51 protein-coding genes, 1 tRNA gene and 1 pseudogene (2 of these 53 running past the window's edge) are annotated in these 55,765 nt (G+C 72.2%); 17 read left to right on the top strand and 36 right to left on the bottom strand.

All coding sequences use genetic code 11. The features are described from left to right. The 3 genes in view from ABCQ75_RS04600 to ABCQ75_RS04590 are tightly spaced (at most 14 nt apart) and all read right to left on the bottom strand, a layout consistent with a single transcriptional unit that may run on beyond the window. Positions 1-1,303, bottom strand: partial view of an NAD-dependent succinate-semialdehyde dehydrogenase gene (locus ABCQ75_RS04600; RefSeq protein WP_345883385.1) — the 5' portion only. It extends 188 nt beyond the left edge of the window; only the first 1,303 of its 1,491 coding nucleotides appear in the window; its start codon is at positions 1,301-1,303; the stop codon falls past the left edge of the window. Next, positions 1,300-4,290 (bottom strand): FAD-binding and (Fe-S)-binding domain-containing protein, encoded by a 2,991-nt coding sequence (locus tag ABCQ75_RS04595; RefSeq protein WP_345883383.1) that lies wholly within the window; start codon positions 4,288-4,290, stop codon positions 1,300-1,302. Before ABCQ75_RS04595 ends, ABCQ75_RS04600 begins: the two co-directional genes overlap by 4 nt. 14 nt (positions 4,291-4,304) lie before the next feature. Further along, a complete protein-coding gene (locus ABCQ75_RS04590) occupies positions 4,305-5,579 on the bottom strand; it encodes an aspartate aminotransferase family protein (RefSeq protein ID WP_345883381.1) in 1,275 nt (424 codons plus the stop codon). Positions 5,580-5,636: 57 nt separating this feature from the next. Between ABCQ75_RS04590 and ABCQ75_RS04585 the strand changes: the two genes are divergently transcribed. Beyond that, positions 5,637-6,638, top strand: a complete 1,002-nt coding sequence (locus tag ABCQ75_RS04585) for a D-2-hydroxyacid dehydrogenase (protein ID WP_345883379.1) — start codon at positions 5,637-5,639, stop codon at positions 6,636-6,638. Between the two features lie 107 nt (positions 6,639-6,745). Here the strand turns inward: ABCQ75_RS04585 and ABCQ75_RS04580 are convergent, their stop codons facing one another. Continuing rightward, positions 6,746-7,249 carry a DUF3830 family protein gene (locus ABCQ75_RS04580; RefSeq protein WP_345883377.1) on the bottom strand — a complete coding sequence of 168 codons (504 nt, stop codon included), beginning with the start codon at positions 7,247-7,249 and terminating at the stop codon, positions 6,746-6,748. Positions 7,250-7,326: 77 nt separating this feature from the next. Here ABCQ75_RS04580 and ABCQ75_RS04575 point away from each other — a divergent pair, with 77 nt between their 5' ends. After that, positions 7,327-8,040 carry a maleate cis-trans isomerase family protein gene (locus ABCQ75_RS04575; RefSeq protein ID WP_345883376.1) on the top strand — a complete coding sequence of 238 codons (714 nt, stop codon included), beginning with the start codon at positions 7,327-7,329 and terminating at the stop codon, positions 8,038-8,040. A 93-nt stretch (positions 8,041-8,133) separates the two neighbouring features. On the opposite strand, the gene ABCQ75_RS04570 is transcribed toward ABCQ75_RS04575, so the two are convergent. Next, positions 8,134-8,886 carry a maleate cis-trans isomerase family protein gene (locus ABCQ75_RS04570; protein ID WP_345883374.1) on the bottom strand — a complete coding sequence of 251 codons (753 nt, stop codon included), beginning with the start codon at positions 8,884-8,886 and terminating at the stop codon, positions 8,134-8,136. Between the two features lie 57 nt (positions 8,887-8,943). On the opposite strand from ABCQ75_RS04570, the gene ABCQ75_RS04565 reads away from it, so the two are divergent. The 4 genes from ABCQ75_RS04565 (at position 8,944) to ABCQ75_RS04550 (ending at position 10,322) form a co-directional block, all read left to right on the top strand. Then, positions 8,944-9,462, top strand: coding sequence for a RidA family protein (locus tag ABCQ75_RS04565; RefSeq protein ID WP_345883373.1), 519 nt, complete (start codon positions 8,944-8,946; stop codon positions 9,460-9,462). Next, positions 9,459-9,716: a hypothetical protein gene (locus ABCQ75_RS04560; protein ID WP_345883371.1), complete on the top strand. Its 258-nt coding sequence runs from the start codon at positions 9,459-9,461 to the stop codon at positions 9,714-9,716. Before ABCQ75_RS04565 ends, ABCQ75_RS04560 begins: the two co-directional genes overlap by 4 nt. A gap of 31 nt (positions 9,717-9,747) precedes the next feature. Beyond that, complete coding sequence (locus ABCQ75_RS04555; RefSeq protein WP_345883369.1) at positions 9,748-9,951, top strand: hypothetical protein; 204 nt, start codon at positions 9,748-9,750, stop codon at positions 9,949-9,951. Between the two features lie 161 nt (positions 9,952-10,112). Further along, entirely contained in the window at positions 10,113-10,322 is a 210-nt protein-coding gene (locus tag ABCQ75_RS04550) for a dodecin (RefSeq protein ID WP_345883368.1), read from the top strand. Positions 10,323-10,415: 93 nt separating this feature from the next. On the opposite strand, the gene ABCQ75_RS04545 is transcribed toward ABCQ75_RS04550, so the two are convergent. Together ABCQ75_RS04545 and ABCQ75_RS04540 are read right to left on the bottom strand one after the other, a co-directional pair. Next, positions 10,416-12,077 carry a substrate-binding domain-containing protein gene (locus ABCQ75_RS04545; protein WP_345883366.1) on the bottom strand — a complete coding sequence of 554 codons (1,662 nt, stop codon included), beginning with the start codon at positions 12,075-12,077 and terminating at the stop codon, positions 10,416-10,418. Positions 12,078-12,274: 197 nt separating this feature from the next. After that, positions 12,275-12,868 (bottom strand): cysteine hydrolase family protein, encoded by a 594-nt coding sequence (locus ABCQ75_RS04540; protein WP_345883364.1) that lies wholly within the window; start codon positions 12,866-12,868, stop codon positions 12,275-12,277. A 108-nt stretch (positions 12,869-12,976) separates the two neighbouring features. Here ABCQ75_RS04540 and ABCQ75_RS04535 point away from each other — a divergent pair. The 4 genes from ABCQ75_RS04535 to ABCQ75_RS04520 all read left to right on the top strand — a co-directional run bounded on the left by ABCQ75_RS04535 (position 12,977) and on the right by ABCQ75_RS04520 (position 15,786). After that, positions 12,977-13,049: transfer RNA gene (locus tag ABCQ75_RS04535), tRNA-Lys, on the top strand. Between the two features lie 108 nt (positions 13,050-13,157). Beyond that, a complete protein-coding gene (locus ABCQ75_RS04530) occupies positions 13,158-13,814 on the top strand; it encodes a hypothetical protein (RefSeq protein WP_345883362.1) in 657 nt (218 codons plus the stop codon). A gap of 334 nt (positions 13,815-14,148) precedes the next feature. Continuing rightward, positions 14,149-14,766 carry a nuclease PIN gene (locus tag ABCQ75_RS04525; RefSeq protein WP_345883360.1) on the top strand — a complete coding sequence of 206 codons (618 nt, stop codon included), beginning with the start codon at positions 14,149-14,151 and terminating at the stop codon, positions 14,764-14,766. After that, positions 14,767-15,786 (top strand): inorganic phosphate transporter, encoded by a 1,020-nt coding sequence (locus ABCQ75_RS04520; RefSeq protein WP_345883359.1) that lies wholly within the window; start codon positions 14,767-14,769, stop codon positions 15,784-15,786. A gap of 197 nt (positions 15,787-15,983) precedes the next feature. Here ABCQ75_RS04520 and pstB read toward each other — a convergent pair whose 3' ends face one another. The 4 genes from pstB to pstS form a co-directional block, all read right to left on the bottom strand. Then, entirely contained in the window at positions 15,984-16,763 is a 780-nt protein-coding gene (pstB, locus tag ABCQ75_RS04515) for a phosphate ABC transporter ATP-binding protein PstB (protein WP_345883358.1), read from the bottom strand. A 45-nt stretch (positions 16,764-16,808) separates the two neighbouring features. Beyond that, entirely contained in the window at positions 16,809-17,915 is a 1,107-nt protein-coding gene (gene pstA, locus ABCQ75_RS04510; protein ID WP_345883356.1) for a phosphate ABC transporter permease PstA, read from the bottom strand. Between the two features lies 1 nt (position 17,916). After that, the gene (pstC, locus tag ABCQ75_RS04505; RefSeq protein WP_345883758.1) at positions 17,917-18,828 is read right to left on the bottom strand and encodes a phosphate ABC transporter permease subunit PstC; all 912 of its coding nucleotides are present in this window, start codon (positions 18,826-18,828) and stop codon (positions 17,917-17,919) included. Between the two features lie 232 nt (positions 18,829-19,060). Continuing rightward, entirely contained in the window at positions 19,061-20,173 is a 1,113-nt protein-coding gene (gene pstS, locus ABCQ75_RS04500) for a phosphate ABC transporter substrate-binding protein PstS (protein WP_345883354.1), read from the bottom strand. Between the two features lie 268 nt (positions 20,174-20,441). Here pstS and ABCQ75_RS04495 point away from each other — a divergent pair, with 268 nt between their 5' ends. From ABCQ75_RS04495 to disA, 3 genes are all read left to right on the top strand, one after another. Further along, the gene (locus tag ABCQ75_RS04495) at positions 20,442-21,557 is read left to right on the top strand and encodes an FUSC family protein (protein ID WP_345883352.1); all 1,116 of its coding nucleotides are present in this window, start codon (positions 20,442-20,444) and stop codon (positions 21,555-21,557) included. Positions 21,558-21,625: 68 nt separating this feature from the next. Then, entirely contained in the window at positions 21,626-23,041 is a 1,416-nt protein-coding gene (radA, locus tag ABCQ75_RS04490) for a DNA repair protein RadA (RefSeq protein ID WP_345883350.1), read from the top strand. Between the two features lie 186 nt (positions 23,042-23,227). Beyond that, positions 23,228-24,304 (top strand): DNA integrity scanning diadenylate cyclase DisA, encoded by a 1,077-nt coding sequence (gene disA, locus ABCQ75_RS04485; RefSeq protein ID WP_345883348.1) that lies wholly within the window; start codon positions 23,228-23,230, stop codon positions 24,302-24,304. Between the two features lie 62 nt (positions 24,305-24,366). Here the strand turns inward: disA and ABCQ75_RS04480 are convergent, their stop codons facing one another. After that, entirely contained in the window at positions 24,367-25,152 is a 786-nt protein-coding gene (locus tag ABCQ75_RS04480; protein ID WP_345883346.1) for a hypothetical protein, read from the bottom strand. An 83-nt stretch (positions 25,153-25,235) separates the two neighbouring features. Between ABCQ75_RS04480 and ABCQ75_RS04475 the strand changes: the two genes are divergently transcribed. Together ABCQ75_RS04475 and ABCQ75_RS04470 are read left to right on the top strand one after the other, a co-directional pair. Continuing rightward, positions 25,236-26,258: an HhH-GPD family protein gene (locus tag ABCQ75_RS04475; protein WP_345883757.1), complete on the top strand. Its 1,023-nt coding sequence runs from the start codon at positions 25,236-25,238 to the stop codon at positions 26,256-26,258. A 182-nt stretch (positions 26,259-26,440) separates the two neighbouring features. Beyond that, positions 26,441-26,887: a hypothetical protein gene (locus ABCQ75_RS04470; protein ID WP_345883344.1), complete on the top strand. Its 447-nt coding sequence runs from the start codon at positions 26,441-26,443 to the stop codon at positions 26,885-26,887. 98 nt (positions 26,888-26,985) lie between these two features. Here the strand turns inward: ABCQ75_RS04470 and ABCQ75_RS04465 are convergent, their stop codons facing one another. Continuing rightward, entirely contained in the window at positions 26,986-27,552 is a 567-nt protein-coding gene (locus ABCQ75_RS04465) for an amino-acid N-acetyltransferase (RefSeq protein WP_345883342.1), read from the bottom strand. A gap of 261 nt (positions 27,553-27,813) precedes the next feature. Here ABCQ75_RS04465 and ABCQ75_RS04460 point away from each other — a divergent pair, with 261 nt between their 5' ends. Continuing rightward, positions 27,814-29,457 carry a DUF222 domain-containing protein gene (locus ABCQ75_RS04460; RefSeq protein WP_345883341.1) on the top strand — a complete coding sequence of 548 codons (1,644 nt, stop codon included), beginning with the start codon at positions 27,814-27,816 and terminating at the stop codon, positions 29,455-29,457. A 214-nt stretch (positions 29,458-29,671) separates the two neighbouring features. Here the strand turns inward: ABCQ75_RS04460 and ABCQ75_RS04455 are convergent, their stop codons facing one another. The 9 genes and pseudogenes from ABCQ75_RS04455 to lysS form a co-directional block, all read right to left on the bottom strand. Then, a complete protein-coding gene (locus ABCQ75_RS04455) occupies positions 29,672-31,867 on the bottom strand; it encodes a S9 family peptidase (RefSeq protein ID WP_345883340.1) in 2,196 nt (731 codons plus the stop codon). A 66-nt stretch (positions 31,868-31,933) separates the two neighbouring features. Further along, complete coding sequence (dhaM, locus tag ABCQ75_RS04450; RefSeq protein ID WP_345883338.1) at positions 31,934-32,680, bottom strand: dihydroxyacetone kinase phosphoryl donor subunit DhaM; 747 nt, start codon at positions 32,678-32,680, stop codon at positions 31,934-31,936. Between the two features lie 110 nt (positions 32,681-32,790). Further along, positions 32,791-33,405: pseudogene (gene dhaL, locus ABCQ75_RS04445) on the bottom strand (dihydroxyacetone kinase subunit DhaL); the annotation flags it as partial. Further along, positions 33,405-34,406: a dihydroxyacetone kinase subunit DhaK gene (gene dhaK, locus ABCQ75_RS04440; RefSeq protein WP_345883336.1), complete on the bottom strand. Its 1,002-nt coding sequence runs from the start codon at positions 34,404-34,406 to the stop codon at positions 33,405-33,407. The pseudogene dhaL and the gene dhaK, both read right to left, overlap by 1 nt. Before the next feature lie 9 nt (positions 34,407-34,415). Further along, positions 34,416-34,700, bottom strand: a complete 285-nt coding sequence (locus ABCQ75_RS04435; RefSeq protein ID WP_345883335.1) for a hypothetical protein — start codon at positions 34,698-34,700, stop codon at positions 34,416-34,418. 209 nt (positions 34,701-34,909) lie between these two features. Beyond that, a complete protein-coding gene (locus ABCQ75_RS04430; RefSeq protein WP_345883333.1) occupies positions 34,910-37,429 on the bottom strand; it encodes an ATP-dependent Clp protease ATP-binding subunit in 2,520 nt (839 codons plus the stop codon). 344 nt (positions 37,430-37,773) lie between these two features. Then, entirely contained in the window at positions 37,774-38,109 is a 336-nt protein-coding gene (locus tag ABCQ75_RS04425) for a histone-like nucleoid-structuring protein Lsr2 (protein ID WP_345883331.1), read from the bottom strand. Positions 38,110-38,277: 168 nt separating this feature from the next. Then, positions 38,278-38,469: a hypothetical protein gene (locus tag ABCQ75_RS04420; RefSeq protein WP_345883330.1), complete on the bottom strand. Its 192-nt coding sequence runs from the start codon at positions 38,467-38,469 to the stop codon at positions 38,278-38,280. Further along, positions 38,469-40,010 carry a lysine--tRNA ligase gene (gene lysS / locus ABCQ75_RS04415; RefSeq protein WP_427916038.1) on the bottom strand — a complete coding sequence of 514 codons (1,542 nt, stop codon included), beginning with the start codon at positions 40,008-40,010 and terminating at the stop codon, positions 38,469-38,471. The genes ABCQ75_RS04420 and lysS overlap by 1 nt, the downstream gene beginning before the upstream one ends. 77 nt (positions 40,011-40,087) lie before the next feature. Here lysS and ABCQ75_RS04410 point away from each other — a divergent pair, with 77 nt between their 5' ends. Next, positions 40,088-41,005 (top strand): alpha/beta fold hydrolase, encoded by a 918-nt coding sequence (locus ABCQ75_RS04410; protein WP_345883328.1) that lies wholly within the window; start codon positions 40,088-40,090, stop codon positions 41,003-41,005. A 672-nt stretch (positions 41,006-41,677) separates the two neighbouring features. Here the strand turns inward: ABCQ75_RS04410 and panC are convergent. The 14 genes from panC to ABCQ75_RS04340 all read right to left on the bottom strand — a co-directional run. Continuing rightward, on the bottom strand, positions 41,678-42,520 hold the full coding sequence (panC, locus tag ABCQ75_RS04405; RefSeq protein WP_427916048.1) for a pantoate--beta-alanine ligase: 843 nt from the start codon (positions 42,518-42,520) through the stop codon (positions 41,678-41,680). Positions 42,521-42,627: 107 nt separating this feature from the next. Further along, the gene (locus ABCQ75_RS04400) at positions 42,628-43,587 is read right to left on the bottom strand and encodes a Rossmann-like and DUF2520 domain-containing protein (RefSeq protein WP_345883323.1); all 960 of its coding nucleotides are present in this window, start codon (positions 43,585-43,587) and stop codon (positions 42,628-42,630) included. Next, complete coding sequence (locus ABCQ75_RS04395; protein ID WP_345883321.1) at positions 43,584-45,320, bottom strand: PH domain-containing protein; 1,737 nt, start codon at positions 45,318-45,320, stop codon at positions 43,584-43,586. Before ABCQ75_RS04395 ends, ABCQ75_RS04400 begins: the two co-directional genes overlap by 4 nt. Further along, entirely contained in the window at positions 45,317-45,811 is a 495-nt protein-coding gene (locus ABCQ75_RS04390; protein WP_345883753.1) for a PH domain-containing protein, read from the bottom strand. The genes ABCQ75_RS04395 and ABCQ75_RS04390 overlap by 4 nt, the downstream gene beginning before the upstream one ends. Positions 45,812-45,881: 70 nt before the next feature. Beyond that, positions 45,882-46,400 (bottom strand): DUF3180 domain-containing protein, encoded by a 519-nt coding sequence (locus ABCQ75_RS04385; protein ID WP_345883319.1) that lies wholly within the window; start codon positions 46,398-46,400, stop codon positions 45,882-45,884. A gap of 52 nt (positions 46,401-46,452) precedes the next feature. Continuing rightward, positions 46,453-46,983, bottom strand: a complete 531-nt coding sequence (folK, locus tag ABCQ75_RS04380) for a 2-amino-4-hydroxy-6-hydroxymethyldihydropteridine diphosphokinase (protein WP_427916037.1) — start codon at positions 46,981-46,983, stop codon at positions 46,453-46,455. A gap of 1 nt (position 46,984) precedes the next feature. Further along, complete coding sequence (gene folB, locus ABCQ75_RS04375) at positions 46,985-47,374, bottom strand: dihydroneopterin aldolase (protein WP_345883317.1); 390 nt, start codon at positions 47,372-47,374, stop codon at positions 46,985-46,987. Between the two features lie 10 nt (positions 47,375-47,384). Further along, entirely contained in the window at positions 47,385-48,302 is a 918-nt protein-coding gene (gene folP / locus ABCQ75_RS04370) for a dihydropteroate synthase (RefSeq protein WP_345883749.1), read from the bottom strand. Between the two features lie 10 nt (positions 48,303-48,312). Further along, positions 48,313-48,927 (bottom strand): GTP cyclohydrolase I FolE, encoded by a 615-nt coding sequence (folE, locus tag ABCQ75_RS04365; RefSeq protein WP_345883316.1) that lies wholly within the window; start codon positions 48,925-48,927, stop codon positions 48,313-48,315. Between the two features lie 46 nt (positions 48,928-48,973). Then, positions 48,974-51,010 carry an ATP-dependent zinc metalloprotease FtsH gene (gene ftsH, locus ABCQ75_RS04360; protein WP_345883747.1) on the bottom strand — a complete coding sequence of 679 codons (2,037 nt, stop codon included), beginning with the start codon at positions 51,008-51,010 and terminating at the stop codon, positions 48,974-48,976. A gap of 144 nt (positions 51,011-51,154) precedes the next feature. Further along, positions 51,155-51,706, bottom strand: a complete 552-nt coding sequence (hpt, locus tag ABCQ75_RS04355; RefSeq protein ID WP_345883315.1) for a hypoxanthine phosphoribosyltransferase — start codon at positions 51,704-51,706, stop codon at positions 51,155-51,157. Between the two features lie 46 nt (positions 51,707-51,752). Continuing rightward, on the bottom strand, positions 51,753-52,913 hold the full coding sequence (tilS, locus tag ABCQ75_RS04350; RefSeq protein WP_427916047.1) for a tRNA lysidine(34) synthetase TilS: 1,161 nt from the start codon (positions 52,911-52,913) through the stop codon (positions 51,753-51,755). Positions 52,914-52,999: 86 nt separating this feature from the next. Continuing rightward, positions 53,000-54,106 carry a zinc-dependent metalloprotease gene (locus ABCQ75_RS04345; RefSeq protein ID WP_345883314.1) on the bottom strand — a complete coding sequence of 369 codons (1,107 nt, stop codon included), beginning with the start codon at positions 54,104-54,106 and terminating at the stop codon, positions 53,000-53,002. Between the two features lie 107 nt (positions 54,107-54,213). After that, positions 54,214-55,765: the 3' portion of a D-alanyl-D-alanine carboxypeptidase gene (locus ABCQ75_RS04340; protein ID WP_345883313.1), read on the bottom strand. It continues 218 nt past the right edge of the window; the window shows 1,552 of its 1,770 coding nt (coding positions 219-1,770); the start codon falls outside the window, past its right edge; the stop codon is at positions 54,214-54,216.

The following is a 55,765-nucleotide window of genomic DNA, read 5'->3' as shown; positions in this document are numbered from 1 at the left end:
CCTGGGTGAAGAGGTAGGCCACGAGGCCCCAGGGCGTGTCGTTGGCCAGGGTGACGACCTCGTCCTCGGTGTCGAACGGGACGACCGGCGCCACAGGACCGAAGATCTCTTCCGTCATGAGGTCCGCGTCCGCGGAAACGCCGGAGAGGACGGTCGGCGAGTAGAAGTACCCGCGGCCCTCGGGGCGGCCGCCGCCGCACACGACCGCGGCGCCCTTCGCGACGGCGTCGTCCACGAGCTCCTGGACCTTCCGCAGCGCCTTCTCCTCGACGAGGGGGCCGACGTCAGTGCCCGGCTGGGCGCCGTCGCCCACCGTCAGCGAGCCCAGGCGGGCGGCGAGCCGGCGGGCGAACTCGTCGGCGACGGAGCGCTGGACGAACAGGCGGTTGGCCGCCGTGCACGCTTCGCCCATGTTGCGCATCTTCGCCGCGACCGCGCCTTCCACGGCGCGGTCCAGGTCGGCGTCCTCGAAGACGATGAACGGGGCGTTGCCGCCGAGCTCCATCGAGGAGCGCATGACGTGCTCCGACGCCTGCTCGAGGAGCCGGACGCCCACCGCGGTCGAGCCGGTGAAGCTCACCTTGCGGGCGATCCCGCTCGACATCCACGGCGAGACGACCTCCGAGGCCTTGGTCGTGCACACCACGTTGAGGACACCGGCGGGGAGCCCGGCCTCGACGAGGATGTCCACGAGCGCCAGCGATGACAGGGGCGTGAGGTTGGCCGGCTTGAAGACCATCGTGCAGCCGGCGGCGATGGCAGGGCCGATCTTGCGAGTGCCCATCGCGAGCGGGAAGTTCCACGGTGTGACGAGGACGCACGGGCCCACGGGCTCGCGCGAGACGAGGATCCGGTTCTTCCCGTCGCCGGTCGTGGTCAGGTCGCCGCCGATCCGCACGGCCTCCTCGGAGAACCAGCGGAAGAACTCGGCCGCGTACGCGACCTCGCCCTTCGCCTCGGCGAACGGCTTGCCCATCTCCGCCGTCATGACGTGGGCCAGCTCGTCCTGCCGGGCCATGATGAGCTCGTAGGCCCGCCGCAGGATCTCGCTGCGCTCGCGCGGGGACGTCCTGGCCCATTCCTTCTGCACCCGGCCGGCGGTCTCGATGGCGCGGCGCGCGTCCTCCGGTCCGCCGTCGGCCACGGTCGCGATGACCTCCTCGGTGGCCGGGTTGACGACGTCGAAGCGCGCGCCAGAGGCGGCCTCGCGCCACTCGCCGTCGATGAAGATGCCGGTGCTGATCTTGGCGATCGCCTCGAGCGCCGCTGACGCGGCGCCCAGCTCGGTGACGTTCGTGGTCATTGGACTTCCTCTGCTTCCTTGATGGGGAGTTCTGTCATGCCTGTGGTGGGTGCCGGCTGGGGCCGCGCGGCGCCCGGGTCGAGGATCTGGGCGAGGTGCAGGCCGACCCGGCCGGGGTCGACCTGGTCCACCTGGCGTGCACAGGAGAAGCCGTCCGTGAGCACGGCCGCGCCCTGGCCAGCTGTCCTCAGCGCCGGGGCGAGGGCGTTCTCGGCGACCTGCATGCTCACCTCGTAGTGCTGCTTCTCGAAGCCGAAGTTCCCGGCCACCCCGCAGCACCCGCTCGCGTCCACGATCTCGCTCACGCCAGCCGCCGCGAGGACGGTGCGCTGGACCCCCGGGCCGAAGACGGAGTACTCGTGGCAGTGCGTCTGGAGCACGGCCTGCGCGGGGACGGGCTGGGCCGGCGCCGGCTGCCACCCCTCGGCGACCTGCCCCGCCACGTGGGACGCGAAGCTGCGCACACGGGCCGCGACCCTCTTGGCCTGCTCCGTGTGCACGAGCTCGGGGAGGTCCTTGCGCAGCGCGGCCGCACAGCTGGGTTCGACGACGACGATCGGCCGGTCGGTGCCGTCGTCGAGCGCCTCCGCCGCGTGCGACAGGAGCCGCCGAGCCGTTCCGAGCTGCCCGGTGGAGATCCACGTGAGGCCGCAGCATGCGTCGGCGGAGCACTCGACCGCGTTGCCCGCGTCGGCGAGGACTCGGGCCGCAGCGCCGGCCACCTCCGGCCGGAAGCCGCGGGTGAACGTGTCGACGAACAGCACCACGTCCTCGGCGGAAGAGGCCTCCGCGCCGGAAGCAGCCCCGCCCAGCCGAGCACCGGCGTCGGCCACTTCGCGCCGCCACTCCCCGCTCGCCGCGAACCGCGGGAGGGCACGCTTGGTCGTGAGGCCGCCGGCGGCTGCGGCGACCTTGCCGAGAGGTGTCGCCAGGACGGCGTTGACGAGCCAGGGGACCCGTCCCGTCAGCTTCAGCCAGCGCGGGAGCCAGCCGAGCGAGAAGTGCGCAAGCGGACGGAGGCGGCCGCGGTAGTAGTGGTCGAAGAACTCGGACTTGTACGTGGCCATGTCCACGCCGGCCGGGCAGTCGGTCGAGCAGGCCTTGCACGCCAGGCACAGGTCGAGGGCCTCGCGGACCTCCTCGGACCGCCATCCGTCCTCGACCGTGCGCGCACCCCGGACCATGTCCTGCAGGACGCGCGAGCGGCCGCGGGTGGAGTCCTTCTCGTCACGCGTGGCCCGGTAGCTCGGACACATGACCCCTCCGGAGTCGGCGCGGCACCGGCCCACGCCGATGCAGCCCTGGACCGCGCGGGTCCAAGGATCGGTCTGGGCGGCCGCACCGAGGGGGCGGAGGTCGAAGCTCGTGCGCCATTCGCGCTCGGGCACGCCCGCGAGCGCCAGGTTCCCGTCCATCGGGTCCGGGTCGGTCATCGATCCCGGGTTGAGGATCCCCGCGGCATCCCAGATCCGCCGGGACTGGGCGAAGGCGGCCATGACCTCGGGCGAGTACATGAGGGGCAGCAGTTCGGAGCGGGCGCGCCCGTCCCCGTGCTCGCCGGACAGCGAGCCGCCGTGGCGGACCACGAGCTCGGCTGCGGCGCGCGTGAACGTCCGGAAGGCCTCGCGGCCCTCGTCGCTGCGCAGGTCGTAGGTGATGCGGATGTGCATGCAGCCTGCGCCGAAGTGCCCGTACATGACGCCGGTGAGCCCGTGCTCGTCCAGCAGCACGCGCAGGTCGGCGAGGTAGTCGGCAAGCCGTTCGGGCGCGACGGCCGAGTCCTCCCATCCCGGCCAGGACTCGCCGCCGGACGCGAGCCGCGACGAGAGCCCCGCGCCGTCCTCCCGGACGCGCCAGAGGGAGGCCCGGGCGGTGGGGTCCGGCACGGGCTGGCCGTCGACGAGGCGCCCGTTCCCGGCAAGCCGGGCCAGGAGCCGGTCCGCCTGGGCGCGCACCTCGGCCGGATCGTCGCCGTCGAGGTCGACGAAGAGCCAGGCGCGGCCCGCGGGGAGTCCGAGGACCGAGTCGGCCCCGCGCCGGTGGCGCATCGTCTCGACGATGGCCTCGTCCGTGCCCTCTACCGCGGCCGGGGAGAACTCGAGGATGGTCGGGATGTCCCGTGCGGCGTCGACGACGTCGTCGTAGCCGAGGCACACGAGCAGGGCGCTCGCCGGCTTGGGGACGAGCTTCATGCGGGCTCCGACGACGACCGCCCACGTGCCCTCGGAGCCGACGAGGGCCCGCGCGACGTTGAAGCCCTTCTCCGGCAGCAGGTTCTGCAGGTGGTAGCCGGACACCTGCCGCGGGATCCGCCCGAGCTCGAGCCGGAACGCGCCCAGGTGCTCGCCGGCGAGCTGGGCGAGCGACTCGGCGAGCTCGGCCGCCCGGGCGGCCGAGGCGGCGTCAGAGGGGTCGGTGGCGCGCAGCCCGCTCTCGGTCGCGGTGAGGCGTGCACCGTCCGAGGTGACGACGTCGATCTCCGCGACGTGGTCCGAGGTGCGGCCGTAGCGCACCGAGTGGTTGCCGCACGCGTCGTTGCCGATCGCGCCGCCCACGGTCGCACGGTTCTTCGAGGACGGATCGGGCGCGAACGTGCTGCGCCCGCCGGTGGCCCGCTCGACCTCGCGGGACAGCGTTGCCAGCACGACACCGGGCTCGACATCGACGGTCCCCGCGCCCTCGTCGATGCCGAGGATGCGGTCCATGTGCCGGGAGAAGTCGACGACGAGGCCCGGGCCGACGGCGTTGCCGGCCATCGAGGTCCCGGCACCCCGCGCGATGAGCGGGGTGCCGGTCGCGCGGCATGCCGCGATCGCGGCCACCACGTCGTCGACCGTGCGGGGGAAGACGACGGCGAGCGGCTCGAGCCGGTAGTTCGACGCGTCGTAGGCGTACTCGGCCCGGCGCCGGGGCGACGCGTCGGCACTCACGCCGGCGTCCTCGAGCTGTCGGAGGAGGTCCTCCGCCTGGGTGCGGGTGTCGAGCATGCGGTTCCCCGGGTTCAGGAGGCGGCGGCCGGAACGGCGCCTGTGACGACGGCGAGGGCCGCCTCGAAGCGCTCGAGGCCCAGGGAGATCTCCTCGGCGGTGACGACGAGCGCGGGGATGAGCCGCACGACGTTGCCCTCGGGGCCGCACGTGAGCGTGAGGAGGCCCTGCCCGGTGGTCGCCTGCTGGACCGCGGCGGCCGTCGCGGCGTCCGGGGTGCCGTCCGCGGCCGTGAACTCGATGCCCTGCATGAGGCCCAGGCCGCGGACGTTGCCGATGGCCGGGAAGCGGTCCTGGATCTCCTTGAGGCCCGCCTGCAGCTGGTCGCCGCGCAGGCGCGAGTTCTCGACGAGGCCCTCCTCGCGGACGACGTTGAGGGTGGCGACGGCGGCCGCGGCGGAGACCGCGTTGCCGCCGTAGGTGCCGCCCTGCGAGCCGGGCCAGGCCTTGGCCATGGTCGCGGACGGCGCCGCGATCGCCGAGATGGGGAAGCCGGAGGCGATGCCCTTCGCGGTGATGATGATGTCCGGGGTGGCTGCCGAGTGCTGGTGGCCCCAGAACTTGCCGGTGCGGCCGACGCCGGCCTGCACCTCGTCGAAGATGAGCTGGATGCCGTGGCGGTCGGCACGCTCCCGCAGCCCTTCCATGAAGGCCGGCGGCGTGGGGAGGTACCCGCCGTCGCCCAGGACGGGCTCGATGAGGAACGCTGCCGTGTCTGCGGGGGACGTGCGGGTCGTCAGGAGGTAGTCGAGCTCCTTGAGCGCGAACTCGACCGCCGTCGCCTCGTCCCAGCCGTAGCGGTAGGCGTAGGGGAAGGGCGCCATGTGGACGCCGGACATGAGCGGGGAGAAGCCTGCGGAGAACCGCGTGCCCGCGGTCGTGAGCGAGGCGGCCGCGACGGTGCGGCCGTGGAATCCGCCCTGGAAGACCACGATGTTGGGCCGGCCCGTCGCCATGCGGGCGAGGCGGATGGCGGCCTCGACGGCCTCGGAGCCTGAGTTCGCGTAGAAGACCGAGTCGAGGCCGGCGGGAAGGACCTCGCCGAGCATCTCGGTGAGCTTCAGGAGCGGGGTGTGCATGACGGTCGTGTACTGGGCGTGGATGATCTTGCCCACCTGCTCACGCGCGGCCTCGACCACCGCGGGGTGGCAGTGGCCCGTGCTGGTCACGCCGATGCCGGTCGTGAAGTCGAGGTAGTCCTTGCCGTCCGTGCCGTGGATCCAGCTGCCGCGGGCGTGGTCCACGATGACCGGGGTGGCCTGCTTGAGGATGGGGCTGAGAGTCGTCATGCGCTCAATTCTGTGATGATGATCGCATGATTGTCAACAATAATCATCCGGCGTATCGTGAAGACTGTGAACCAGACAACACGCCCTCCCCGGCGGCCCAAGGCGGTCATCCTCACGTCCGCGACCACGGCTCGCCCCTACAACACCCATTCCCTCGAGGAGATGGCCGACATCGTCTGGGCGGACGCGGAGACGCTCGCCGCGGCGCTGCCCGGAGCCGAGGTCCTCTTCGTCTGGGACTTCTTCTCCACTGCGCTGCGCGACGCGTGGGAGCACGCAGACTCGCTCCGGTGGGTCCACGTCGCCGCCGCCGGCGTGGACACCCTCCTGTTCGACGGGCTGCGCGAGTCCGAGGTCGTCATCACGAACGCGCGCGGCGCGTTCGACCAGCCCATCGCGGAGTTCGTCCTGGCCTCGATCCTCGCCCACGACAAGCTCCTGCACGAGAGCAAGGACCTGCAGCGCGAGCACGTGTGGCGCCACCGGGAGGTGCGGCGCACGGCCGGACGCCGCGCACTCGTCGTCGGCACCGGGGGCATCGGGCGCGCCACGGGCCGCCTCCTGGCAGCGGTAGGGCTCAAGGTCCTCGGCGCCGGCCGCACGGCGCGCGACGACGACCCGGACTTCGGGCGCATCGTCGCCACCGGAGACCTCCTCGAGCACGCGGGCTGGGCGGACCACCTCGTCCTCATCGCACCGCTCACCGACCAGACCCGAGGCATGCTGAACGCGGAGGTCCTCGCCGCGATGTCGCCCAGCGCGCACCTCGTCAACGTGGGCCGCGGCCCCCTCGTCGACGAGCCCGCCCTCATCGGGGCCCTCCGGTCCGGGCAGATCGCCGCCGCCTCCCTCGACGTGTTCTCCGAGGAGCCGCTGCCCGCCGGGCATCCGTTCTGGGAGATGCCCAACGTCCACATCTCGGCCCATATGAGCGGGGACGTCGTCGGCTGGCGGGACACCCTGGCGGACCAGTTCGAAGCCAATCTGCGCGCCTGGACCTCCGGCGGGGGCCTGTCCAACATCGTGGACAAGGACCTCGGGTACGCCCGCCGCGCCTGAGCCCACCGCATCCACGCAAGGGGGGCGGGACTGCACGAGCAGCCCCGCCCCCCTTGTGCGTCAGCAGCGGGCCCGGCGCCCTCGCCGTCGTCCGCCAGCGCCCCGGCCTACTCCTCCCCGGCGCGCTCGATGACGAGGCTCTCCCCGCGCGCCCCGCCCATCCAGATGTCCTGGCTCGCCGCGGCCAGCTCGTCGAGGCCCTCGACGATGGTTCCGAACACGTTGCCCGGAACCCACCCGACGTCGCCGTTGAGCAGGAGGTTGTTGCGGCCGTAGAAGTAGGCGAGGTCGATGAGCGTCCGGCTCTCGTTCGTCCCCGCTCCCGTCTCGTAGCCGTAGGCGGGATTGCTGAGCACGCCCTCGAAGGTGAAGTAGCAGAGGTCGCCGGGGATGGGCGTGACCGTCTGGTTCTCCCCGCCGGGCTCCTCCGCCGCGAACGGAGGCACGAGGGTGTAGACCTCGTTGCGCGCGAACTTGCCGTGGAAGACGTCGCCCTTGAGGGGCAGGGCCTGCCAGACGGCCTCGGCCGTCCGCGGTGCCTCGGCGTCGAGGAGCCGGGCGCGGGCCGTCACGCCGCGCTTCTCCAAGGTGATCGTGATGTAGCGGGCCATGGTTTCCCTTCCGGTGATTGTCTACAATCTAACTGTAGACTTTTCTGGACCGCCCGCAACCTACCGGAGGACATCGCATGAGCACCGTCGCCATCCTGTACCCCGGCCACAGCGCAGAGGACGAATTCGCCCTGCTCGAGAGCCGCATCCCGGACGCACGCTTCCCCGTCATCCACACGTGGGAGGGCAGCACCGACCACGACGTCGAGGCCCTCCTCGCCCTCGGAGCCCGCGACCTGCTCGAGCCGCCCGCGAAGGAGGCCGCACAGGCAGGGGCCGACAGCGTCATGTGGGCCTGCACCTCGGGAAGCTTCGTCTACGGGTGGGAAGGGTGCCACGAGCAGGCCGGCTGGGTGGCCTCCGCCAGCGGGGCACCGTCGTCCTCGACGTCCCTCGCCTTCGCAGAGGCCGCCCGCCATCTGGGCCTCACGCGCGTCTCGGTGGCCGCGACCTATCCGGAGGACGTCGCCACCCACTTCGCCGACTTCCTGCGAGACGGCGGGGCCACGGTCACGGCCCTCTCCACGTACGACGTCCCCAGCGGCGAGGACGCCGGGCTCCTCGGACCCGAGTGGGTGCTCGAGACGGCCCGGGCCGCCGATCTCGCCGGCGCCGAGGCGCTCCTCATCCCGGACACGGCCCTGCACACGATGACGGTCCTCACCCAGCTCGAGGACGCGCTCGGCCTCCCGGTCCTCACGGCCAACCAGGTCACGGCCTGGCAGGGCCTCCGGCTCGCCGGCCACCCCGCGGTCGCCCCGGGCCTCGGCAGGCTCTTCGAGGCGCGCTGACCGCAAGCTCCATGGACGCACGACGGCGGGCGGCCCCTCTGGGGTCCGCCCGCCGTCGTCGTCTGCCGGGGCTGTGCGGTCAGCCCATGGCCGTCACGCCGCCACCGACCTGCTCGCCTCCGCGAGCCGTCCACCGCCGGGAAGCGGCAGTCCGAGCCGCTTCAGCCCGGCCCACGCCGTGACCTGGTTCGCCGTGACGACCGGCTTCCCGAGCTCCTGCTCAAGGGGCTCGATGAGGTCGAACGTGGGCAGGTTCGTGCACGCGACGAACACGGCCTCCGCCGCACTGCTGTCCGCCTGACGGACCAGGTCCGCAGTGGCCCCGTAGGGCACCTGCCAGATGAGCCTGTCGAGCCCCAGGCCAACGCACCCCGTGACGGTGCGCCCGTCCTCGGCAAGGAAGTCCTCGAGCCGCACTGTGAGCTCGGGGACATACGGGGTGGCAAGCGCGAGCTTCCGGACCCCGAGGAGGGCCAGGGCCTCAAGGAGCGCCTCGGAGGTCGTCACCGCGGGAGCAGCGACCTCGTCCCCAATGGCCTCCGAGATCCTCCGGGCGCCGGCCATGCCGTGGACGAAGCTCCCCGAGGTGCAGGCGTAGACGGCGGCCTCGGGGGCGATTGCCTTGAGGCAGCGCGCCGTCGCGCGGACCTCCTCGTCGTCGCCGATCGCCGAGGCCATGGTCTCGTCGACGACGAGCGGATGGAACGGGGTGCGCGCGAACGCGAGGGTCACTTCCGGCGGCGTCCAGCGCCAGAGCTCCCTGTCCAGGGCCATGTCATAGGGGCTGACTACCCCGAGGATGCGAGAAGATCCGGGCCCGGCCGGATCGAATGTTGCATTGATCACACTTCATCTTCCCATAATGTCTGATCGTCAACAATAATCTGATGTGAAGGAGGAGCCGTGAATCCAGATCGACCGCCCGCCGAAGTGCGGAACCGCCCCGAATCGCCCGAGGCCTACGAGAGGGGACTCCCTCCGACGCCCAAGCCGGCAGGCATGTACGTCCCCGTCGCCCAGGCCGGACCGCTCCTGTTCACCGCTGGCCACACCCACGCGATCAGGGGCGTGCTCGACTTCACCGGCCCCGTCGGCGCGGAGGGCTGCCCCACTCTGGCGGACGCCCGCGAATGCGCCCGGCTCGCTGTCCGCAACTGCATCGCGAGCCTCGCCGGCTACCTGGACGGAGGCCTTGAAGCCATCGAGCGGGTGGTCCAGATGACGGGCTACGTGGCCGCCCACCCGGATTTCGCGGACCACCCGCGGGTCATGGACGCCGCCTCCGAGGAGCTCCTCGCTGCCTTCGGCGAGCGAGGACGGCCTGCCCGCGCCGCACTCGGCGTCTCTAGCCTCCCCGACCGCGCCGTGGTCGAGATCAGCCTCGTGGTCGTCGCCGGCACGGAACGCGGAGCGGGAGCGTGAAGTCGCTCGCCGCGCTTGCCGCGCGCAGGACGACGGGACGCCCATGGGTGCCCACGAGGGGCGCCGCTGTCGAGCTCCGCCAGTGGGGGAACCACCTCAGGCACGGCACGGTCGAGGCAGTCCTGCCGGACGGATCGGGGTTCTGGATCGCGGCGGAGGGGGCAGCGCCCCGCGTCTTCGTCCACCGCGGCTACGAGGACATCGAGGTCTGGATCAACGACCCGACGAGCCGCTCGCGACGACGCGTCGGCTGAGAAGAACACGAGCAGAACGAGGACAGAGCACATGGACACCAAGACGCCGCGCCGCCGCGCCATCCGCCCGGCCCAGTCGAACCCGCGCCCCGCGCAGACGGGAGAGCACTGCCCGGCAACAGGCTGGTGGAGCACAGACGGCGGCCGGAGCCCCTATCCGCTGACGGTCTTCGTCATGGAGGGCAGCCTCATGCCGGCCGCCCTCGGGCAGCGGGCCGTCTGGAGGCTCGTCTGAGCCGGCCCCGCGGGCCTGCCGGGCGCGCCGCCCGCGGGCCTGAACCCGCCGGCACCACAGCCTCTGGCCAAGTCCACGGTGCGCGGATAGTCTGCGAGCGCAGGACCGAACGCCCGGACTGAGGCGGTCGCAGCAGAGTCGAAGAGCGCACAGGAGGAACCATGGCAGGGAACACCTACAGCATCTCCGAGATCGTCGGCACGAGCCCCAATGGGGTTGACGAAGCCATCCGGAACGCCATCGGCACCGCCGCGGAGACCCTCAGGAACCTCGACTGGTTCGAGGTCCAGTCCATCCGCGGGCACCTCGAGGACGGCAAGATCGCCGACTGGCAGGTCACGGTCAAGCTCGGCTTCCGCCTCGAGCGCTGACGCGGCCCGCCCAGGCGCCCCAGACGCCCGGGCAATCCGGCACACCAAGGCGTCCGGGCCGCGGCAGCTGGCGCGGCCCGCCTCGTCGCGCGGTCACCTGGTCCGTGCGATGAGGGCCTTCGTGAACACGGTGCGGATGTCCTCCGGGGCCCTCGCGATGTGGCTGGACCCACCCGTTGCGGCGGCGATGCGCTGGAGCGTGGCGGCATCGGCATCATCGCTGATGCCGATCGTCACGACCACGACCGGCTTCGCGGGGTCCTTCTCCCGGGCCAGCGCCTCGAGCAGCTGGTCGACGGTGATCGACCCGGGGTCGTCGTTCGCGCCGTCGGTGAAGAGGATCACGCTGTTGACCGCGAGCGGGTCGTAGTTGGCCTTGACCGTGCGGTACGCGGCGAGGGTCGTGTCGTAGAGGCCGGTTGCCCCGCCCACGCGGCCGGAGAGCCCGCGGATGTCCTCGAGGAGCCGGTCCCGCTGGGTCTTCCCGCCCGTCACGGCGTCCATGCGGCGGAGCGCCTCGAGCTCGAGGTAGTCCTGCCCCGCGCCGCCGAGCTCGCGCGAGAAGGCCCAGAGGCCCAGGGACGCGGTCTTGGGGAACATCGCGGCGCCCGTCGCGGCGCCCTCCTGGACGAGCTGCATGCGGGACTTCCCGCCGGCGTCGGCCGTCATGGACCCGGAGACGTCCATGACCACGAGCGACCGGAACGGCATGGCCTGCAGAGCCCACGTGGTGAGTGCCTTGGCGAGCCCGTCCTCCGTCGCGGCGAGCACCTTGGTTCCCGCGCCCCCGGCGGCCGACGACGGCGAGGCGCCCTTGCGGATCACCTCGCCCTGGGGGGCGCGGAGGTCGCGGGCAGCGAGAGCCCGCCGGCCGGCGTCGTCCTCCAGGACGCGCGCGAGCGCCTTCGCCGCCGCGGCAGCGCCGGCACGCCGCCCGGCGTCGCCGCTCGTGACGGCGATCGGGTAGTCGGCGAGGGCGGAGCCGGTGGCGGGGACCGTGCTGGCGAGCCTGGACTGGGGATGGGCCTCGGCGTAGGCGAGCCATGAGCTCTCGGCGACGACGGCGGGGGCGCCCGAGCGCTCGGCCGCGTCGAGGAGCGCGGAGTCGCTGAGGCTCGCGCTGGACTTCTGCCCTGTGGCAAGGGCCAGCCGGGCGAGGGCGGCGGCGATCCCCTTGGCGTCCGCGGCGCCGCTCTCCCCCTCCGCGACCGCCCCGGCGACGGCGGCCATCGCGCTCGAGCTGGCCAGGGGGTCGCCGAGCGCGAGCCCGTCCATGCCGAGGGCCTGCGCCCATGACGCAGGGGCCTTGGCCCCCTTCGCCGCGACGACAACGGGCGGCGAGGAGGCGACTGAAGGCACCGCGATCTCAGGCCGGACCGGGGCGGAGACGGCGTTGACGCGTCGGGTGGAGTCGGCGATCCACACGTCCGGCGCCCCGGTGCCGTTCGCTGCGCGCGCGGCGATGGCCTCCTGGTCCGCCACGTCGACCACGAAGGCGATGCACGCGCTCGGGTCCACACGTGAGGCGGCGTCATTGACTGCGGGGAGCAGCGTCGCGTCGGTGAGGACGGTGTAGGTCTCGGTGGACTCGCACTCCGAGGCGGCGGCCAGGCGCGGGATGAGCACCCAGCCGGCGAGCGCGCCGACCACGAGGAGCGCGACCCCCGTCACGAGGACGGTGGGGAGTCCGAGCCTCCACCTCTGCGACTGCCATCTGGGGCGCCTTGAACGTTCGGCGACGCGTCGACCCGCCATGGTTTTCCTTCCGCTGACCGCACGCCCAGCCGCCGGGGGTGCGGCCGCGGGCTGGACCTTTTGAGGCACACGCCGGCCCAGGGCGTGGCTGAGCCCATGGGAGGTCCGGGTGTGCCAGTGCAGTATAGGCGGCGAAGATGACTTGACGGGTGGCGGGTCTCACAGCCTCACCGTCTTGGCCGGGAGGGGTGGGCGGGTCACGCCTCGTCGTGGGCGTCGCGCATCGCCGGCAGCGCGCCCGCCCGGATGAATCCAAGCGCCTCGTGCTGGGCGAGGCGCTCCTGGCGGTACTCCTCGAGCACGACGGCGAGCATCGCCTCCGCGCGTTCCGGCGACTCGGCGCCCATCGCCTCGGCGGCGAAGAAGGCGCGGACGTTGTGCGCGTAGGCGTCGGCCGCCGTCTGGGCGAGGCACAGGTGCGCGGAGACGCCCGCGAGCAGGACGCTGTCGGCGCCCCACACGCGCAGGCGGGCGAGGAGGTCCGTGCCGATGAACGCGCTGTCGCGGCGCTTGACCAGCTGGGGAAGGCCCTCGGCGTCGAGCTCGGGCAGGAGCTCCGCCTGCTCGGTGCCGCGGAACGCGAAGCCCTGCCCGTCGTCGAGCATCGAGAGGGTCCAGGTGGAGCGGTCGCGCTCGTGCTCGGTCCGCACGATCAGCGCAGGCGCTCCCGCATCGCGCGCCGCTCCGATGAGCTCGTTGCACGCGCCGACGATCCGGGACCGCTGGACCGCGAGGGCCGGGTCCTCGAAGAAGGCGTTCTGCAGGTCGATCACGAGCAGGGCAGGTCTCATGGTGGTGCCACTACCCACGCCCTTCCGAGGGGAACCAGCCCAGACCCCCGGCGGCCCGCGGCACAGCGCCTGCGCTAGAGTGGATGCGTCCGGCGCGAGCCGGTCGCCGGGCCTCTAGCTCAGTTGGTAGAGCAGCGGACTTTTAATCCGCGGGTCGTGGGTTCGAGACCCACGGGGCCCACCCACCTCCTACGCATGCCCCACGTCCCGCCAGAGCCTCTTGTGCAGTTCTGCCCTCGCGCCTCCCGCCGCGTGGGCACTCCGCAGCAGGAGGAGTACCGTACTGGGCATGAGCGAGCACGGAACCCCCAACTCCTCAGGGCCGGTGCGGCACCACAAGCCGAAGCCCTTCGCCCCCATCGACTTCGAGCCGTTCGCCGGCGGCGCTGACCCCGCGCGGGTCTCGGAGGCGGCACACCTGGCCGCCAAGGCGCTCGTGCACCGCGGGCGCGAGAGCGAGGATCCCGAGGTGCACCAGCGGCTCGTGCGCCTCACCGACGAGCAGGGCCTCGAGGCGATCGCCGAAATGTGGGCCGAGAGCCCCGCCCGGTCCCTCCCCGGCGCCCTGTGGCGCCTCTACGCCCTCCGGGCCGCCACGAGGCAGGACCCGGAGCGCATCGCGGTGTACTTCCGCGCTGGCAAGGACACTGCGCAGGTCTCCCACGCCGTCGCCGGCGTGGCCGAGCCCCCGGGGGCGGACGAGCTCACCGCGATGGCGGACGCGATCCTCTCGGGTGCGTTCGACGGCGACTTCGACGTCGCGCTCGAACGCTCGGCCGCATTCTGCCGAGTCGTGGCGCTCGGGCAGGCCACGGTCGCGGACAGTGCCGAATGGGCCAGCTCCCAGCACGCGACCAAGCTCACCAAGAGCGCCCACCAGCTCGTGCGCACGGCCGAGGACCTCGAGGCGTCCGCAAAGGCCTGGCGGAACGGGCACCTGGACTGAGGCCGGCAGCTCGTCCCGCGGACATCCGGTCCAGTACGCGCGCCGGGCACCGAGGTTGACTCGACCCCCGAGAACGGGGAACACTGAAGAAGGCGTCGGACCGCGGTAGCCCCGGGCTCCAACTTTCAGCCGCTTCGAGCGGCCTTCCGCCGAGAGGCGCTCCCGGTTCGGCGCCGTAGCCTTTATCACTTCCCCCTCTGCGCGCCCCAGGGCCCGCCCGCGGCCGCAGCCGCTCGCGTAAGATGCGAGAGCCGGCGACCGCCGGACGGAGGCGGTATCAGGACAGGGCACCGCAGCCGCCGCCCCCGGCCCATGGCCCAGCGCACGGAGACGCATGAAGATTCGTCTTTTCCCCCAGGAGACAGCCGGGCTCGAGCTCCTCGCCGCCATGTCCCAGCAGGCCGTCCACGCAGTGCAGGTCCTCTCCGAGATGTTCGGCGCCCGGCGCAGCGACTACGAGGAGCTCGTCGAGAGCCTCTCCGCCATCGACTCCCGCACCGGGGAGCTCTCCCGCACGCTGCTCACGCAGCTGCGCACGAGCTTCGTCAACCCGCTCCCCCGCGAGGACCTCCTCGTCCTCTCGGACCACCTCCTCGCCTGCGTGGGCCACCTCCTCGCCGTGGGCGAGCTCCTGCACCTCCACGGGATCGAGCGGCTCCCCCGCGAGGCCTCGGACCAGCTCGAGATCGTCAACCGGCAGGCCGAGCTCACCACGGCGGCCATGCGCAGGCTCTCCGACCTGGACGACCTCGAGGACTACTGGGGGGACATGCTCCGCCTCATCCGCCGCTCCGAGCACACCCACCGGGTCTGGAGCGCCGGGGCCATGAAGGACCTCTCCATCACAAACTACGCCCGCAGCGTGGAGGCCGCCCGCGAGCTCCTGGCCGCGGCCCGGGAGCTCACCGCCGTGGCCACCTACGTGGGCCGGATCATCGTCAAGGAATCCTGAGTGGAGCCCATCCTCGTAGGCTTCGTCGTCGTCCTGGCGGCGGGCTTCGGGTACCTCAACGGGTTCCGGGATGCCTCCACCTCAGTAGCCCTCACCGTGCGGACGCGCGCGCTCACGCCGAGCATCGCCGTCGTGCTCTCCGCCCTGTTCAACATGGCCGGGGTCGTGGCGAGCGCGTGGCTCCTGACCTACTTCGGAGGCACGTTCATCACGGCCCCGCCCGGCCCCGCCCGCCTGACCTTCCTCGCGGCGATGCTCGTGAGCGCCGGGGTGTGGGGCATCTACGGCTGGTGGCGCGGCTACCCCGCGTCCTCGACCCACGCTCTCGTGGGCGGGCTCATCGGCGCGAGCGTAGCTGGCTCCCTCGTCGGGGACGGCGGCGCCGGCGGGCTCGACGCCGTCTTCTGGAGCGCCGTCGGCCTCCCCCTGGTCCTCTCGCCGCTGCTCGCGTTCGGCGCGGCGTTCTTCCTCACGCCGGGCCTGACCTGGATCGCGCGGCACACGCAGCCCAGCAGGGCCCACGCGGCGCTGCGCGCGGCCCAGGCGGTCGGATCCTCGATCGTGGCGTTCGGCCACGGCCTCCAGGACGGCCAGCGCGTGCTCTCCGTCCTCGTCATCGCGGCGCTCGGCTCCGCGACAGGCTTCGCGGCGGTCCCGCCGTGGGCGATCGTCCTCACCGCGCTCGCGTTCGGCCTCGGCACGCTCTCGGGCGGGTGGCGCATCACCTACACGCTGAGCCACCGGCTGGTCCGGGTGGATCCCCTGCGGGGGTTCGTCTCCCAGCTGGTCACCTTCAGCATGCAGTTCCTCGGCGCGCTCGCGCTGCACTGGCCGCTCTCCACGACCCACACGGTGACCGCCTCGGTCCTGGGCGCCGGCGCGAGCCAGGACTACGCCGCCGTCAACGGCCGCCTCGTGGGCCGGCTGGTGCAGTTCTGGCTGCTCACCCCGCTCGCCACGGCGGTGATGGGCTTCGTGTTCGCCCTCGCCTTCTCGCCGCTGGCCGACCTCGCCCGCTGACGGCGGCTGGTCCGGCTGGTCCGGCTGGTGCGGGGGGACGACGGCGGGCTGGCGCCGACTGAGGCGCGCGCCGCGCGGGTGACTGCCCCCGCAGAGAGCCGACGGCGGCTGCCGCACCCCCAAGGTACGGCAGCCGCCGCGTCGGTTCTCCCGAACACCCCGCCCAGTCCCGCGAGGGCACCGGACGGGGATCCTGATCACCCGAATCGGCCGGACACGTAGTCCTCGGTGGCCTTCTGGCTCGGGTTGTTGAAGATGGTCGAGGTGTCGGCGTACTCGATGAGCTTGCCGGGCTTGCCGGTGCCCGCGATGTTGAAGAACGCCGTCTTGTCGGACACGCGCGCCGCCTGCTGCATGTTGTGCGTGACGATGACGACCGTGTAGTTCTCCTTGAGCTCGTTGATGAGGTCCTCGACCGCGAGGGTGGAGATCGGGTCGAGCGCCGAGCAGGGCTCGTCCATGAGGATCACGTCCGGCTTGACCGCAATGGCGCGCGCGATGCAGAGGCGCTGCTGCTGGCCGCCGGAGAGGCCAGAGCCGGGCTTGTCGAGACGGTCCTTGACCTCGTTCCACAGGTTGGCGCCCTGGAGGGAGGACTCGACGAGCTCGTCCGCGGCGGACTTGGAGATGCGCTTGCTGTTGAGCTTCACGCCGGCCAGGACGTTGTCCCGGATGGACATCGTGGGGAACGGATTGGGCCGCTGGAACACCATGCCGACATGGGAGCGCACGGCCACCGGGTCGACTCCCGGGCCGTAGAGGTCGTCCCCGTCGAGGAGCACGTGGCCCTCGACCCGGGCGCCCGGGAGCACCTCGTGCATGCGGTTGAGCGTGCGCAGGAAGGTGGACTTGCCGCAGCCGGAGGGGCCGATGAAGGCGGTGACCGACTTGGCGTCGATGCTGATGTTGACGCCCTCCACGGCACGGAAGTCGCCGTAGTAGACGTTCAGGTCCTTGACGTCGATTCGCTTGGACATGGTTCCTCAGTTCTTCAGGTCAGAAAAGTGGTCTGCGTGGGCGGTTCAGCGGCCGGTCTTGGGCGCGAAGGCCTTGGCCACGAGACGGGCAATGAGGTTCAGCAGCATCACGAGGATGATGAGCACGAGCGCCGCGCCCCAGGCCCGCTGCTCCGAGGGGCCGGGGTTGGACGGCGAGGTCGGGTTCAGGATCTGCGTGTAGATGAAGGTCGGGAGCGAGGACATCCAGCCCGAGAACGGGTTGCTGTTGATGCCTGTCGCGAAGCCCGCCGTCACGAGGATCGGTGCCGTCTCGCCGATCACGCGCGCGATCGCGAGGGTGACGCCAGAGGCGATGCCCGAGATCGCCGTCGGGATGACGACCTTGAGGATGGTGCGCCACTTGCGCACGCCGAGCGCGTAGGAGGCCTCCCGCAGCTCGTTCGGGACGATCTTGAGCATCTCCTCGCTCGAGCGCACCACCACCGGGATCATGAGCACCGAGAGGGCCACGGCGGCGACGAAGGCGGTCTTGGTGCCCGGGCCGACGACCACGAGGAAGAACGCAGCGGCGAAGAGGCCGGCCACGATCGAGGGGATGCCGGTCATGACGTCCACGAGGAACGTGATGGCCTTCGCGAGCGGCCGCTCGCCGCCGTACTCGACGAGGTAGATCGCGGTGAGGAGACCCACGGGAACGGAGATGACGGTGGCGAGGAGGGTGATCCACAGAGTGCCGACGAGGGCATGGTAGATGCCGCCGAGGACGCGCGCGCCGTCCTCCACTGCCCGGTTGTCGAACACGCCGGTCACGCCGTTCATGGACGTGGTGAAGAAGCCCGGGGTGAGCATGCCCGGGATGCCGGCGACGAGCACGGTCCAGATGACCGAGACGAGCGGCAGGAGCGCGACGATGAAGGCCCCCACCACGAGGCATGTGGCGAGCTTGTCGGCAGCCTTGCGGCCACCCTCCACGATCCGGCTCCAGGAGACGTAGATGACCGCGAAGAGGATGGCGGAGAGGACGGCCCAGCCGAACGCGTTGAAGCCAGGGACCGCGACGATCGCGGCCGCGAGAACAAGGGCCGCGGCGAGCGAGGCCCACGGCGCGAACCCGGGCAGGCGACCGCGGGTGAGCTTGGAGCGGCGGGGCGTGACTGCTGTGGTGGTCATGTCAGTTGGCTCCCGAGAATTCCTTGTGGCGGCTGATGATCCAGCGCGCCACCATGTTGACCGCGAGGGTGATGAGGAAGAGCACCAGGCCCGCCGCGATGAGGATGGAGACCTTGAGCCCCGAGGCCTCGGGGAAGTTCAGGGCGATCTCGGCCGCGATCGTCTGGTTGCCGGACTGGAGCAGGCTCACCGTGAGGGCACCCGAGGAGAGGACCAGCGCAACGGCCATGGTCTCACCGAGGGCGCGGCCGAGCCCGAGCATCACGGCGCTGATGACACCGGGCCGCGCGAACGGGAACACAGCCATCCTGATCATCTCCCACCGCGTGGCGCCGAGGGCCAGGGCGGCCTCCTCGTGCAGCTTCGGGGTCTGGAGGAAGATCTCGCGGGAGAGGGACGTGATGATCGGCAGGACCATGACAGAGAGGACGATCCCCGCCGTGAGGATGGTCTTGCCCGTCGCGGACGCGGGGCCTTCGAAGATCGGGATCCAGCCGAGGTTCTGCGTCATCCACGCGTAGGCCGGCGAGATCTCCTTCGCCAGGAAGGCGGCTCCCCATGCGCCGTAGATGACGGACGGGATGGCCGCGAGGAGGTCCACCACATAGCCGAGGCCGGCGGCGATGCGGCGGGGGGCGAAGTGCGTGATGAAGAGGGCCACGCCGATGGCGATGGGGGTCGCGATCACGAGAGCGATCGCGGCGGCGATGACCGTGCCGATCACGATCGGCCAGATGTAGGCGAAGAAGCCCTCGCCGCCGGGCATATCGGCCGGGTCGGCGAGGAAGGCCGGCATGGCCTGGACGATGAGGAACGCCGCGACGCCGAAGAGCACCGCGAGGATGAGGCACCCGGCCACGAGGGCGAGGGTGGAGAAGACCTTGTCGCCGCGTGGGCTGTCCCCTGCCGCGATCGCGGCAGGGACGCTTCGCGCCCCTTCGGTCTGTCGTGCTGGCGCTGTGGTCACAGGGACCCTTCCTGGTGTCTACGGCAGCTCGGCTGCCGGCGAGGAGCCCGGAACGGCTTGGGGGAACGCTCCGAACATGGACAGGTTCCACGCACCACCGCCGCCGCTGTCACTGGACAGCGGCGGCGGAGGCGTGGAACCGGGGTGGTTCACGGGCGCCAGGCCCGGGAACTACAGGTTAGGACTTGACCTTGATCGAGTCGATCGCAGTCTTGGCCTTCTCGGCGAGGGCCGAGGAGAGCGGCGCGGACTTGGCCGACTCGGCAGCGGCCTTCTGGCCCTCCTCCGAGACGACGTAGTTCTCGAACGCCTTCACGAGGTCCACGGTCTTCTGGTCAGCGTACGTGGTGCAGAGGACGTGGTAGGAGACGAGGACGAGCGGGTAGGTGCCGGCCTCGGTGGTCTTGCGGTCGAGCTTGATGGCGAGGTCGTTGGCCGCGCGGCCCTCGGCCTGCTTGCTGACCTCGACGGCCTTGGCAGCGGCCTCGGCGGAGATCTTCACGAACTCCTCGCCGACCTTGAGGGAAGCGGTGCCGAGCTTGCCGGAGACGGCCGAGTCGTCCGCGTAGGTCACGGCACCCGGGGTGTCCGTGACGACCTTGACGACGCCCGAGGTGCCCTTGGCGTTCTCGCCGGCGAGCGAGGACGGCCACTCGCCATCGGCCTTGTCGGTCCACACCGACGGGGCCACAGCGGAGAGGTACTCGGTGAAGTTCTTCGTGGTGCCCGAGTCATCCGAACGGTGAACCGGGGTGACCTTGAGGTCCGGGAGGGAGACGCCCTCGTTGAGCTTCGCGATCGCCGGGTCGTTCCACTTGGCGATCTTGCCGCGGAAGATGTTGGCGATGGTCTCGGCGTCGAGCTTGAGCTCCTTGACCTCGGGGAGGTTGAACGCCACGGCGATCGGGGAGATGTAGACCGGGACGTCGATGGCGCCCTCGGGGCCGCAGATCTCCTTGGCCTTCTCCAGCTCCTCGTCCTTGAGCGCAGCGTCCGAGCCGGCGAACTGGGCCGAACCGTCGAGGAGGGCCTTGCGGCCGGCGCCCGAGCCGTCCGGGGAGTACTGCACGGTCGCGCCGGAGTTGGCGGCAGCGAAGCCGGTCTTCCACGCGTCCATGGCAGCGCCCTGGGCGGAGGAGCCAGCGCCCGTCAGGGTGCCGGTGACGCCGGAGCCGGCGGCGCCGGAAGTCTGGGTGCCGGTGGCGTTGTCCGAACCGCAGGCGGACAGGGCGAGCGCGCCGGCGGCGACAACAGCAACGGCCGAGAGGCGGCCGAAACGGAGAGCCTTCACGAAAGAACCCCTTTCAGGGTGGTTTGGGTGCGTACGATCCGTACTTCGGACGAACCTAGGGCCGTCAGGTAAAGACTCTCGTCGTCGATGGTTAACGGAAGGTGAACGAGGCACGGACATCGAATGACGGCCCAGCCCGCTCACTGTCGCCTATGTCACACCCAGCCTAGGCGAACACGGTGCTATGGCAAGGGGAAATGCCCGTGAACAGGCCGTGGCGAGGGCCGCATCGGGCCCTCCGGCCGGACGCCCAACCTAGACTGCCTGTATGGACAGGACGAGCCCGCAGGCCCTCGTGCGGGCCTTCGTCGCGTCCGGTCTGACCCGCGCGGGCCGCTCGGTCCTCCCCGCCGTCGGCATGACGGTCGCCGCCGTGCTCGCCTATGTCATCGCCGAGGGCGTCCTCGGCCACAATGGACCGATCTTCGCCGCGACCTCGGCCCTCATTTCGCTCAGCTTCGGCCGGGACCTCACCATCCGCAAGACCCTCGAGGTCGCCCTCGGATGCACCCTCGGGATCGCGGTCGGCGACCTCCTCATGCACGTCATCGGGCCGGGGATCTGGCAGGCCGGCGTCATTCTCTTCGTCTCGCTGCTCGTGGCCCGCTTCCTCGACCGCGGGGTCATCTTCGCCACCCAGCTCGGCCTGCAGTCGCTCCTCGTCGTGCTCCTGCCAGCCCCCGACGGCGGGCCGTTCACGCGGAGCCTGGACGCCGTCGTCGGCGGCCTCACCGCGCTCGTGATCACCGCAGTCCTGCCGCGCGACCCGCGCGTCCAGCCGCGGCGGGATGTGCGCCAGCTCGTGGACGAGTTCTCCACCATGCTGCGCGAATGCGCCGCAGCCCTCGCGGACGCCGATTCCACCCGCGCGTGGCACGCCCTCGTGCGGGGCCGCAGCTCGCAGCAGCTCCTGGACTCGATCACGGCCACGCTCCGCAGCTCCTCCGAGGTCGCCACGATCGCACCCGCCTACCGCCGGCACCGCACCGAGATCGAGGAGCTCGCGGATGCCGTGGGCTACCTTGACCTCGCGATGCGCAATGGCCGCGTCGTGGCGCGGCGGCTCACCTCAGTGATCAACAACGCCGCGCTCACGCGCGAGGCGGCGGAGCAGATCGCGGGCCTCCTCGAGGACACCGCGGACGCGCTCGACGACGTGGCGCTGGGTCTCGTGGCCGAGCGGCGGGAGGAGCGCGAGGCGCAGATGCGGACCGCGCGGGCCGAGCTCGCCGTCATCGCCGCGCGCGCCCATCCCAGAAGCCTTGAGGTGGAGCGGCTCGAGGGCGAGGCGCTCGTGATCCTCCTCCGGCCCCTGCTCGTGGACCTCCTCGAGGCCACGGGGCACACCCATGAGGACGCCGTCGCGCTGCTCCCGGCGCTGTGAGGAGGGGCGGGACCGCTCTGGGGAGAAGAGGCGCCGGAGTGTCGGACGCCTCCCGTAGCCTTGGGACCATGGCGACGAAGACCTCTGCGCGCAGCACCGCCCGTGCCGGCAAGGCCCCCGGCTACCGCTGCGCCGAATGCGGCTGGACCACGGCCAAGTGGGTGGGCCGCTGCGGCGAGTGCCAGGCCTGGGGAACGGTCGAGGAGGTCGGCGCCGTCGTCGCGCGGACCACGGCGGCCGCGACCGTCCTCGAACCGGCCAGGCCCATTGCGGACGTGGACGCGACCCACGCCTCATTCCTCCCCACGGGGGCCAGCGAGCTCGACCGCGTCCTCGGCGGGGGCCTCGTGCCCGGTGCCGTCATCCTCCTGGCCGGGGAGCCCGGCGTCGGCAAGTCCACCCTCCTGCTGGACGTCGCCGCGAAGGTGGCCGGCGCCCGGGAGACCGGGGCTGCCGGGGCACGGGACGTCCTCTACGTGACGGGCGAGGAGTCCGCGGCCCAGGTGAAGCTGCGGGCCGAGCGGATCGGCGCCGTCGCGCCGCGGCTGTTCCTCGCCGCGGAGACGGACCTCGCACAGGCGCTCGGCCACGTCGAGAAGCTCGAGCCGCAGCTGCTCATCGTCGACTCGGTCCAGACCCTCTCGAGCCCCGAGGTGGATGGCAGTGCGGGCGGCGTCTCGCAGGTGCGCGAAGTGGCAGCCTCGCTCATCGCGGCGGCGAAGCGGCGGAACATGACGACGCTGCTCGTGGGCCACGTGACCAAGGACGGCTCGATCGCCGGGCCGCGCCTGCTCGAGCACCTCGTGGACGTGGTGTGCCAGTTCGAGGGCGAGCGACACTCGCGCCTGCGGCTCCTGCGCGCTGTGAAGAACCGGTACGGCCCCACGGACGAGGTGGGCTGCTTCGACCTCACCGAGGCGGGGATCCTGAGCGTCACCGATCCGTCCGGGCTCTTCGTCTCGCGCACGCGCGAGCCTGTCTCCGGCACGTGCATCACCGTCACAATGGAGGGCCGGCGGCCCCTGCTCGCCGAGGTGCAGTCCCTCCTCGCCGAGAGCGCAGCGGGCCAGCCGCGCCGCGCGACGAGCGGGCTCGACTCCTCACGTGTGGCCATGCTCCTCGCGGTGCTCCAGCAGCGGGCCGGGTGCCTCCTGCACAAGGACGACTCCTACGTGGCCACCGTGGGCGGAGTGAAGCTGAGCGAACCGGCCACAGACCTCGCCGTGGCGCTGGCGGTCGCATCCGCCAAGTCGCGGATCGCGCTCCCTGAGCGCCTCATCGCCTTCGGCGAGGTCGGGCTGGCCGGTGAGGTGCGGCCCGTGCCGGGCATCAACCGGCGCATCCAGGAGGCCCACCGGCTCGGCTTCACGCATGCGGTGGTCCCCGCGAGTCCCACCGGTCCCGGCGAGGTGCCCGAGGGCTTCAAGGTCCGCGAGGTCGCGCACGTCGCCGAAGCCCTCGAGCTCCTCATCCCGGGCAGCTGACCCGGAAGGATCCGCTGGCAGAAGGCCCTACCGGCGCTGGCCGAATCGTTGTACATTTGCGTCCCGCGGGCCTGCAGACTCCCCGTACTCCGCGCCGATCGCGCCGATAGCATGGAGCCGTGCCTGCGCAGGCACGCGCCGCGCCGGCCGAGGTGCAGCGCCCGCGGACGAGACAAGGGACAACGAATGGCGCGGACGCCCGAGGAAGTGCTCAAGGCCACCTTGGCCCAGGTCGCACCCGGAACCGCCCTCCGGGACGGCCTCGAGCGGATCCTGCGCGGCCGCACCGGCGCCCTGATCGTCCTCGGCTACAACCCGACGGTGGAGTCCCTGTGCTCGGGCGGGTTCGAGATCGGCATCGACTTCTCCCCCACCCGCCTCCGCGAGCTCGCGAAGATGGACGGCGCAATCGTCACGGACCGCGAGGCCAAGACGATCGTCCGCGCGGCCGTGCACCTCGTCCCGGACTCCACCATCGAGACGCACGAGTCCGGCACCCGCCACCGCACCGCCGAGCGCGTGGCCATCCAGACCGGGCTCCCCGTGGTCTCCGTGAGCCAGTCCATGCAGATCATCGCCCTCTACGTGCGCGGCCTCCGCCACGTCATCGAGGACTCCGAGCGGGTACTGGCCCGCGCGAACCAGGCTCTCGCGACCCTCGAGCGCTACCGTGCCCGCCTCGCCCAGGTGACCAACTCCCTCTCCGCCCTCGAGATCGAGGCCATGGTCACCGTCCGCGACGTGGCGCAGGCGCTCCAGCGGCAGGAGATGGTGCGGCGCATCTCCGAGGAGATCGCCCAGTACGTGCTCGAGCTCGGCGACGACGGCCGCCTCCTCTCGCTCCAGCTCGAGGAGCTCACAGCGGGCCTCGGCGCCGGGAGCGACGTGGTGATCCGCGACTACGCGGGAGACGACACCACCTCCGAGACGATCGACGGCGCGGTCCAGGCCCTCATGGAACTCTCGAGCGCGGAGCTCATCGACCTCAACCGCATCGCCGCGATCCTCGGCTACGCGGGCGGTTCGGACTTCCTCGATGCCCATGTCCAGCCGCGCGGGTACCGTCTCATCTCGGGCCTCAAGCCGGTGCCCCGCGCCGTCGCGGACCGGCTCGTGGACCACTTCGGCGGCCTGCAGAACCTCATGGCAGCCACGATCGAGGACCTCATGGTGGTGGACGGAATCGGCGAGCAGCGCGCCCGCACCGTGCGCGAGGGCCTCAGCCGCATGGCAGAGGCTAGCCTCCTCGACCGCTTCCTCTGAGCCCGCCCGGGCTGCCGCGTCCAGCACTGCTGTGTCCAGCCCGCGGCCGACTGAGGGCAGGCCTACTTCAGCTCGAAGACCGCCTTCGAGCTGGTCGTGGCTCCGAGCGAGGCCGTGAGCACGTAGTAGCCGGGCTTGGGCGCGACCTTGACCGCCCGGCATCCCTCCACGCTGCGGGTCCGCGGCCACGGGAAGTTCGCGGCCTCGGACTTGCCCGCGGGGATCACCTTGGGCAGGTCCTTGAAGTCTGCCTGGCAGTCCTTGGACGAGAAGATCCGGTCCGTGCCGCTCACCACGAGGAATTCCATCTGGGAGGTGCCCACGTTCACCTCGCAGGGGAGGGGGTTGCCGTTCGTGACGCGGAGGGTGAAGAGGGGCTTCTCCGTGGGCTGGTACACGGGCTTGTCGGTGGACGCGGTCACGGTGATGAGCTCGCGGCTGCAGCTCGGCGTGGGTGAGGCGCCCGGGGAAGCGGACGACGGCGACGCCCCCGCGGAGGCGCCCGTCGCCGTCGTGCCCGGGCTGGCAGCCGCGGAGGAGCCGGAACCGCCCGCAGAACCGCCCGGCCCAGGGGCCCACGGTGCGCCCGTGAGCGAGCCGACCGCGAGCGCGGCCGCCCAGCCGCCGAAGCCGAGGAGCCCGAGGACGAGGAGGCCCAGGACGAGGACCGCGATGCGGCGCCTGCGGTAGACCGCCGGGCTCTGCCGCCGCTGTCCGGGGCGTCCGGAGGGCCTCCCGGCAGCGCCTGCGGCGGGCCTTCCTGCGGCGGGCCTTCCTGCCGGCTTCTTCCCCGCCTGTCCCGCCCTTGATGCCCGTCCCGCGCCGCGCTCGGTCTCCTTCCGTGCCATGCTCCTAGCCTAGGCGCAGCCCTGGCCCGTGCCCGGCAGCCGGCGCCTAGAGTGGATGCGTGCCCACACCCGCTCCCATCAGCATGCATGCCGTCGCCCGCACGCGCGAGGGCGCCGCACCCCAGACGGGCCCCGAGGCCGCCGAGCGGCTGGCCCGCCTGCACGGGGCCGTGGCGGACTGGTTCGAGGCGGCCGCGCGGGAACTCCCCTGGCGTGCGCCGGAGCGGACGCCGTGGGGCGTGCTCGTGAGCGAGGTGATGCTGCAGCAGACGCCTGTCGTGCGGGTTCTGCCCGTGTGGCGCGAGTGGATGGAACGCTGGCCGCGGCCCGCGGACCTCGCGGCCGAGGCGCCCGGCGAGGCGGTGCGCGCGTGGGGACGGCTCGGCTACCCGCGCAGGGCGCTCCGGCTCCATGCCGCGGCGTCCGTCATCGCCGCCGAGCACGGGGGCGAGCTGCCCGGCACCGAGGAGGGGCTGCTCGCGCTGCCCGGCGTGGGCGCGTACACCGCGGCGGCAGTCGCGGCGTTCGCGTTCGGGCACCGGGCCACCGTGGTGGACACGAACATCCGGCGCGTCCACGCGCGACTCCTGGGCGGCGACGCGCTCCCCGCGCCCTCCCTCACGGCCGCGGAACAGCGGCGGGCGGCAGCGCTCCTCCCGCACGACGACGATGCCTCCGTCCGCTGGAACGTCGGCGTCATGGAGCTCGGCGCGCTCGTGTGCACCGCACGGAGCCCCCGCTGCGACGCATGCCCCGTGGCGCATGAGTGCGCCTGGCGGGCCGCCGGCGAGCCGCCGCCCTCCTATGTGCCCAAGGGGCAGGCATGGCATGGGACCGACCGGCAGGTGCGCGGCGCCGCCATGGCCGTGCTCCGTGCGGCCGAGCGCCCCGTGGCGCGGGAGCTCTTCACGGCGGCCCCCGCCCCGGGCACCCCGGGCACCCTGGGCACCCCGCCACGTCCCGGGATCGCCCCGGGCACCGTCGCCGCAGCGCTCGCCCGGCTCCACGCACTCAACACGGGCCCCGAGCAGCTCCACCGCGCGCTCGAGGGGCTCATCGCGGACGGCCTCGCGGTCGAGGTCGACGGCGGCCTGCGGCTGCCCTGACCCGGCCGGGCCGGGGAGCCGGGCCCTCCTGCCTCGGCTGTCGTGGCGTGACCGTTCTGTGGCCCGATCGCCGCCGTTCCGGACTGTCCGCACCGTCTGCCCGGCGCCTAGCCTGAAGCATGTCCATCCGGCAGAGGGAAACCCGCCAGAGGAGAGCCTGCCAGACGGGGAATCGGCGGACTGTGCTGGGGTTCCTGCCGCTCGCGCTCGCGATGGCCCTCAGCGGGTGCGTCGTCCTGGAGCCGCGGCCGTGCCCGGCCATCGCGGCCGCGCCCTTCGTGACGATCGAGGTCCCCACCCAGGACGCCGAGTCCATCACGGCACTGTGGGCCCGGGCGTGCCAGGGCACCAACTGCCGGGAGGACAGGCTCGAGCTCCTCCCCGCGGACCCGTACGGGGATCCGGGCCAGCCCCGCGTCGCGCATCTGGACATGGGGGTGCTCACGGAGGAGCAGATCGCCCTCACCGTGCGCGTGATGGAGTCCTCGACCACCGGCAGGCCGGGCCCCACAGCGCTCCACCGGCTCGACTTCACCCCGATCGCCGAGTACCCGTTCGGCGAGCACTGCGGGAAGTTCATCCGCGCGGTGGTGGTCCTGGACTCGCAGGGCCTCCACGCCAAGCCCTAGTGGCCGCCCCATACCGCAGCGCCCGGCCCGCCCGGACCCGCCGGCTCCGAGCCCACGGGCCTGCTCGCGCCCTCGGGCCTACTCGCGCGCCCTCGGGCCTACTCGCGCGCCCGGCCGCCGAGCCAGGCGAGCATCCGCGTGTTGCCCAGGGTGTTCGGCTTGACCCGGGCCAGGTCGAGGAACTCGGCCACGCCCTCGTCGTGCGAGCGCAGCAGCTCGGAGTACACCTCGAGCGCCACGGGCGACTGGTCCGCCATGACCTCGAATCCGTGCCGCTCGAAGAACCCCACCTCGAAGGTGAGGCAGAAGACCCTCTGCACCCCGACGTCGTGCGCATCCCTCAAGAGCTGCTCGACGAGGGCGTGGCCCACGCCGCGCCCGCGCCAGTGGTCCGCGGCGGCGAGCGTGCGCACCTCGGCGAGGTCCTCCCACATGACGTGGAGGGCGCCGCAGCCGATCACCTCGCCCTCGGGCGTCTCCGCGACCCGGAACTCCTGGATGGCCTCGTAGTAGGCGACCGTCTCCTTGGAGATGAGGATGCGCCGCTCCGCAAGGGGCGCCACGAGCGCCTTGATCGCCGGCACGTCGGTCGTGCGGGCACGCCGCAGGGTGAACGGCGGGGCGGCGTCGGGTCCGGCATGCTGGCGCGGGTGGGCTGCGGTCATGCGTTCAATCCTAGGGCGGCGCACGATGCCGGGCCCTCGCCGCCGCGGGGCGCGGCCCGGAGGCGCGGGCTGCAGCCGCATTCCCGGCGGGCACTTGGCAGGAACCGAACCGGCGATTAGAATCGAACACATGTTCGAATAGATTTAGGTCGAATCACCGCGGACCTCGCGGGAAGGGAAGGGGGAGAGCGAGTGCACAGTCCGACGGCAGCTGCTGCCGTTCCCCCCGGAGCGGCACTTCCCTTCACGTCACGGGACCGGATGGCCCTTCGTGGGGCACTGTGGGTCGACCCGGCGGTCCTCACGGCTCCTCATGGCGCGGCGAGGACGCTCAAGGCGCTGGCGGACTTCGACGCCTACAGCGCTGCGCTGAGGGCCTTCCTCGTGAATCTGCTGGCCCAGCAGATCGCCGAGGAGCCGCTCAACGGCCGTGACGGACAGCCGCTCCGCCTTGACGGTGACCTCGCCCATGCCGCCACTGTCTCCGAGGTCGCGCTCGTGGCCGGGACGTCGGAGGCGGCGGCCGCACGGGCCGTGAACTTCTCAGACTCGCTCGTCAACACTCACCCTGCGGTCCACGAGGCCCTGCTCGCGGGGGACATCAGCGAGGCCCATGCCAAGGTCATCGTCGACCAGGCCTCCACGCTTCCCCCCGAGGCGGCCGAACTCCTCGGCATGGAGGCGCTGGGCCGGCTGCGCACGCGCAAGGGCCACCTGCGGACGCCGGGCGAGCTGCGCATCGCAGTGAAGGGCATGCGGGAGCGGCGGCATCCCGAGTCGATCACGGAGCGGCGCGCCAAGGCCACGGCTGACCGGGGCGTCTGGCTCCGGCCCGAGGATGACGGAATGTGCACGCTGACAGCCCTGCTGCCCGCCGAGATCGGCATTGCGGCGTACAAGCGGGTCGATGCCATCGCCCGGGCCGCCCGCGGCGCCGACGGAGAGTACCGGACCACGCCCCAGCTGCGGGCCGACGCCCTCGCACAGGCACTGCTCGCCCACGGCGCCCGCCCCGGGACGGGACCTTCGGGCGGCAGCCGGCCGCCGCAGCCCGCGCGGGCCGCGGACCAGACCCCGGCGGCACCGGCCACCGCGGACCAGACCCCCGCAGCAGCGGCCCCCGCGAACCAGACCCCCGCAGCAGCGGCCCCCACGGACCAGACCCCCGCAGCAGCGGCCCCCACGGACCAGACCCCCGCAGCAGCGGCCCCCGCGGACCAGACCCCCGCGGCAGCGGCCCCCGCGGAAGCACTGCCGGAACCGGTCGCCCTTCCCGAGGCTCTGGACGATCTCGTCCGGGCCGAGGTCGTCGTCCACATTCCGGCAGCGGTGCTGTTGGGCGCGTCGGACGATGTCGCCGAGCTCGAGGGGTATGGCGTGGTCGATGCGCACACCGCGCGCGGCCTCGCCGCCGCAGCTCCGACGTGGCAGCGCCTCTGGACGGACGCAGAAGGCGTGCCCGTCAGATTGGGCAGAACGGTCTACCGGCCGCCGGAGTCGCTCAGACGGTTCATCCGCTATCGGGATGGCGCCTGCAGGGTCCCGGGATGCACGCGGGCAGCGCGGCGCTCGGAGATCGACCACATCGTCGAATGGCAGGACGGCGGCCCCACCGATGCCGACAATCTGGCACTGCTCTGCCCTAAGCACCACGCCCTCAAGTCGCTCGCCCTCTTCACGCTCCGCCGGACGCCCGCCGAGGGTGGAAGGCGACTCGGCGCGGACGTCGTGTGGACCACGCTTCTTGGATTCGAGCACCCCGCAGAACCACTTGACCGCGACCACATCCTCGGGGGACCGGCGGGAGCGGCGACGGCGCTCGAGCCCGAGCCCGAGCCACCGCCGCTCCCGGAGGGGCCACCGTTCCGAGCGCCTTCGCGGCCGTCAGAGGCTCCGCCGTTCTGAGAGCCATCGGCGACCGCCCTGGCGGCTCAGCCCTCCCGCGGCTCAGCCCTCCCGCGGCTCAGCCCTCCCGCGGCTCAGCCCTCCCGCGGCTCAGCCCTCCCGCGGCTCTGCCCGGCGGCTCCGCCCGCCGGTGGCTCGGGTCAGGCGGCCCGGGCCAGCCGGCGGCTCCGCCCGCCTTGGCTGCCCGCCCCGTCCGCCGGGCAGTCCCGCCCGCCTACAGCCCCAGCTCGCGTGGGAGTGCGCGGGACTCTCCGAGGACGTGCTCCGCGAGGAACGCGTTCACCACCGCGTACCAGACCTTGGCGTGCTGGGGCTTGAGGATCCAGTGGTTCTCGTCCGGGAAGTAGAGGAAGCGGTGCGGGGTGCGGCCGTGCTCGTCGGTGGCGAGCTGCGAGCGCGAGAGGAGCTCGTACCACAGCCGCAGGCCCTCTCCGATGGGAACCCGGTAGTCCTTGTCCCCGTGGATCACGAGCATGGGAGTGCGGATGTCCTCGATCGCGCGGTGGGGGGAATGAGTGGACGTCATCGCCTCGTCCATCTCGCGGGCCCAGTACATGGACATGTCTGTCGTGGGCCCGAACCCCTCGAGGCCCCACAGGCTGGCGTGCGTGACGATGGCCTTGAACCGGTCCGTGTGCCCGGCCACCCAGTTCGCCATGTACCCCCCGAAGGAACCGCCCATCGCTGCGGTCCGCTCCGGGTCGAGGTCGTCCCGCTCGAGCGCGGCGTCGGTGAGGGCCATGAGGTCGGTGAACGGCGCATCGCCCCACGCGTTCCAGCCCCGATCGATGAACCGCTGGCCATACCCCGTGGACAGGGCAGGGTCCGGCAGCAGCACCGCATAGCCCTGCGCAGTCATGAGCCACGGGCTCCAGCGCCACGTCCACGCGTTCCACGAGCCGATCGGCCCGCCGTGGATCCACAGCAGGAGGGGGTGCCGGCCGGCGTCGCCCTTGCCGTGGCTCCCCGTCGCCTCGCCCGCCTCACCTTCATCGCCCGCATCGCCCGTCTCGGGCAGAGCCAGCCAGGCCCTCAACGGGGTGCCGTCCTCGGCCGTGCCCGTGACCTCCTCGAGCCGGCCCGGGATGGCCGGCCGCTCCACCGGGCCGGGCAGGCGGGTCGCCTCCCCGGTCGTGATGTCGATCCGCACGGCCTCCGGAGGGAAGAGGTAGGAGCTGCGCAGCGCGTAGGCGTGCGCGCCGTCCGGCGAGACGACGACGTCGGTGTACGCGGCGTCGTCGTGCGTCACCCTCGTGACCTCACCGCTCGCGATGGCGATGCGGAAGACGGGCGAGCGGCCGGCGTCGTCCGCCGTGACGAGCAGCGCCGAGCCGTCCGGAAGCCATGCGGCGGGGTGCGGGAAACGGTCCCAGCCCGCGGCGAGGCGGCGCAGCTGTCCGCTGGACACGTCGAGGAGGTGGAGCTCGGAGCGGTAGGACTGGGACGGCGTCGTGTGGGGCTCGACGACGACCGCCACCGTGCGCCCGTCCGGGCTCACCGGGCCCGCAGCGAAATCCGCGCCGTCCGCGGAGAGGAGGGTGCGGCGCGTGCCCGTGGCGACGTCGACGGCGACGAGCTCGGTCCGCAGGTCCGCCTTCGCGAGCGGCCGCGCGACCGTCGTGTAGAGGGTGGTGCCGTCCGGGCTCGCGTGCGTCTCCCTGTTGCGGAGCCCGGCGCCGATCCCCTGGGTGAGGGGGCGAAGGCGGCGCGCGGGACCCTCGTCCACGGTCGTGGGCAGGCCAGGGCCGGAGGGCCCGGCGGCCTCGAGCGCGAAGAGGCTCGGCGCGGCCGGCCCGAGGTCCGCGTCCCAGAACCGCACCGGGTAGGAGGAGTGCAGGATCGCCGCGACCTTCGCCTCCTTGCGGGCCTTGCGGCGCGCCTCGTCGTCCTCCTCGTCGGCGCTCCCCGCGAGGACGGAGGCCTGCACGAACGCGGCGTCGGCATCACGGGCCGTGATGACGCGGTCGACGCCGCCGCACCGGCTGAGCACGACCCTCGCCTCCCCGCCGGCGGCCGGCAGGAGCCAGAGCGCGTTGACGGGGTCCTCGTCCGGCTTCTCGGGGTTCGGCCGCGCCGAGGTGAAGTAGAGGTCACCGTTCGCGGCGAAGGCCGCCCCGGCCTCGCCCTTGGCGCTACGGGTCAGGCGGCGGGCCGGACGCGACCCCGTCGGGTCCACCTCCCACAGGGCGCTCACGTACTCGGTCGCGTCCCCCGAGAGCGTTGCCACCGCGGTGATGAGCCGGGTCCCGTCCGCGCTCAGCGAGAGGCCGGAGAGCCGCGGGATGACTACATAGTGGGAGAGGTCGTGGAACGGGGTCTCGGGCGCTGGGGCCCCGGTGACTGCGCCGTGGGGGGCTGGGGCCGAATCGGCTGCGCCGTGGGGGACAAGTGTCTGGGGCTCTGCGCTCATGCCTCCGATTCAACCCGGGATGTGACGCGGAGCACAGGGGCGTTCACTATTGGTGAAACAGTTCTTTCACACCTCTCCGAAGCCCTCCTGGACCTGCTTGCGGACGAAGTCCACGGCACGCGTCGCGTCCGGCCCCGCGGCCTCGACGACGAGCGTCGCCCCCTGTCCCGCGCCTAGCGCCATGAGCGCCATGACGGACTGGGCATCCACCCCGTTCACCGTCACCTCGACGTCGAAGGACGAGAGGCGCCCCGCGAGCACCGCGGCGGGCCGGGCGTGGAGGCCCATCGGGTTCACGAGGGTGAGCATCGCCTGCTCGGTGGGCCGGTCCGGGCCCGCCAGGCGGGCCAGCTCCCCCGCGTAGGCGAGGTCATCCGACTCGCCGAAGTCACGGGGCGCGCCGTGGCCGGGGCCGTCCTCGTCCCGCACCCCGGCGACGGCCTCCTCGGCAGCCCGGACGACGGCGTCGACCCCTGCCCCCGCGTGCGCCGCCACGGCTGCCGCCACCGCGCCCTCCACGAGTGCCGCATCCGCAATCCGCACCCGGTCGCGCTGCTCGTCGTCGAGGAACTCGAGCACGGACTCGGCCGTCATGACCGCCGAGCCGAGATCCGCCAGCACCACGACACCCTCCCCCGTGTCTGCCGCAGCGACGCCCGTGAGGACCTTCTCGAACGAGGTGCCCACCCCGCCGTCGTCCGTCCCTCCCGCCGCAACGAGCGGGACCGAGGCCGCCATCTGGCGGGCCACCTCCACCACGCCCTCGGCGAGGCGTTCGCTGTGGGAGACGATCAGCAGGCCGACCGGGCTCACGCCCCGGCCTCCGGCGCGGCACCCGATCCTGGGCTGCCGGCTCCGGGGCTGCCAAATCCGGCGCTGCCAGATCCGGGGCTGCCGGCGCGGCCCGTGCCGATCTCGCTCATGGCCGCGGTCACGGCGGCGCGGAGCAGGAGCGCGCTCGAGACCGCCCCCGGGTCGAGGTGGCCGGCGCTGCGCTGGCCGAGGTAGCTCGCGCGGCCCTTGCGCGCCACGAGCGGCTTCGTGGCCTGGGCCCCGGCCTCGGCGGCATCGGCGGCGGCACCCAGGGCGGCCTGCCCGTCCGAGGCGCGCGTGGCCGCCTCCACCGCGGGCGTCCACGCGTCCACCATCGTCTTGTCCCCGGGCTCGGCCTTGCCACGGGCAACGATCCCGTCCCGCGCTGCCATGAGTATCGCCGCGACGGCGGGCCCATCGAGGTGCTCGGCCTGCCCGGCCGCGGTCGAGGCCCGCAGGAACGCCGTGCCGTAGAGCGGGCCGGCGGCACCGCCGACCTTGCTCATGAGCATCATCGCCGCCATCTTCAGCGCCGCCGCGACGGAGGCCGGCGTCTCCTCGTCGAGCTTCGCCGCGATCGCCGCGAAGCCCCGGTCCATGTTCTCGCCGTGGTCGCCGTCGCCGATCGCGCGGTCGAGGTCGATGAGCTCCTCCCGGTGGTCTGCGATCACCCGGGCGCCCTCGCGCAGCCAGCGGACCGCCCAGGCCGCGTCGAGCGCCGTCATCACACCCCCCATCGCAGCGCTGCCGTGTGGACGGGGGCGTCCCAGAGCCCGGTCATCTCGTCGTCCAGCCGCAGCACCGTGACCGAGGCCCCCTGCATCTCGAGCGACGTCACGTAGTTGCCCACGAGGCTGCGCACCACCGCGACCCCGCGGTCCGCGAGGAGCTGGGCGGCGCGCCGGTACACGACGTACAGCTCTGAGAGCGGCGTGCCGCCCATCCCGTTGACGAGGAGGAGCACCTGCTCCCCTCCGGCCAGCCCGAGATCATCCGCCACGGGACCGAGGAGGTGCTCCGTGAGCGCGTCCGCGGGCTCGAGCCCCACGCGCTGACGGCCCGGCTCGCCGTGGATCCCGATCCCGATCTCGATCTCGTCGTCCGCGAGCTCGAAGCTCGGCTTCCCGGCATGGGGGACCGTGCACGCCGTGAGCGCGAGGCCCATCGAGCGCACGTTCTGCGCGACCCTCTCGCCGATCGCCGCGACCGCGTCGAGGGAGTCGCCGCGCTCGGCCGCGGCGCCGGCGATCTTCTCGACCAGGACCGTGCCTGCCACGCCGCGCCGGCCGGCCGTGTACAGGGAGTCCTCGACCGCGACGTCGTCGTTGACGAGCACCGTGCGCACCTCGATCCCCTCGGCCGCGCACATCTCGGCCGCGGTCTCGAAGTTGAGCACGTCCCCCGTGTAGTTCTTCACGATATGGACGACGCCGACGCCTCCGTCCGCGGCCTGTGTCGCCGGGATGATCGCGTCCGGTGTGGGCGAGGTGAAGACTGCCCCGGGGACCGCGGCGTCCAGCATCCCGAGGCCAACGTAGCCGGCGTGGAGCGGCTCGTGTCCGCTGCCGCCGCCCGAGACGAGGCCTACCTTCCCCGGAACCGCGCCGCCCGCGCGGGAGACGTACAGGGGATCCGGGTGGACGCTCACCAGGCCGGGATGTGCCATCCCGAAGCCCTCGACCGATTCGTCCACGACCGCCCGCGGGTCATTGATGAGCTTCTTCACTAGCGCTCCTCAGTCCTCGCCCTGCTCCTCGGTGGCCTGCTGCCCGCCGGCCTGCTCGTCGCCGGCCCGCTGCCCGCCGGCCTGCTCAGGGTCGCGCCCCTCGGCAGCAAGCTCGTCCGCATCGGCACGGTTCCCGAACTCGGACTGGGGGTCCTCGCCGCCCATCTCCTGTTCCGGCGTGGGCTCGCCGTAGCCGCCTCCGCCGAGCGATCCGCGGCCTCCGCCCTCGGCGACGCTCCCTGCGCTCTCGGTGTTCTCGGTGCTCTCGGTGTTCTCCGGGGTTTCGCTGCTCATGGCTTCCCTTCCTCGAGACGGCGGCGGTGGCTTCGCGGCACCGGGCCCCGGGCCCCAGAACGGGCCCAGTGCTTCCGACCTTAGGCCGGTGGGGGCGCAACCCGCCAGCCCCTTGCCATCGTGGTCCCTGCCCCCTTGCCCGCTCCAGCACAGCAGAAGGCGGCCCTCACCCGAGAAGGTAGGGGCCGCCGTCGTGCGCGCTGAACCGGCTAGGCGCCGAGCTCCTTGCCGCCGCCCTTGGACAGGGAGACGACCTCGGGGACCTTGGGGCGCGGGGTCCCGGTGAACGTGAACGTCGCGTCGTCGCCCTCGCCCTCCACGTCGACCACCACGATGTCCCCGGCGGAGAGGTCGCCGAAGAGGATCTTCTCGGAGAGCTGGTCCTCGATCTGGGACTGGATGGTGCGGCGCAGCGGCCGGGCGCCCATCGCCGGGTCGTAGCCGCGCGTCGCGAGGAGCACCTTGGCCGCGGGCGTGAGCTCGATGCCCATGTCCTTGTCCTTGAGGCGCTGCTCGAGGCGGGCCACGAACAGGTCCACGATCTCGATGATCTCGTCCTGGGTCAGCTGCGGGAACACCACCACGTCATCCACGCGGTTGAGGAACTCGGGGCGGAAGTGCTGCTTGAGCTCCTCCGTCACGCGCGCCTTCATCCGCTCGTACCCGGTCTTGGTGTCCGTGCCGGACTGGAAGCCCGTCATGACGCCCTTGGAGATGTCCCGGGTGCCGAGGTTCGTGGTCATGATGATCACGGTGTTCTTGAAGTCCACCACGCGGCCCTGGGAGTCCGTGAGGCGGCCGTCCTCGAGGATCTGCAGGAGCGAGTTGAAGAGGTCCGCGTGGGCCTTCTCAACCTCGTCGAACAGCACCACAGAGAACGGGCGGCGGCGGACCTTCTCGGTGAGCTGGCCGCCCTCCTCGTAGCCCACGTAGCCCGGAGGGGCACCGAAGAGCCGCGAGACCGTGTGCTTCTCGGAGAACTCGGACATGTCCAGCGTGATGAGCGCGTCCTCCTCGCCGAAGAGGAACTCCGCGAGCGCCTTGGCGAGCTCGGTCTTGCCCACGCCGGTGGGGCCGGCGAAGATGAACGACCCGCCCGGGCGCTTGGGGTCCTTGAGGCCCGCGCGCGTGCGGCGGATGGAGCGGGAGAGCGCCTTGATGGCGTCGTCCTGGCCCACCACGCGCTTGTGCAGCTCGTCCTCCATGTGGAGCAGGCGGCTGGACTCCTCCTCGGTGAGCTTGAACACCGGGATGCCGGTCGAGTTCGCGAGCACCTCGGCGATCAGGTCCTCGTCCACCTCGGCGATGCCGTCCATGTCGCCGGCCTTCCAGGCCCGCTCGCGCTCGGCACGCTCGGTGATGAGCCTCTGCTCCTTGTCCCGCAGGGCGGCGGCACCCTCGAAGTCCTGCGCGTCGATCGCGGACTCCTTCTCGAGCTTGAGGCTCGCGATGCGCTCGTCCAGCTCCTTGAGCTCCGGCGGGGCCGTCATGCGGCGGATGCGCAGGCGCGCGCCCGCCTCGTCGATGAGGTCGATCGCCTTGTCCGGCAGGAAGCGGTCCGAGATGTACCGCTCGGCCAGATTCGCGGCCGCGGCCAGTGCCGCGTCCGTGATGGTCACCCGGTGGTGCGCCTCGTAGCGGTCGCGCAGGCCCTTGAGGATCTCGATGGCGAGGGCCACCGAGGGCTCGGAGACCTGGATCGGCTGGAAGCGGCGCTCGAGGGCCGCGTCCTTCTCGATGTGCTTGCGGTACTCGTCCAGGGTGGTCGCGCCGATCGTCTGGAGCTCGCCGCGGGCGAGCATCGGCTTGAGGATGCTCGCCGCGTCGATCGCGCCCTCGGCGGCACCGGCACCGACGAGGGTGTGGATCTCGTCGATGAACAGGATGATGTCCCCGCGGGTGCGGATCTCCTTGAGCACCTTCTTGAGGCGCTCCTCGAAGTCGCCGCGGTAGCGGGAGCCGGCCACGAGGGAGCCGAGGTCCAGCGTGTAGAGCTGCTTGTCCTTGATGGTCTCCGGCACGTCGCCGCGCACAATGGCCTGGGCCAGGCCCTCGACGACGGCGGTCTTGCCCACGCCGGGCTCGCCGATGAGGACGGGGTTGTTCTTGGTGCGGCGCGAGAGGACCTGCATGACGCGTTCCATCTCGTGCTCGCGCCCGATCACCGGGTCCAGCTTGTTCTCGCGCGCGGCCTGCGTCAGATTGCGGCCGAACTGGTCCAGCACCACCGAGCCGGCAGGGGTGCCCTCAGGCTGGCCAGCGCCGGAGCCCGCCGACGCCGTCTCCTTGCCCTGGTAGCCGGAGAGCAGCTGGATGACCTGCTGGCGGACGCGGTTGAGGTCGGCGCCGAGCTTGACGAGCACCTGCGCGGCAACGCCCTCGCCCTCGCGGATTAGGCCCAGGAGGATGTGCTCGGTGCCGATGTAGTTGTGGCCGAGCTGGAGCGCCTCGCGCAGGGACAGCTCGAGGACCTTCTTGGCACGCGGCGTGAAGGGGATGTGGCCGGACGGCGCCTGCTGGCCCTGCCCGATGATCTCCTGGACCTGCTCGCGGACACCGTCGAGCGAGATGCTCAGGGATTCGAGTGCCTTGGCCGCAACCCCTTCACCCTCGTGGATGAGGCCCAGGAGGATGTGCTCGGTACCGATGTAGTTGTGGTTGAGCATGCGGGCCTCTTCCTGGGCCAGCACGACCACGCGGCGGGCGCGGTCTGTGAATCTCTCGAACATTGCTCGAACTCCCCGGTTTAGCTTGGGTGCGGTTATGCGTAGTTCGATGCTACGTGCCGGGTGCCCCGGGCAAGAGGGCTGTTCGCCACAGGGTGAACCGGCGCCACAGTGCTGGGAGGGCTGGGAGGGCTGGGAGGGCTGGGAGGCACGACGACGGCGCGCCGCACCTCCCGCCGTCGTGCGCCACGCGCAACTGCCGCGCACGCGCGCGGTGGACGCCGGGCAGGCGAGGCCGCGCCCCCGCCGCACCTGCCCCGGATACAGGAAATCCCGGTGCTGCGCACCGGGATTTCCTGAGCCGGACTCGCCCCCATGGAAGCCCGGCAGACAATTTCAGCGGCAGATCAGCCGTTGGCCTTGTGGTAGGCCTCCTGGATCTCTGCCTGGATACGGCCACGCGCATTCACGCTGTAGCCATTGTCACGGGCCCACTGGCGGATCTTCGCCGAGTCCGAATTGCGCGCGGAGGAACCTCCACGAGCCTTCGGCGCCGCACCTGTCCGGGCGGACGCCTTGCGGCCTGCAGCGACGTACTCCGCAAGCGATTCGCGGAGCTTCGCGGCGTTTGCCGCAGAAAGGTCGATCTCGTAGGAGGCTCCGTCGAGCCCGAAGCGGACGGTCTCTTCGGCAGAACCGCCGTCGATGTCGTCCACGAGAATGATCTTGACCTTCTGTGCCATTAAGTGGGCTCTCTTCCTGTCAGTGCTGGGGGTTGGCATTCAACAGTTCAGGCAATCAGCACCCGGGTCGCAAACGTCCCGGCTGCCGAGCACTCTCAGTATGTATCCCAGAATGAGCACGCGTCAAAGAAGTTGACCCGCCTGTGGAAAATGCCACAGGAAATGGCATCAATTTGCGGGTGTACCGGATTCCCCGCCGGCCTGTTCACCCCGCCGGTGCTCCTTGCCGGCGCCCTGCTCTTCCTCGGCCTTGGCGAGAGCTTCCCTCTCGGATTTGTCCGCATTGAAGATTGCGCGCATGGCGAACCAGAAAATTCCGCCCACCACGAGGGACGGGAGCAGGACGAGCACGTATTCCATCAGTGGGCCTCTGGCTTGAGCAGCGGGAAGAGGATGGTCTCCCGGATGCCCGCCTGGGTGAAGAGCATCACGAGGCGGTCGATCCCGAGGCCGATCCCGCCCATGGGCGGAGCGCCGTACTCGAGCGCGCGGAGGAAGTCCTCGTCGAGGGCCATCGCCTCGTCGTCGCCCTCCGCGGCGAGGCGCGACTGCTCAGTGAGCCGCTCGCGCTGGATCACCGGGTCGATGAGCTCGGAGAACGCCGTGCCGCGCTCCATGCCGCCGATGATGAGGTCCCAGGCCTCGATGAGGCGCGGGTTCTCACGGTGCGGGCGGGCCAGCGGCTGGGCCGAGGGCGGGTAGTCGTAGACGAACGTCGGGTTGATCAGGGTCGGCTCGACGATCTCGCCGAAGAGCTCGACCACGGCCTTCTCCTGTGTCCACAGGGCATCGGTCTTGACCCCGTGCGCGTCGCCGATCTCGAGAAGGCGCTCGAGCGGGGTGTCCGGGGTGATCTCCTCGCCCACGGCCTCGGAGAGGCCCGGGTAGACGCCGACCCACTTCCACTCCCCGTCGAGGTCGATCGTGCCGGCCTCGGTCTCGATCCGGCGCGTCCCCACGACGTCGGCGACGGCCAGGATGATCTCCTTCATGCGCTCGGCCATCGTGAACTGGTCCGCGTACGCCTCGTAGCACTCGAGCGTGGTGAACTCGGGGCTGTGGGTCGAGTCCACGCCCTCGTTGCGGAACACGCGCCCGATCTCGTACACGCGCTCGATCCCGCCGACCACGGCGCGCTTGAGGTAGAGCTCGGTCGCGATGCGCAGCGTCATCGGCTGGTCGAACGCGTTGAGATGCGTCGAGAACGGCCGCGCCGTGGCGCCGCCGTGGATGAGGTTGAGCATGGGCGTCTCGACCTCGACGTAGCCGTGCGAGTCGAGCGTGTCCCGGATGCTCTTGGTGATCCTGGAGCGCGTGTAGACCATGGCGCGCGCCTCGTCCCGGACCATGAGGTCCACGTAGCGCTGGCGCACGCGGGTCTCCTCGTTGAGCTCGGCGTGCAGCGTGGGCATGGGGCGCAGGGCCTTCGAGGCCATCTGCCAGGCGTCCGCCATGACCGAGAGCTCTCCGCGCCGGGAGGAGATGACCTCGCCGGAGATGAACACGTGGTCGCCGAGGTCCACGAGGGACTTCCAGTCGGCAAGGCGCTGCTCGCCCACGTTCGCGAGGCTCAGCATGGCCTGCAGGCGCGTGCCGTCGCCCTCCTGCAGGGTCGCGAAGCAGAGCTTGCCCGTGTTCCGGACGAACACGACACGGCCGACGACGCCGACCTTCGCCCCCGTGGCCGTGTCCGGCTCGAGTTCGGGGTACTGCGCGCGGACCTCCGCGAGGGAATGCGTGCGCGGGAGCGTGACCGGGTACGGCTGCTCGCCGTTGGCCAGGAGCTTCTCGCGCTTGTCCCGGCGGATGTGCATCTGCTCGCTGGCATCGGCGGGCTCGAGGGCAGCGGCGGGCTCGATGGCGGCGGGGCGGTTCTCAGCGGGCGCGTTCTGTGCGGTCACGGTAGACAATTCTAGTTCCCTCCGGAACAGGAGCCTGCGGCCCCCCATTGCGCGCCGATCTTGGCTAGGCTCGGTCCATGCCCGCCACCCAGCTCTCCGCCTCGACCGTGACCACCCCCGACGGCGCCGTCCTCGAGCTCTTCACCGCCCCCGACGGCACGTCATCAGGCAGCGCATCGTCTGGAAGCACGTCTGCCGGCAGCGCCGCGGCGACCAGCGACGCAGGCGAGGGGACCCTGCGTGGAGGGGTCGTCGTCGTCCACGGATCCATGGTGACCGCGGACCTCTACAAGGACTTCGCGCTCCGGCTCGCCGACGCGCTCCACGGGCCCGTGCACGTGTACAACCGGCGCGGGCGCGGCGGGTCTTCGCCGCAGCCGGAGGACTACTCGCTCGCCACCGAGGTCGCGGACCTGGGCGCCGTGCTCGCGCACACGGGCACCGAGGCCGTGTTCGGGCACAACTACGGCGGGTGCATCGCGCTGCACGCTGGGCGCGAGCTCGAGATCGGGCGCCTCGCGGTGTACGACCCGATCATCTCGTTCGAGGGCAGCATCAAGGCCGAATGGATGGGCGAGTTCGAGCAGGCCCTTGCGGCCAAGGACGAGGACAGGGCCCTCGCCGTCCTGCTGCGCGGCCTCCAGACCGCCGGGCCCATTTCCAAGCTCCCGCTGCCGGTGCTCACCGTGCTGAACCGGATCGGCTCCCGCACCCCGCTCGGCAAGGAGCTCTCCCGCCTCCTGCCCACCGGTCCGGCCGAGATCCGGGCCGTGGTCGCCGCGGACGCCCAGGCGAAGGGCTTCGACGAACTGCCGCTCGAGACGCTCTTCCTCGTCGGCGGCGCGAGCCCCGAATACTTCGCCGAGGCCGCGAAGAAGCTCGACGGCGTGCTGCCGGCCTCCGACTTCGACGTCCTCGCCAGGCTCGCGCACGACGCCCCGACCCGCCCCGCGAAGGCGCTCATCGACCGGCTCGGGGAGTTCTTCGCAAGCTGACCCCGCCCGAGATGTTTCGGGTACACATAAACCGGCCATCTGGGCGCTTCAGGTACACATCAGGGCGCGATTTCGCCCTTACGGGTACACAACAGACCTCATTTCCCCGTGCCGTGCACACATAAAGCGGCATTTCGGCGTATCGCGCAGACAGGGTCCACGTCGGCGTATCGGCAAGACGAGAGGGCGATTCCGATTTCTCGCGTATCCCGGCCTTCTCGGGAGACGTCGGAACCCTCAGCCTGTTTCAGGTACAGAAGGGCGCTTCGGGACGTGTTCTGGGTACGCAAGCGCGCACGCTGTGCGCTTTTCCGGGCGCATCGGCGCGCTTCGCAGGAATGTTTCAGGTAGATCGGAGCGGATCCAAAGGTGTTTCGGGTTCGGCGGGAAGTCTGCGGCTCTTTTCCTGGACCACTCGGACAGCGCCTGTTGCGCCTTCGGCGCTTTCGCTCCACTGGCCGCGGAACACCCTTCTGCGGACGAGAGGCGACGGGACATGCTGCGGCGGAGGCCGGCGTCGCGCGCAGGGACCGGAAAAAACGAACGCAACGGAAAACGTACCCGAAACATCGGAATGACGCGGGATGTGTCCGAAAAGCCGGAATGGCCCGTCGCTGTGTACCCGGAACGCCGAAATGGCACCTTGATGTGTACCCGAGACGGGGGCGGTGGTCAGAGGGCCCGCAGCGGCATATTGTCGATGAGGCGCACCGGGCCGACTTGGGCCGCGACGATCGCAAGCGCCTCGCCCGTGAACGGCGTCTCGCGGCAGTTGACGGCGAGCGGCTCGAGCGTGCCGGGGTCCACCACCTCGAAGTAGTCCAGCTCGACGCCTGGCTGCGAGCGGATGAGGGCGACGGCGTCGTCCGGATTGAGCGGCTCGCGGGCCCGCGCGCGGGACTCGACGAGGCGCAGGGCGCGCGAGAGTACGAGCGCCGCCTCGCGGTCCTGCTCCGAGAGGAACTGGTTGCGGCTCGAGAGGGCGAGACCATCCTCGGCGCGCACGATCGGCACCGGGACGATCTCGACCGGGAAGTCGAGGTCCCTGACCATGCGCTGCACGATCGCGACCTGCTGCGCGTCCTTCTGCCCGAAGTACGCCCGGTACGCCGTCGAGCCCCCGGCCGCGGGACCCGGCATGGCCAGATGGAACAGCTTGGCCACGACCGTGCACACGCCGTCGAAGTGGCCCGGCCGCGACGCGCCCTCCCACTTCGACGCGAGCGGGCCCGCCGTGACACGGACGAGAGGCTCACCGCCCGGGTACATCTCCTCGAGCCCGGGTGCGAACGCGATGTCCACGCCGGCCTCCTCGAGCAGCGCGACGTCCGCCTCCAGCGTCCGGGGGTAGCGTTCGAGGTCCACGGGGTCGCCGAACTGGAGCGGGTTTACGAAGATCGACGCGACGACGACGTCGTTCCCCGCGACCGCCGCCTCGGCGAGCCGGCGGTGCCCGTCATGGAGGGCGCCCATCGTCGGCACGAGCCCGAGGGACGGGGCGGCGGTACGGTGCATCGTCAGGTGCTCGGCGTCCACGACGGCGATGGGCCGCGCCATCTCAGCGAGCCGGCTCGCGATTGCGGACCGCAGCGCCGCGCGAGTGCGGACGACGGTGATGGGCATCAGGCTTCCTCTCCCTCTGCGTCTCCGGGCCCGGTGCGGCCCGGTTCCAGTGCGGCTTCGAGACGTGCCCGGACGTCCGGTCCGAAAAGGCCTCGGCGCTCGGCGCGGACCGCCGTGGCGCGGGCCATGGCCCGGTACGCCGCGAGGATGTCCGCGGCACCGCCTTCGCCGGCGCTGTCCTCCGCGAGCTCGGCTAGGGCCCCGGCGTGGGCCGAGACCGTGCCGACGTCGCCGCGGGCCACCGGCCCGGTGAGTGCGGACTCGCCCGCGGACAGGGCGTTCTCGAGCGACGCCCGCAGCAGCGGCCCGAGCACGGCCGCAGGGTTCTCGATCCCGATCCGCCCCAGCACCTCGGCCGCCTGGGCGGCGATCGTGACAAGGTGGTTGGATCCGTGCGCGAGCGCCGCGTGGTACGCCACCCGGTCCCCTTCGGCCACCGCGACAGGCTCCCCGCCCATCTCGACCACGAGCGCCTGCGCGATCGGCAGCATCGCCGGGTCCGCGGTCACCCCGAAGCAGCAGTCCGCGAGCCGCGTGAGGTCCAGGCTCAGGCCCGTGAACGTCATGGCCGGGTGGATCGCAAGCGGTATGGCGCCGGCCGCGCGGACCGGTGCGAGGACCCCGACGCCGTACCGCCCCGATGTGTGGGCCACAAGCTGCCCCGGCTGCCACGCCCCGAGCTTCGCGAGCCCCTCGACGAGCGGACCCAGCGCATCGTCTGGCACAGCCAGCAGGACGAGTTCGCTCCGCTCGATGATCTCCGGGACGTCCAGGACCGGCACGCCGGGCAGCAGCAGCTCGGCCCGCTCGCGGCTCGCCTCGGAGACGGCGGAGACGCCCACGATCGCGTGCTCGGCCGCCCGCAGCGCTGCGCCCAGCACGGCACCGACCTTCCCTGCACCGATCACCCCGATCCCGAGCCGTCCGGGCCGGCGGGGTGTGCGGGGTTCCTCGGTCATCGGTTCTCTCCTTCGCGGGTCTCGGGCGGGGCGGGCGGTGCGGACGGTGCGGACGGTGCGGACGGTGCGGGCGGCGCGGACGGTGTGGACAGCGCGGACGACGGCGGTCGCTCCTCTGCGGGCACCGCACGCGGCGATCCTCCCGCACTGGCACGTCCCCGTGCCCGGGCGGCGCGGACTGCCTGCGCGGCGAAGAGGGCCTCGGCGTCGTGCGAGGAAAGGTGGGGCACAGCGGCGGGGAACACGCTCGAGGTCGAATGGAGCTCGACGCTCGCGAGCCCGAGCCGCCGTTCGAGGGGGCCCTGCGTGAGCGCGATCGACTGGGTGCGCTCGTGCGGGACGATGACGAGCGCGCGCGCGAATCGCCCCGTGCGGGCCAGGAGCGCGGTGCGGGTGGCGAGGTAGGCGTTCCGGCGCCACGTGAGCGGGTCCAGCCAGCGCGCAGGCGACGGGGCGTGGAGGAATCCGTGGCCCGTCCCGCTCCCTGTGAGGCCCGCCTCGAACACAGCGCGGGCCGGAGCGGCGGCAGAAGTCTCGGGCCCCGCACCCGGGGCGGCAGCACCCGGGTCGGGCAGGCCGGGATCCGGGAGGATCGCCCCGAGCAGCCGGAAGACGTCCTCGACCGTACCGACCGGCAGCACGAGGGACTTACCCCGTTCCTCCTCCGAGGCCCTCCCGTAGCCGGCCACGTTGACCTTCACAGACCACCAGCCGAACGGACGCCACAGGAGCGGCTGCCGGATCCCGATCGCCTGGACCCGCCCCTCCGCGACCGTCTGCGTGCGCGTCTCGAGCAGCCCGTACCGCAGCCGCAGGCCCTGGTCCGTGGCGAGGACGCGGAACCGCCATGAACGGTTGATCCGCCCCCACACGGACGCCGCGAACGCGAGCAGCATCGGGATGAGTGCGACTGCGAGGACCCGCGCACCGGAGGCAGCGTCGAAGATGCCGGCCGCCACGAGGGCCAGGACCATGCCGACGAACTCGGGCGAGAGGGCAGCCGCCGCGAGCACGCGGCCCAAGGGCACGGCGGCGAGGAGCGTCTCGTGCGGTGGGGGCGCTGCGGGGAGCGCAGGGCCCGGAGCGAGGGGCGCAGGGGCCAGCGCGGGGGGCGCGCCGGGCGGAACGGAGGGGGCTGATGCGTGCTCGCGCGCGCGGGCAGCCGCGGCGGCGGCCATGACCTTGGCACGCAGCTCGTGGGCCTCGGCGAGCGGCAGGAACGCGAGCCGCAGCGCACTCTCCCCCGCGTCCGCGACCTCGAAGCGCAGCTCCGCGAGCCCGAAGACCCTCGCGAGCAGCGGCTGGACGACGTCCACGGCCTGCACCCTGTCGATCCGCGCCTCTCGGTGCTGGCGGAACAGGATCCCGGTCCGCAGCCGCACGGTCTTCTCCCCGAACTGGTACCGCGTGCTCCACCACGAGAGCGCGAACCCCGCGATGATGAGCGCGATCACCGCCGCGCCGCCCACCGTGAGCGCTGGGAGCGGGACGTCGCTCCACCAGCCCTCCATCGGCCGGCCCGTCAGGACCGCCTCGAACCAGTCCCGGCCCACGCCGATGAACAGCGCGAGCAGCAGGATCCAGCCCCGCACCCATGGCGAGAGCGGATGCACCCGCCGCCATCCGGCGTCGTGCGCCGGCGTCCCCGGGGCCGGACCGCGCCAGACCGGACCGCCCGGGCCCCCGCCGCCCGCAGTCCCGCCGTTCGGGCCGCCAGGAAGGGGCGCGCTCACAGCCCCGCCAGCCTCGCCTCGCCGCGGGCCGCGAGCTGCTCGCGCAGGCGCGCCGCCTCGCCGTCGGGCAGGCCGGGGATCCACGCCTGGGTCGCGGCGGCCGCGGTGTGCAGGCGCACGGTCGCGAGGCCGAGCGCGCCCTCGATCGGCCCCACCGAGACGTCCACGTACTGCATGCGCCCGTACGGCACCGCGACCACGCGCCGGAACAGGAGGCCGGAGCGGATGAGGAGGTCGTCGTCGCGCTCGGCGTACCCCATGGCGCGCACGCGGCGCGGCGTGAGCGCGAGGCCGGTCAGGTTCAGCGCGGCCACCGCCGCGGGAAGCACGACGACGGCCCACACCGGCGGCTCGAAGAGGCCCAGGGCGCGCGCGGCGAGGGGCAGGCACGCGACGGCCGTCCACACGAGCGTGCGGATGGCGCCTCCAATCAGGCGCAGTGTCAGGTACCGGGGCGAGAGCGCGCGCCACTGCACGCCCTCGGGGTCCACGGCGCGGCTCGTGCGAGGACTGCCGGTCCTGCCGGCGGGGCCGGTCCTGCGGCGGGCAGGGCCGGAAGCCTCAGGCAAGGCCGCCCTCCGCGTCCGGCGCGCGGCCGGGCCGTCGGCGCATCCCGGGCGAGTCCTCGCCGTCGTCGCCCTCCTCCGGGGGGATGCGGCAGAAGCGCTCGACGATGAAGCCGATGGTCACCATGGCCACTCCGCCCGCCATCATGCCGAGGGCCTGCAGCACCACGGGATTGCCGGCGCGGGTGGCGAGGAGCGCCACCTGGTCCGCGATCACCCCGGCGTGCCAGCCCAGGAGCAGCGCGCCCGCGTAGGTGCATGCGTGGGCGAGCACGAGGGTCCGCGCGGCGAAGATCGGGTCCAGCATGTGCTTGCGCTTGCCGTTGCGCCAGCGCAGAACGCGGATGCCGAGGACGAGCGTCAGAAGGGAGATCGCCGCGATCGAGGCGAACGCGCTCTGCGGCAGCACGGGGGTGGGTGCGGACGCCCGCTGCGCGGCCAGGTTCCCGGCCAGCCCCACGAGTCCGGCCAGGAGCACCACGAGTCCCACGGCCCACGGCCTGAGCGGCTTCACGGCTGCCCCACCTGCCCTGTCTGGCCTGTCCGGTCCCTCGTGGCCACGACGCTCACAGCTGGGGCTCCTGGTCCGTGAGCATGTCGAAGTCCTCGATCCACTCCGCGTCGGCGCAGTCTTCGAGCAGCTCCACCAGCGGGTGGCCGTCGAGGACCGCGAGGGGCTCGATCACGAGCCACGGGAACAGCACGAACGCGCGCTCCGCGGCCCGCGGATGCGGGATGGTCAGCTCCGGGTCGTCGAGCCGCGCGTCCCCGTAGGTGATGATGTCGATGTCCAGCGTGCGCGGGCCCCATCGGACCTCGCGCGTGCGGTGGTGCCGGGCCTCGATGTCGTGGCAGTGCTCGAGGAGCTCGTACGGGCCCAGGGTCGTCTCGACGATCATGACCATGTTGAGGAAGTCCGGCTGCCCGGGCGGGCCGCCCACGGGCTTGGTGCGGATCACCGGGGAGACGTCCACGAGCCGCACGTCCGGCCGGTCCACGATCTCCGCGGTGGCATCCGCGAGCGTCTCGGCCCGCTCGCCGAGGTTGCTGCCGAGGGCCAGGACGCAGCGCACCCAGTCATGACGCACGCCGCCCATCTCAGCCCTCCCGCTCGCGGAACACCGTCACGGAGACGTCGGCGAACGGCACCCGGATCGGCGCCTCGGGCTTGTGGACCGTGATTTCCACGGCGTCCACGGGGAACTCGGCCAGCACGGCGCGTGCCAGCGAGACGGCGAGGGTCTCGATGAGGTCCACCGGTTCTCCGGCGATGATCGCGGCGATCCGCTCCGCCACCTCGGCGTAGCTCACCGTCCGCGCGAGGTCGTCGGTGCCCGCCGCAGCATCGAAGTCAAGGTGCAGGACGGCGTCGACCGTGAACGGCTGGCCGTTGCGCCTCTCCTCTTCGAGCACACCGTGGTGCCCGACGGCGCGCACGCCCGTGAGCGTGATGACGTCGCCGCGGGCTCGGGGTGCTCGGGTGCCCATCGTCCCCCGCCTATGCCTTCGCCGCGCCAGCAGCGCGGGCGGCGACCTTGACGGCGTCCAGGTTCGCCCCGACGTCGTGCACGCGCACGCCCCACGCGCCGGCGGCGACGGAGAGCATGGTGACGGCGACTGTCGCGGCGTCGCGGGCCTGGGGCGGGGCGGCCTTGCCGCCGGAGGTGAGGAGCTCGCCGAGGAAGCGCTTGCGGGAGGCGCCCACGAGGACGGGATGGCCGTGGCCCATGAACGCGCCCAGGCCGGCGAGGAGCTCCCAGTTCTGCTCGGCCGTCTTGGCGAAGCCGAGGCCCGGGTCGAGGATGATCCTCTCGTCCGGCACCCCGGCAGCCCGGAAGCGGTCCCGGACCGAGAGCGTCTCGGCGAGCACGTCCTGGACCACGCTCGTGTACTCGGTGAGCCCGCCCATGGCCTTCGAGTCGCCGCGGTTGTGCATGACGATGTAGTACGCGCCCGCCTCGGCGACCGCGCGGGCCATCTCGTCGGTGGCGAGCAGGCCCGAGACGTCGTTGACGATGCTCGCGCCCGCTGCGATGGCGGCCCGGGCGGTCGAGGCGCGGCGGGTGTCCACCGAGACGAGCGCGCCGGCCTTGGCGAGGGCCTCGACGACGGGCAGGACCCGGCGCTGCTCCTCGTCCTCCGGGACCGGCTCCGAGCCCGGGCGGGTCGACTCCCCGCCCACGTCGATGATGTCCGCGCCCGCGTAGAACATGCGCAGGCCGGCGGCGATAGCGGTGTCCGCGGTGGCGTTCTGGCCCCCGTCGCTGAAGGAGTCCGGGGTGACGTTGAGGATCCCCATGACGACCGCACGGTCCGACGGGAGGCCTTCGAAGGTCGCACGCGGCCGCGGCTTGCGCAGGACCGGGAGGGGCGAGGTGTTGGGTCCGGTTCCGGGGGCTGCTGCTAGGGAGTCCATCATCTGCTGGTCACCTTCCGAGAATGAGGCTCATGGCTTCGGCGCGGGTCGCCGGATCGTGGAGCTGGCCGCGGACGGCGCTCGTGACGGTGTGCGCGCCCGGCTTGCGGACGCCGCGCATGGACATGCACATGTGCTCGCACGAGATGACCACGATCACGCCCCGGGGCCTGAGGTGCTTGACGAGGGCGTCGGCCACCTGGCTGGTCAGGCGCTCCTGGACCTGCGGCCGCCGCGCGTAGATGTCCACGAGCCGCGCGAGCTTGCTCAGGCCGGTCACCCGACCATCGTGCGAGGGGATGTACCCCACGTGGGCCACGCCGTGGAACGGAACGAGGTGGTGCTCGCACGTCGAGTAGAACGGGATGTCCTTGACGAGGACGAGTTCCTCGTGGTCCATGTCGAACGTGATGCCCAGGACCTCCTCGGGGTTCTCGTGGAGGCCCGCGAAGGTCTCGGCGTAGGCCCGGGCCACGCGCTGGGGCGTCTCCACGAGACCGCTGCGGTCAGGGTCCTCCCCCACGGCGAGGAGGATCTCCCGAACGGCCGCCTCGATGCGCGGCAGATCGACAGCGGCAGCCCCCGGGGGCAGCCCGAAAACATCGTCGTCGTCAAGATGGGTCACGGATCGATCCTAGCGGTGACGGCGCGGGCGGCCCGATTCGGGGCCGTCACACACCTTCGGAGCCGGGCGTGAAGTCCTGCTCGCCGTGCGGGTGATGGGCCGTGCCGACGTCGAGCGGCTCCTCGTGGCGCGCCTTGGACGCCTCCGCCTGAGCCTCGCGCGCCTTGCGCTCCGCCTCGGTCTCAACCGGCGGGATGTCCTGGACGGGCCGTGACTCCTTGGACAGCCACACCTCGCGGAAGTCCCGCCGGCGCACGTCGGCGAAGATCTCCGAGATCTCCTTCTGGTTGAGCGTCTCCCGCTCGAGCAGCGCCGAGGCGAGCCGGTCGAGGACGTCCCGGTTCTCGGTGAGGATCTCGTAGGCCTCGTCGTGCGCCTGGTCCATGAGGCGGCGCACCTCCTCGTCCACGATGTACGCGACCTGGTCGGAGAAGTTGCGCTCGTGGGCCGCGTCCCGGCCCAGGAACGGCTCGCCGCCGCCCTGGCCGAGCTTGACCGCGCCCACGCGCTCGCTCATGCCGTACTGGGTGACCATCTTGCGCGCCGTCGAGGTCGCCTTCTCGATGTCGTTCGAGGCTCCCGTGGAGGGGTCGTGGAACACGATCTCCTCGGCCACGCGGCCGCCCATCGCGTATGCGAGCTGGTCGAGCAGCTCGTTGCGGGTCACGGAGTACTTGTCCTCCTCGGGGACCACCATCGTGTACCCGAGCGCGCGGCCGCGGGGCAGGATCGTGACCTTCGTGACCGGGGCGGAGTTCCGCAGGGCCGCCGCGACAAGCGCGTGGCCGCCCTCGTGGTACGCGGTGATCTTGCGCTCGAGGTCCTTCATGACGCGGGAGCGCTTCTGCGGGCCGGCCATGACCCGGTCGATCGCCTCGTCGAGTGCCCTGTCGTCGATGAGCTGGGCGTTGGAGCGGGCCGTGAGGAGTGCCGCCTCGTTGAGCACGTTCGCGAGGTCCGCGCCCGTGTACCCCGGGGTCTTCTTGGCCACGGCCTTGAGGTCCACGTTGCCGGCCATGGGCTTGCCCTTGGCGTGGACGGAGAGGATCTGCTCGCGGCCCACGAGATCCGGCGCCTCGACCGGGATCTGGCGGTCGAACCGGCCGGGGCGCAGGAGCGCCGGGTCGAGGACGTCGGGCCGGTTCGTCGCGGCGATGAGGATGACGTTCGTCTTGGGGTCGAACCCGTCCATCTCGACGAGGAGCTGGTTGAGGGTCTGCTCGCGCTCGTCGTTGCCGCCGCCGATCCCGGCACCACGGTGCCGGCCCACGGCGTCGATCTCGTCGACGAACACGATCGCCGGGGAGTTGGCCTTGGCCTGTTCGAAGAGGTCGCGGACGCGCGAGGCGCCTACACCCACGAACATCTCAACGAAGTCGGAGCCGGAGATCGAGAAGAACGGGACGCCCGCCTCGCCGGCCACCGCACGGGCCAGGAGCGTCTTTCCGGTGCCGGGGGGGCCGTAGAGGAGGACGCCCTTGGGGATCTTGGCGCCCACGGCCTGGAACTTGCCCGGCTCCTGGAGGAACTCCTTGATCTCGTGGAGCTCCTCGACCGCCTCGTCGGCGCCGGCCACGTCCGCGAACGTCACCTGCGGCATGTCCTTGGTGATCATCTTGGCCCGGGACTTGCCGAACTTCATGACCTGGCTGCCGCCGCCCTGCATGCGCGAGAGGAGGAACCAGAAGACGAGGCCGAGGAGGAGCACGGGGATGAGGAGCGAGAAGATCGAGCCGAGCCAGTTGTTCTCCACCGGCTGGTCCGTGTAGCCCTTGGCGAGGTTGGCCTGGTCCACCGCCTCGATCACGTCGTCGCCGCGCGGGGTGACGTAGTAGAACTGGACGTTCTTGCCCTTGTTGTCGCCGTCGACGACGTAGTCCTCCTTGAGGACCAGGTCGACGCGCTCCTCGCCGTTGAAGATCTTCGCCTGCTCGGCCTTGCCGTCCTTGAGGAGCTCGAGCCCCACCGACGTGTCCACGCGCGCGCTGCCGCCCGGTGCCAGCGTCCCGAAGGCCAGCAGGAGCAGGACGATCACAACGGCAATCCAGATCCCTGGACCCTTGACGAAGCTCTTGACTTTCATGAACTCGGGGCCGGGCCCCGTCCCTTCTCTCATGCGTGGTGTGGCCCATGCGCGAGGGCCTCCGCCCTCACAGCATGACACCGTTCCCAGCGATCACGCATGGCCGGGCGGAAAAGTTCCCAGGGGGCCGGGCAGGACCCGGACCTACTCGTAGACGTGCGGTGCGAGCGTGCCCACGAAGTCGAGGTTCCGGTACTTCTCGGCGTAGTCGAGGCCGTACCCGACCACGAACTCGTTGGGGATGTCGAAGCCCACGTACTTGACATCGATCTGGACCTTGGCCGCGGTGGGCTTGCGGAACGCGGTGCAGATCTCCACGGACGCCGTGCCGCGGGACTCGAGGTTGGTCTTGAGCCACGAGAGCGTCAGGCCCGAGTCGATGATGTCCTCGACGATGAGGACGTGCTTGCCCATGAGGTCCGTGTCGAGGTCCTTGAGGATGCGCACTACTCCCGAGGACTGGGTCCCCGAGCCGTACGAGGACACGGCCATCCAGTCCATCGTGACGTGGGAGTGCAGCGCGCGGGCGAGGTCCGCCATGACCATGACCGCGCCCTTGAGGACGCCGACGATCAGCAGGTCGCGCCCCTCGTAGTCCCGGTCGATCTGCGCCGCGAGCTCCGCGATGCGGTTCTGGATCTCTTCCTTGCTGTAGAGGACGTGCTTGAGGTCTGCCTGGACGTCGGTCGATTCCACCTGCGGCTCCTGTGGTCTGCGAGCTATGAGGTCTGGGGCCGCTGGGTCAGCGGTGCGATACCAAGACTAGCGCCCCGTAGGGGGTCCCGGGCGGGGCGCCCTTCCGGCGCGGCTGCCGGTACGCGCGCACGTGGCCGGGCAGCTCGACCGGACCGGCCGATCCGCGCCGGTCGAGGAGCCCCTCGAGGGCCGCGAGCCTCTCGAAGGTCGGCTGGCCGCCGAGCTCGGTGAGCGCGATCGCCAGGACCCTCCCGCGCAGCGCGGCCGGCAGCGCGCGCAGGCGGTCACCGGGGAGCACGACGGCGCGGCGGGGCGGCTCGGGCGCGCCGGCTGCCCCTGTCTCGGCGTCCCGGGCCCCCATCTCGGCGGTCAGGGCCCCCATCTCGGCGGTCAAGGCCCCCACCTCGGCGGTCAAGGCCCCCACCTCGGCGGTCAGGGCCCCCATCTCGGCGAGGGAGGCGTAGGCGTCCTGGGCCTCGGCGTCGAGGTGGTCCGCGTCGGCCGCCAGGAGCGCGGCGGTGCGGGCGAGTCCCTCCGCGACTCCCGGCCCGAGCTCCGCCTCGAGGAACGGCATCACCCCGGTCCGCACGCGCGAGCGCATGAACCGCGGGTCCTCGTTCGTCGGGTCGTGCCACGGCGCGAGGCCCTCGGCAGCGCACACCTCGAGCGTGTCCGCGCGGCGCAGGCCCAGGAGCGGCCGCACCCACAGCCCGCGGACCCGCCGCATGCCGCCGAGCGAGCGCGGCCCCGAACCCCGCGCGAGGCCGAGGAGCACCTGCTCGGCCTGGTCGTCGAGGGTGTGGCCGAGCAGGACCGCCCCGGCGCCCCACGCGCGCGCCTCCGCCTCGAGCGCCGCGAGCCTGGCCGTGCGGGCCGCCGCTTCCGGCCCCTCCCCTGCGCGCCGCACCTGGACTGCGACCACGCGCACCGGCGCGAGGCCCAGCTCGCCCAGCACGGCCGCCGTCGTGCGCGCCACCTCCGCCGAGCCCTCCTGGAGGCCGTGGTCGACGACGACGGCCCCCGCCTCGAGCGCATGGGCGCCGCCGGCACCCGGGACGCGTCCGCGGCGGGCGAAGTGCGCCACGGCCGCCGCGAGGGCGAGCGAGTCCGGCCCGCCCGAGCAGCCCACGAGCACCCGCCGCGGCCACCCGGCCTCCTCGAGGGCCGCCTTGACCGCGTTGCGCGCCCGGCCCACGGCAGGGTTCAGGCGCCGCCGCGACGGGGACGCCGAGTCGCGGGAGGCCGAGCCGCGGGACGCCGGCGGCCCGTCGGGCTCCTCGGGCCCGGGCGCGTTCACAGCCCCATCCGTGCGGTCCACTGCTCGGGGGCGTGGATCTCCTCCTCGGTGGGGAGGTTCTCCGCCGCCTCCCACACGCGGTTGAAGCCGGCCATGCCCACCTTGTCCACCACGGCCCTCACGAACTTCGCCCCGTCCGTGTACTGGCGCATCTTGGCGTCCAGGCCGAGGACCCTGCGGATGAAGGACTCCACCGGCCCGCGGTTCTCGGACCGGGCGGCGTAGCGCTGGCGGATGGTCTTGACGCTCGGGATGACGGAGGCGTCCACAGCGTCCATCACCACGCTCGCGTGGCCCTCGAGCAGGCTCATGACCGCGGTGATGTGGGAGATCGCGGCCTTCTCGGCCGGGTCCTGGAGGAGGTCGATGATGGCGCCGCGGCTCGGCACCTCGGCCCCGCCCGCCGAGCGGGCGCGCAGGGACTTCGCCACGGCGGCGGCCCGCTCGAGGATCGAGTCCATGTTCCCCACAAGGCTCTCGGAGAGCTCGGAGATGGTGTCCAGGAGGTGGTCGCGCAGCCACGGCGCCGCCGCGAACTGGACCCGGTGGGTCTGCTCGTGCAGGCACACCCAGAGCCGGAACTCCTCCGGCTCCACGCCCAGCTCCCGCTCGATCTGGACGATGTTGGGCGCCACGAGCAGGAGCCGGCCCGCGGGCGGCACGGTGGACCGCGGGGCGAGCGCCGCGTAGGGCTCGTACTGCCCGAGCACCTTGCTCGAGAGGAACGCGAGCACCGCTCCGAGCTGTGCTCCGGTGAGGGCACCGCCCACGCGCGCGGCGGCGGGCGTGAGCTCGCTCGCCTTCGTCTCGACCAGCCGGCGCAGGATCGGGTCCATCATGACCGCGAAGCCCTGCGTGTTCGCGCGCGCCCAGGCGGCCCTGTCCACGATCAGGACCTGCGAGTCCCGCAGGTCCTCCGCGACTGCGAGTTCCGTGATGCGGTGCACGTGCGGGACCGCGGCGTCCGCGAGCCGGCGCAGGCTCGCCACCGCCTCGGCGGCCTCGGCGGGCGTCAGCGGCGGGCCGGGCGGGGAGAGCCTGGCCGCGGTCGTCGCAGCGAGGTCCCAGTTGATGAGTCGGCTGGCCATCTGCGGGGCATCCATGGATCCATCAGACCACACGCCGGCGAGAGCAGTCTGTGCCCGGGGGCGGACGCCCTGGGCCGGTGCGCCCGGCGCCCCCGGCCCAGACCCCGCTCAGGCGCCTGGGCTCAGCCGGCGCCGCAGCCGCACTGCGCGAGGGCGGCCACTGCGCCGTCTATCGCGGCCAGCGCCGCCGGCCGCGTCTGCGGAGTGAGCCCGTTCGCGACGAACGAGAACACGAGCAGCCGCCCCTCGGCGTCGACCGTGTATCCCGTGAGCGCCGCGACAGCCAGCAGCGTGCCCGTCTTGGCGCGCACGACGCCGGCCCCCGCCTCCGCGGGCCCGTCGCCGAAGCGCTCGGCGAGGGTCCCGGTGAGGTGGGCCACGGGAAGGCCCCCGAGGGCCTCGCGGAGGCGGGCGTCCGAGCCGACGGCCATGGCGCGGACAAGGCCGGCGAGCGCCTCCGGGGTGAGACGGTCCGAGGCGGCCAGCCCGGAGGCGTCGTCGATCACGAGCCCCTCGGCCGAGCCCAGGATGCGTTCCGCCGCGGCACGCGCCGCGAGCGTCGCGCCCGCGCCGCTCGCCGGGCCCCCAGCCGCGGCGGAGGCGAGCCGGGCGAGGGCCTCTGCGGCGTAGTTGTCCGACTCGCGCAGCATGAACCGCACCTGCTCGGCGATGCTCGCGCTCTCGACCGCGGCGATCTGGCCCGGGAGCGGGGCCGCCGGGGGCTGGGGGGCAGCGGCGCTCGGGGCCGACGTGGCTCCCGGGGCTGTGCTTCCCGGGGCTGTGCTGCCCGGAGCTGTGGTTCCCGCGGCAGCCGTGCCGGTGCCGGCTCGGTCCCCCTCGGGCTGCCTGACCGACTCGGAGAGCGCCGCCCGCCCTGCGCCCTGTCCCTCGGGGACCCGCTCCACGCCGGGGGCCACGCGCATTCCGGAGCCGGCCAGGGCGGTCTCGAGGGCGTTCCGGAAGGCGGCGGCCGCCTCCTTGGCGGGGTCCGACGGACGCGGCCCCGCGAGTCCCGGCGCCCGGCGCCCGCCGTAGAGCGCAAGGGCCTGCACGGGCCCGATCTCGCCCGCCTCGACGTCCTCGGGCGCCCACGCGGGGCTCAGCGCGGGACCGGTGAAGAGCGAATCGTCGAACTGGACGGTCACGGTGGCGAAGGCCCCGGACGCGGGTGGCGAGCCGGTGCCGCCCGTGCCGGCACCCCCGGCACCCGCGCCCGCGGAGGGCGGGAGGCCGCCGTCGTCCGTGCTGCCGGTGCTGCCGGTGCTGCCCGTGCCAGTGCCGCCCGCACCGGTCAGCGCCTGCGCCGCCTGCTCGGCGAGGGTTGCGAGGCCCGCGCGCCCCAGCACGTCCTCGGGACGGGACGCGCCCTCCCCGAGGAGCACGTCCCCGCCGCCCACGAGGACCACCGACCCCGGCTGCGCGCCCCGGACCACCCGCGTGGAGAGCCGCGCGTCCGGGCGCAGCGACGTGAGCGCGGCGGCCGCGGTGACGAGCTTGAGGTTCGACGCCGGGGCACGCCCCTCCGTGGCCGCGCGGGAGTAGAGCGGACGGCCAGAGGCGTCCAGGACCACCGCGCCCACCGTGCCCGAGCGGAGGTCCAGCCGCGGGTCGAGGAGCTTCGCGAGCGCGGCAGGGTCGGGGCCGGGGGCGTCGGAGTCCAGCAGGGCCGCGCCC

The sequence above is a fragment of the Sinomonas halotolerans genome (assembly GCF_039615075.1).
In the GTDB taxonomy this organism is placed as follows: Bacteria; Actinomycetota; Actinomycetes; order Actinomycetales; family Micrococcaceae; genus Sinomonas; species Sinomonas halotolerans.
This window is presented reverse-complemented; position numbering and strand designations above follow the sequence as displayed.

Excerpts from the sequence above, each read along its gene's own strand:
- ABCQ75_RS04525 (WP_345883360.1), top strand. The coding sequence starts at position 14,149 with ATGAAGATTCGTCTTTTCCCCCAGGAGACAGCCGGGCTCGAGCTCCTC.
- ABCQ75_RS04530 (WP_345883362.1), top strand. The coding sequence starts at position 13,158 with ATGAGCGAGCACGGAACCCCCAACTCCTCAGGGCCGGTGCGGCACCAC.
- ABCQ75_RS04465 (WP_345883342.1), bottom strand. The coding sequence starts at position 27,552 with ATGACCGCAGCCCACCCGCGCCAGCATGCCGGACCCGACGCCGCCCCG.
- ABCQ75_RS04540 (WP_345883364.1), bottom strand. The coding sequence starts at position 12,868 with ATGAGACCTGCCCTGCTCGTGATCGACCTGCAGAACGCCTTCTTCGAG.
- ABCQ75_RS04410 (WP_345883328.1), top strand. The coding sequence starts at position 40,088 with ATGCCCGCCACCCAGCTCTCCGCCTCGACCGTGACCACCCCCGACGGC.
- ABCQ75_RS04425 (WP_345883331.1), bottom strand. The coding sequence starts at position 38,109 with ATGGCACAGAAGGTCAAGATCATTCTCGTGGACGACATCGACGGCGGT.
- ABCQ75_RS04575 (WP_345883376.1), top strand. The coding sequence starts at position 7,327 with ATGAGCACCGTCGCCATCCTGTACCCCGGCCACAGCGCAGAGGACGAA.
- ABCQ75_RS04475 (WP_345883757.1), top strand. The coding sequence starts at position 25,236 with ATGCATGCCGTCGCCCGCACGCGCGAGGGCGCCGCACCCCAGACGGGC.
- radA (WP_345883350.1), top strand. The coding sequence starts at position 21,626 with ATGGCGACGAAGACCTCTGCGCGCAGCACCGCCCGTGCCGGCAAGGCC.
- folP (WP_345883749.1), bottom strand. The coding sequence starts at position 48,302 with ATGGACTCCCTAGCAGCAGCCCCCGGAACCGGACCCAACACCTCGCCC.
- ABCQ75_RS04345 (WP_345883314.1), bottom strand. The coding sequence starts at position 54,106 with ATGGATGCCCCGCAGATGGCCAGCCGACTCATCAACTGGGACCTCGCT.
- folK (WP_427916037.1), bottom strand. The coding sequence starts at position 46,983 with ATGGGCGGCGTGCGTCATGACTGGGTGCGCTGCGTCCTGGCCCTCGGC.
- ABCQ75_RS04580 (WP_345883377.1), bottom strand. The coding sequence starts at position 7,249 with ATGGCCCGCTACATCACGATCACCTTGGAGAAGCGCGGCGTGACGGCC.
- folB (WP_345883317.1), bottom strand. The coding sequence starts at position 47,374 with ATGGGCACCCGAGCACCCCGAGCCCGCGGCGACGTCATCACGCTCACG.
- ABCQ75_RS04420 (WP_345883330.1), bottom strand. The coding sequence starts at position 38,469 with ATGGAATACGTGCTCGTCCTGCTCCCGTCCCTCGTGGTGGGCGGAATT.
- disA (WP_345883348.1), top strand. The coding sequence starts at position 23,228 with ATGGCGCGGACGCCCGAGGAAGTGCTCAAGGCCACCTTGGCCCAGGTC.
- ABCQ75_RS04430 (WP_345883333.1), bottom strand. The coding sequence starts at position 37,429 with ATGTTCGAGAGATTCACAGACCGCGCCCGCCGCGTGGTCGTGCTGGCC.
- ABCQ75_RS04550 (WP_345883368.1), top strand. The coding sequence starts at position 10,113 with ATGGCAGGGAACACCTACAGCATCTCCGAGATCGTCGGCACGAGCCCC.
- ABCQ75_RS04455 (WP_345883340.1), bottom strand. The coding sequence starts at position 31,867 with ATGAGCGCAGAGCCCCAGACACTTGTCCCCCACGGCGCAGCCGATTCG.
- ABCQ75_RS04435 (WP_345883335.1), bottom strand. The coding sequence starts at position 34,700 with ATGAGCAGCGAAACCCCGGAGAACACCGAGAGCACCGAGAACACCGAG.
- ABCQ75_RS04555 (WP_345883369.1), top strand. The coding sequence starts at position 9,748 with ATGGACACCAAGACGCCGCGCCGCCGCGCCATCCGCCCGGCCCAGTCG.
- ABCQ75_RS04495 (WP_345883352.1), top strand. The coding sequence starts at position 20,442 with ATGGACAGGACGAGCCCGCAGGCCCTCGTGCGGGCCTTCGTCGCGTCC.
- pstB (WP_345883358.1), bottom strand. The coding sequence starts at position 16,763 with ATGTCCAAGCGAATCGACGTCAAGGACCTGAACGTCTACTACGGCGAC.
- pstA (WP_345883356.1), bottom strand. The coding sequence starts at position 17,915 with ATGACCACCACAGCAGTCACGCCCCGCCGCTCCAAGCTCACCCGCGGT.
- ftsH (WP_345883747.1), bottom strand. The coding sequence starts at position 51,010 with ATGAAAGTCAAGAGCTTCGTCAAGGGTCCAGGGATCTGGATTGCCGTT.
- ABCQ75_RS04480 (WP_345883346.1), bottom strand. The coding sequence starts at position 25,152 with ATGGCACGGAAGGAGACCGAGCGCGGCGCGGGACGGGCATCAAGGGCG.
- panC (WP_427916048.1), bottom strand. The coding sequence starts at position 42,520 with ATGCACCGTACCGCCGCCCCGTCCCTCGGGCTCGTGCCGACGATGGGC.
- ABCQ75_RS04545 (WP_345883366.1), bottom strand. The coding sequence starts at position 12,077 with ATGGCGGGTCGACGCGTCGCCGAACGTTCAAGGCGCCCCAGATGGCAG.
- ABCQ75_RS04590 (WP_345883381.1), bottom strand. The coding sequence starts at position 5,579 with ATGACGACTCTCAGCCCCATCCTCAAGCAGGCCACCCCGGTCATCGTG.
- ABCQ75_RS04460 (WP_345883341.1), top strand. The coding sequence starts at position 27,814 with ATGGCCCTTCGTGGGGCACTGTGGGTCGACCCGGCGGTCCTCACGGCT.
- ABCQ75_RS04595 (WP_345883383.1), bottom strand. The coding sequence starts at position 4,290 with ATGCTCGACACCCGCACCCAGGCGGAGGACCTCCTCCGACAGCTCGAG.
- ABCQ75_RS04400 (WP_345883323.1), bottom strand. The coding sequence starts at position 43,587 with ATGACCGAGGAACCCCGCACACCCCGCCGGCCCGGACGGCTCGGGATC.